55 protein-coding genes, 4 pseudogenes and 2 riboswitches (2 of these 61 cut by a window edge) are annotated in these 57671 nt (G+C 41.1%); of the genes and pseudogenes, 30 read left to right on the forward strand and 29 right to left on the reverse strand.

Going from position 1 to position 57671, the window contains the following annotated elements:
* From ACQKKK_RS05050 to ACQKKK_RS05065, 4 genes are all read right to left on the reverse strand, one after another.
* On the reverse strand, positions 1 to 560 hold the 5' portion of the coding sequence (locus tag ACQKKK_RS05050) for a TetR/AcrR family transcriptional regulator (RefSeq protein WP_427614524.1). It extends 28 nt beyond the left edge of the window; only the first 560 of its 588 coding nucleotides appear in the window; the start codon lies at positions 558 to 560; its stop codon lies off the left edge, out of view.
* A gap of 638 nt (positions 561 to 1198) precedes the next feature.
* Positions 1199 to 1459: a hypothetical protein gene (locus ACQKKK_RS05055; protein ID WP_427614526.1), complete on the reverse strand. Its 261-nt coding sequence runs from the start codon at positions 1457 to 1459 to the stop codon at positions 1199 to 1201.
* Between the two features lie 105 nt (positions 1460 to 1564).
* Entirely contained in the window at positions 1565 to 2362 is a 798-nt protein-coding gene (locus tag ACQKKK_RS05060; RefSeq protein ID WP_427614527.1) for an enoyl-CoA hydratase, read from the reverse strand.
* Positions 2363 to 2455: 93 nt separating this feature from the next.
* Positions 2456 to 4072, reverse strand: coding sequence for a long-chain fatty acid--CoA ligase (locus ACQKKK_RS05065; RefSeq protein ID WP_427614528.1), 1617 nt, complete (start codon positions 4070 to 4072; stop codon positions 2456 to 2458).
* A 326-nt stretch (positions 4073 to 4398) separates the two neighbouring features.
* Between ACQKKK_RS05065 and ACQKKK_RS05070 the strand changes: the two genes are divergently transcribed.
* The 4 genes and pseudogenes from ACQKKK_RS05070 to ACQKKK_RS05085 form a co-directional block, all read left to right on the forward strand.
* Positions 4399 to 5277, forward strand: coding sequence for a dimethylarginine dimethylaminohydrolase family protein (locus ACQKKK_RS05070; RefSeq protein ID WP_427614529.1), 879 nt, complete (start codon positions 4399 to 4401; stop codon positions 5275 to 5277).
* A gap of 366 nt (positions 5278 to 5643) precedes the next feature.
* A complete protein-coding gene (locus ACQKKK_RS05075) occupies positions 5644 to 6687 on the forward strand; it encodes an IS1595 family transposase (protein WP_427614530.1) in 1044 nt (347 codons plus the stop codon).
* Between the two features lie 17 nt (positions 6688 to 6704).
* Positions 6705 to 7430 (forward strand): HEAT repeat domain-containing protein, encoded by a 726-nt coding sequence (locus ACQKKK_RS05080; RefSeq protein ID WP_427614532.1) that lies wholly within the window; start codon positions 6705 to 6707, stop codon positions 7428 to 7430.
* A 106-nt stretch (positions 7431 to 7536) separates the two neighbouring features.
* Positions 7537 to 7725 (forward strand): annotated as a pseudogene (locus tag ACQKKK_RS05085) (IS5/IS1182 family transposase); the annotation flags it as partial.
* Positions 7726 to 7871: 146 nt separating this feature from the next.
* On the opposite strand, the gene ACQKKK_RS05090 reads toward ACQKKK_RS05085, so the two are convergent.
* Positions 7872 to 8267, reverse strand: a complete 396-nt coding sequence (locus ACQKKK_RS05090; protein ID WP_427614533.1) for a hypothetical protein — start codon at positions 8265 to 8267, stop codon at positions 7872 to 7874.
* Positions 8268 to 8993: 726 nt separating this feature from the next.
* Between ACQKKK_RS05090 and ACQKKK_RS05095 the strand changes: the two genes are divergently transcribed.
* Positions 8994 to 9443 (forward strand): DinB family protein, encoded by a 450-nt coding sequence (locus ACQKKK_RS05095; protein WP_427614535.1) that lies wholly within the window; start codon positions 8994 to 8996, stop codon positions 9441 to 9443.
* A gap of 261 nt (positions 9444 to 9704) precedes the next feature.
* On the opposite strand, the gene ACQKKK_RS05100 is transcribed toward ACQKKK_RS05095, so the two are convergent.
* The 4 genes from ACQKKK_RS05100 to ACQKKK_RS05115 form a co-directional block, all read right to left on the reverse strand.
* A complete protein-coding gene (locus ACQKKK_RS05100; protein WP_427614536.1) occupies positions 9705 to 9959 on the reverse strand; it encodes a transcriptional regulator SplA domain-containing protein in 255 nt (84 codons plus the stop codon).
* Between the two features lie 112 nt (positions 9960 to 10071).
* Positions 10072 to 10938, reverse strand: a complete 867-nt coding sequence (locus ACQKKK_RS05105) for a Cof-type HAD-IIB family hydrolase (RefSeq protein ID WP_427614538.1) — start codon at positions 10936 to 10938, stop codon at positions 10072 to 10074.
* A gap of 147 nt (positions 10939 to 11085) precedes the next feature.
* A complete protein-coding gene (locus ACQKKK_RS05110; RefSeq protein ID WP_061461998.1) occupies positions 11086 to 11442 on the reverse strand; it encodes a YlbF family regulator in 357 nt (118 codons plus the stop codon).
* Positions 11443 to 11515: 73 nt separating this feature from the next.
* Positions 11516 to 12655 (reverse strand): DUF445 domain-containing protein, encoded by a 1140-nt coding sequence (locus ACQKKK_RS05115; protein ID WP_427614540.1) that lies wholly within the window; start codon positions 12653 to 12655, stop codon positions 11516 to 11518.
* A gap of 137 nt (positions 12656 to 12792) precedes the next feature.
* Here ACQKKK_RS05115 and ACQKKK_RS05120 point away from each other — a divergent pair, with 137 nt between their 5' ends.
* The 6 genes from ACQKKK_RS05120 (at position 12793) to ACQKKK_RS05145 (ending at position 18350) form a co-directional block, all read left to right on the forward strand.
* The gene (locus ACQKKK_RS05120; protein ID WP_427614542.1) at positions 12793 to 14154 is read left to right on the forward strand and encodes a YheC/YheD family protein; all 1362 of its coding nucleotides are present in this window, start codon (positions 12793 to 12795) and stop codon (positions 14152 to 14154) included.
* A 16-nt stretch (positions 14155 to 14170) separates the two neighbouring features.
* On the forward strand, positions 14171 to 15241 hold the full coding sequence (locus tag ACQKKK_RS05125; RefSeq protein WP_427614544.1) for a YheC/YheD family protein: 1071 nt from the start codon (positions 14171 to 14173) through the stop codon (positions 15239 to 15241).
* A 3-nt stretch (positions 15242 to 15244) separates the two neighbouring features.
* On the forward strand, positions 15245 to 16612 hold the full coding sequence (locus tag ACQKKK_RS05130) for a YheC/YheD family protein (RefSeq protein WP_427614545.1): 1368 nt from the start codon (positions 15245 to 15247) through the stop codon (positions 16610 to 16612).
* Positions 16609 to 17805 carry a YheC/YheD family protein gene (locus tag ACQKKK_RS05135; protein ID WP_427614546.1) on the forward strand — a complete coding sequence of 399 codons (1197 nt, stop codon included), beginning with the start codon at positions 16609 to 16611 and terminating at the stop codon, positions 17803 to 17805. Before ACQKKK_RS05130 ends, ACQKKK_RS05135 begins: the two co-directional genes overlap by 4 nt.
* A gap of 63 nt (positions 17806 to 17868) precedes the next feature.
* Positions 17869 to 18072 (forward strand): YheE family protein, encoded by a 204-nt coding sequence (locus tag ACQKKK_RS05140; RefSeq protein WP_125161128.1) that lies wholly within the window; start codon positions 17869 to 17871, stop codon positions 18070 to 18072.
* An 89-nt stretch (positions 18073 to 18161) separates the two neighbouring features.
* Complete coding sequence (locus tag ACQKKK_RS05145) at positions 18162 to 18350, forward strand: hypothetical protein (protein ID WP_061461991.1); 189 nt, start codon at positions 18162 to 18164, stop codon at positions 18348 to 18350.
* 250 nt (positions 18351 to 18600) lie between these two features.
* Here ACQKKK_RS05145 and ACQKKK_RS05150 read toward each other — a convergent pair.
* Positions 18601 to 18692: pseudogene (locus ACQKKK_RS05150) on the reverse strand (IS3 family transposase); the annotation flags it as partial.
* A gap of 3 nt (positions 18693 to 18695) precedes the next feature.
* Positions 18696 to 18746 (reverse strand): annotated as a pseudogene (locus ACQKKK_RS05155) (hypothetical protein); the annotation flags it as partial.
* A 98-nt stretch (positions 18747 to 18844) separates the two neighbouring features.
* Between ACQKKK_RS05155 and ACQKKK_RS05160 the strand changes: the two are divergent.
* Positions 18845 to 19009 (forward strand): annotated as a pseudogene (locus tag ACQKKK_RS05160) (IS5/IS1182 family transposase); the annotation flags it as partial.
* A 39-nt stretch (positions 19010 to 19048) separates the two neighbouring features.
* On the opposite strand, the gene ACQKKK_RS05165 reads toward ACQKKK_RS05160, so the two are convergent.
* Positions 19049 to 19864 carry an MBL fold metallo-hydrolase gene (locus ACQKKK_RS05165; protein ID WP_427614547.1) on the reverse strand — a complete coding sequence of 272 codons (816 nt, stop codon included), beginning with the start codon at positions 19862 to 19864 and terminating at the stop codon, positions 19049 to 19051.
* Positions 19865 to 20147: 283 nt separating this feature from the next.
* A riboswitch (SAM riboswitch) is annotated at positions 20148 to 20254 on the forward strand.
* 67 nt (positions 20255 to 20321) lie between these two features.
* On the opposite strand from ACQKKK_RS05165, the gene ACQKKK_RS05170 reads away from it, so the two are divergent.
* The 5 genes from ACQKKK_RS05170 to ACQKKK_RS05190 all read left to right on the forward strand — a co-directional run bounded on the left by ACQKKK_RS05170 (position 20322) and on the right by ACQKKK_RS05190 (position 24037).
* Complete coding sequence (locus ACQKKK_RS05170) at positions 20322 to 21338, forward strand: methionine ABC transporter ATP-binding protein (protein WP_427614549.1); 1017 nt, start codon at positions 20322 to 20324, stop codon at positions 21336 to 21338.
* Positions 21325 to 21993: a methionine ABC transporter permease gene (locus tag ACQKKK_RS05175; protein WP_427614551.1), complete on the forward strand. Its 669-nt coding sequence runs from the start codon at positions 21325 to 21327 to the stop codon at positions 21991 to 21993. Before ACQKKK_RS05170 ends, ACQKKK_RS05175 begins: the two co-directional genes overlap by 14 nt.
* 53 nt (positions 21994 to 22046) lie before the next feature.
* The gene (locus tag ACQKKK_RS05180) at positions 22047 to 22868 is read left to right on the forward strand and encodes a MetQ/NlpA family ABC transporter substrate-binding protein (protein WP_427614553.1); all 822 of its coding nucleotides are present in this window, start codon (positions 22047 to 22049) and stop codon (positions 22866 to 22868) included.
* 62 nt (positions 22869 to 22930) lie between these two features.
* Entirely contained in the window at positions 22931 to 23182 is a 252-nt protein-coding gene (locus tag ACQKKK_RS05185) for a hypothetical protein (RefSeq protein ID WP_427614555.1), read from the forward strand.
* 3 nt (positions 23183 to 23185) lie between these two features.
* Positions 23186 to 24037, forward strand: a complete 852-nt coding sequence (locus ACQKKK_RS05190) for an iron-containing alcohol dehydrogenase family protein (protein WP_427614557.1) — start codon at positions 23186 to 23188, stop codon at positions 24035 to 24037.
* Positions 24038 to 24160: 123 nt separating this feature from the next.
* Here ACQKKK_RS05190 and ACQKKK_RS05195 read toward each other — a convergent pair whose 3' ends face one another.
* The gene (locus tag ACQKKK_RS05195; RefSeq protein ID WP_427614558.1) at positions 24161 to 25198 is read right to left on the reverse strand and encodes an NAD-dependent epimerase/dehydratase family protein; all 1038 of its coding nucleotides are present in this window, start codon (positions 25196 to 25198) and stop codon (positions 24161 to 24163) included.
* Between the two features lie 201 nt (positions 25199 to 25399).
* Here ACQKKK_RS05195 and ACQKKK_RS05200 point away from each other — a divergent pair, with 201 nt between their 5' ends.
* Both ACQKKK_RS05200 and ACQKKK_RS05205 read left to right on the forward strand, forming a co-directional pair.
* The gene (locus ACQKKK_RS05200) at positions 25400 to 26284 is read left to right on the forward strand and encodes a PucR family transcriptional regulator (protein WP_427614560.1); all 885 of its coding nucleotides are present in this window, start codon (positions 25400 to 25402) and stop codon (positions 26282 to 26284) included.
* A 119-nt stretch (positions 26285 to 26403) separates the two neighbouring features.
* A complete protein-coding gene (locus tag ACQKKK_RS05205) occupies positions 26404 to 27549 on the forward strand; it encodes an ABC transporter ATP-binding protein (protein WP_427614562.1) in 1146 nt (381 codons plus the stop codon).
* A 58-nt stretch (positions 27550 to 27607) separates the two neighbouring features.
* Here the strand turns inward: ACQKKK_RS05205 and ACQKKK_RS05210 are convergent, their stop codons facing one another.
* Both ACQKKK_RS05210 and fumC read right to left on the reverse strand, forming a co-directional pair.
* Complete coding sequence (locus ACQKKK_RS05210; protein WP_063232298.1) at positions 27608 to 27850, reverse strand: hypothetical protein; 243 nt, start codon at positions 27848 to 27850, stop codon at positions 27608 to 27610.
* A gap of 109 nt (positions 27851 to 27959) precedes the next feature.
* Entirely contained in the window at positions 27960 to 29342 is a 1383-nt protein-coding gene (fumC, locus tag ACQKKK_RS05215; protein WP_427614564.1) for a class II fumarate hydratase, read from the reverse strand.
* Positions 29343 to 29690: 348 nt separating this feature from the next.
* A riboswitch (SAM riboswitch) is annotated at positions 29691 to 29804 on the forward strand.
* A gap of 87 nt (positions 29805 to 29891) precedes the next feature.
* On the opposite strand from fumC, the gene ACQKKK_RS05220 reads away from it, so the two are divergent.
* Positions 29892 to 31004 carry a methionine biosynthesis PLP-dependent protein gene (locus tag ACQKKK_RS05220; protein WP_427614565.1) on the forward strand — a complete coding sequence of 371 codons (1113 nt, stop codon included), beginning with the start codon at positions 29892 to 29894 and terminating at the stop codon, positions 31002 to 31004.
* Positions 31001 to 32182, forward strand: a complete 1182-nt coding sequence (gene metC / locus ACQKKK_RS05225) for a cystathionine beta-lyase (protein ID WP_427614567.1) — start codon at positions 31001 to 31003, stop codon at positions 32180 to 32182. The genes ACQKKK_RS05220 and metC overlap by 4 nt, the downstream gene beginning before the upstream one ends.
* Before the next feature lie 99 nt (positions 32183 to 32281).
* On the opposite strand, the gene ACQKKK_RS05230 is transcribed toward metC, so the two are convergent.
* The 3 genes from ACQKKK_RS05230 to ACQKKK_RS05240 all read right to left on the reverse strand — a co-directional run bounded on the left by ACQKKK_RS05230 (position 32282) and on the right by ACQKKK_RS05240 (position 36434).
* Complete coding sequence (locus ACQKKK_RS05230; RefSeq protein ID WP_061461980.1) at positions 32282 to 32530, reverse strand: type B 50S ribosomal protein L31; 249 nt, start codon at positions 32528 to 32530, stop codon at positions 32282 to 32284.
* A 137-nt stretch (positions 32531 to 32667) separates the two neighbouring features.
* Positions 32668 to 34686, reverse strand: coding sequence for an ABC transporter ATP-binding protein (locus ACQKKK_RS05235; protein WP_427614568.1), 2019 nt, complete (start codon positions 34684 to 34686; stop codon positions 32668 to 32670).
* Positions 34683 to 36434 (reverse strand): ABC transporter ATP-binding protein, encoded by a 1752-nt coding sequence (locus ACQKKK_RS05240; RefSeq protein ID WP_427614570.1) that lies wholly within the window; start codon positions 36432 to 36434, stop codon positions 34683 to 34685. The genes ACQKKK_RS05235 and ACQKKK_RS05240 overlap by 4 nt, the downstream gene beginning before the upstream one ends.
* A gap of 875 nt (positions 36435 to 37309) precedes the next feature.
* Between ACQKKK_RS05240 and ACQKKK_RS05245 the strand changes: the two genes are divergently transcribed.
* From ACQKKK_RS05245 to ACQKKK_RS05255, 3 genes are all read left to right on the forward strand, one after another.
* Positions 37310 to 37579 carry a DUF2515 family protein gene (locus tag ACQKKK_RS05245; protein ID WP_427614803.1) on the forward strand — a complete coding sequence of 90 codons (270 nt, stop codon included), beginning with the start codon at positions 37310 to 37312 and terminating at the stop codon, positions 37577 to 37579.
* A gap of 178 nt (positions 37580 to 37757) precedes the next feature.
* Positions 37758 to 38111, forward strand: coding sequence for a hypothetical protein (locus ACQKKK_RS05250; RefSeq protein ID WP_427614571.1), 354 nt, complete (start codon positions 37758 to 37760; stop codon positions 38109 to 38111).
* Positions 38112 to 38506: 395 nt separating this feature from the next.
* The gene (locus ACQKKK_RS05255; RefSeq protein ID WP_427614805.1) at positions 38507 to 40621 is read left to right on the forward strand and encodes a peptidoglycan D,D-transpeptidase FtsI family protein; all 2115 of its coding nucleotides are present in this window, start codon (positions 38507 to 38509) and stop codon (positions 40619 to 40621) included.
* Positions 40622 to 40677: 56 nt separating this feature from the next.
* Here the strand turns inward: ACQKKK_RS05255 and ACQKKK_RS05260 are convergent, their stop codons facing one another.
* The gene (locus ACQKKK_RS05260; protein WP_427614573.1) at positions 40678 to 41145 is read right to left on the reverse strand and encodes a CBS domain-containing protein; all 468 of its coding nucleotides are present in this window, start codon (positions 41143 to 41145) and stop codon (positions 40678 to 40680) included.
* A 59-nt stretch (positions 41146 to 41204) separates the two neighbouring features.
* Complete coding sequence (gene glpK, locus ACQKKK_RS05265; protein WP_427614574.1) at positions 41205 to 42701, reverse strand: glycerol kinase GlpK; 1497 nt, start codon at positions 42699 to 42701, stop codon at positions 41205 to 41207.
* 178 nt (positions 42702 to 42879) lie between these two features.
* Here glpK and ACQKKK_RS05270 point away from each other — a divergent pair, with 178 nt between their 5' ends.
* Positions 42880 to 43671: a TIGR00266 family protein gene (locus ACQKKK_RS05270; protein ID WP_427614576.1), complete on the forward strand. Its 792-nt coding sequence runs from the start codon at positions 42880 to 42882 to the stop codon at positions 43669 to 43671.
* Positions 43672 to 43735: 64 nt separating this feature from the next.
* A complete protein-coding gene (locus tag ACQKKK_RS05275; RefSeq protein WP_427614577.1) occupies positions 43736 to 43966 on the forward strand; it encodes a hypothetical protein in 231 nt (76 codons plus the stop codon).
* 2 nt (positions 43967 to 43968) lie between these two features.
* Here ACQKKK_RS05275 and ACQKKK_RS05280 read toward each other — a convergent pair whose 3' ends face one another.
* Positions 43969 to 44718 (reverse strand): SDR family NAD(P)-dependent oxidoreductase, encoded by a 750-nt coding sequence (locus tag ACQKKK_RS05280; protein WP_427614579.1) that lies wholly within the window; start codon positions 44716 to 44718, stop codon positions 43969 to 43971.
* 247 nt (positions 44719 to 44965) lie between these two features.
* Here ACQKKK_RS05280 and ACQKKK_RS05285 point away from each other — a divergent pair, with 247 nt between their 5' ends.
* Positions 44966 to 45262 (forward strand): phasin family protein, encoded by a 297-nt coding sequence (locus ACQKKK_RS05285; protein ID WP_427614581.1) that lies wholly within the window; start codon positions 44966 to 44968, stop codon positions 45260 to 45262.
* Positions 45263 to 45277: 15 nt separating this feature from the next.
* Entirely contained in the window at positions 45278 to 46948 is a 1671-nt protein-coding gene (locus ACQKKK_RS05290) for an ABC1 kinase family protein (protein WP_427614583.1), read from the forward strand.
* A gap of 57 nt (positions 46949 to 47005) precedes the next feature.
* Here the strand turns inward: ACQKKK_RS05290 and ACQKKK_RS05295 are convergent, their stop codons facing one another.
* Together ACQKKK_RS05295 and ACQKKK_RS05300 are read right to left on the reverse strand one after the other, a co-directional pair.
* Positions 47006 to 47938, reverse strand: coding sequence for a catalase family peroxidase (locus ACQKKK_RS05295; RefSeq protein WP_427614585.1), 933 nt, complete (start codon positions 47936 to 47938; stop codon positions 47006 to 47008).
* A 245-nt stretch (positions 47939 to 48183) separates the two neighbouring features.
* Positions 48184 to 48615 carry an Lrp/AsnC family transcriptional regulator gene (locus tag ACQKKK_RS05300; RefSeq protein ID WP_427614587.1) on the reverse strand — a complete coding sequence of 144 codons (432 nt, stop codon included), beginning with the start codon at positions 48613 to 48615 and terminating at the stop codon, positions 48184 to 48186.
* Between the two features lie 118 nt (positions 48616 to 48733).
* Between ACQKKK_RS05300 and ACQKKK_RS05305 the strand changes: the two genes are divergently transcribed.
* Complete coding sequence (locus tag ACQKKK_RS05305; RefSeq protein ID WP_427614589.1) at positions 48734 to 49129, forward strand: carboxymuconolactone decarboxylase family protein; 396 nt, start codon at positions 48734 to 48736, stop codon at positions 49127 to 49129.
* 114 nt (positions 49130 to 49243) lie between these two features.
* Here the strand turns inward: ACQKKK_RS05305 and ACQKKK_RS05310 are convergent, their stop codons facing one another.
* On the reverse strand, positions 49244 to 49711 hold the full coding sequence (locus ACQKKK_RS05310) for an Lrp/AsnC family transcriptional regulator (protein WP_427614590.1): 468 nt from the start codon (positions 49709 to 49711) through the stop codon (positions 49244 to 49246).
* A 171-nt stretch (positions 49712 to 49882) separates the two neighbouring features.
* Here ACQKKK_RS05310 and hisC point away from each other — a divergent pair, with 171 nt between their 5' ends.
* Positions 49883 to 50995 carry a histidinol-phosphate transaminase gene (gene hisC / locus ACQKKK_RS05315; protein ID WP_427614592.1) on the forward strand — a complete coding sequence of 371 codons (1113 nt, stop codon included), beginning with the start codon at positions 49883 to 49885 and terminating at the stop codon, positions 50993 to 50995.
* A 96-nt stretch (positions 50996 to 51091) separates the two neighbouring features.
* Here hisC and ACQKKK_RS05320 read toward each other — a convergent pair whose 3' ends face one another.
* The 5 genes from ACQKKK_RS05320 to pdhA all read right to left on the reverse strand — a co-directional run.
* Complete coding sequence (locus ACQKKK_RS05320) at positions 51092 to 52468, reverse strand: amino acid permease (RefSeq protein WP_427614594.1); 1377 nt, start codon at positions 52466 to 52468, stop codon at positions 51092 to 51094.
* Positions 52469 to 52856: 388 nt separating this feature from the next.
* On the reverse strand, positions 52857 to 54281 hold the full coding sequence (lpdA, locus tag ACQKKK_RS05325) for a dihydrolipoyl dehydrogenase (protein ID WP_427614595.1): 1425 nt from the start codon (positions 54279 to 54281) through the stop codon (positions 52857 to 52859).
* Complete coding sequence (locus ACQKKK_RS05330; protein WP_427614597.1) at positions 54282 to 55562, reverse strand: dihydrolipoamide acetyltransferase family protein; 1281 nt, start codon at positions 55560 to 55562, stop codon at positions 54282 to 54284.
* Between the two features lie 30 nt (positions 55563 to 55592).
* Positions 55593 to 56576 (reverse strand): alpha-ketoacid dehydrogenase subunit beta, encoded by a 984-nt coding sequence (locus tag ACQKKK_RS05335; RefSeq protein WP_427614599.1) that lies wholly within the window; start codon positions 56574 to 56576, stop codon positions 55593 to 55595.
* A protein-coding gene (gene pdhA, locus ACQKKK_RS05340; RefSeq protein WP_427614601.1) for a pyruvate dehydrogenase (acetyl-transferring) E1 component subunit alpha crosses the window boundary here: on the reverse strand, positions 56576 to 57671 show its 3' portion. Its footprint extends 17 nt past the window's final position; 1096 of the gene's 1113 nt are visible here — the last part of the coding sequence; the start codon falls outside the window, past its right edge; the stop codon is at positions 56576 to 56578. Before pdhA ends, ACQKKK_RS05335 begins: the two co-directional genes overlap by 1 nt.

Raw genomic sequence — 57671 nt, forward strand, 5'->3', positions numbered from 1 at the left:
TAAGTAACAGCCTTCTTATAAATATTTTTCATCTCAGATTCGGAGTATTCGTAATACGTTGCACTTAACCCATCCATGAGACCAGAAAATATTATAGCTAGTTCCTTACTGTCAACTTTAGGTATAAAACCTGATTCTATAGCTTCATTTATTAAAGAAACATATAATTCACGAGGGCTACGCATAATCCCCAAAAGTTTATTCAATATCTCTTCATTTCGTTCAGGGTTACTTATATAAAATTCTTCTGTTATTTTCGTTAATGGGTTTTGTGAATCGATTGCATAATATTCTGCAATACCATAAAATTTATCGATAATATTATCATATTTTTTTTCTTTTTCTTTCCATATAGATTTCCATTCAATTGATTTTCTTTCAATAAGTTTAAAGAATAATGTTTCCTTGCTATCAAAGTGATAGTAGATGCTCCCTTTACTTACTCCGCTATGCTCAACTATATCTGCAATAGTAGTTGAAGAGTATCCTTTCGTTAGAAAAACCTCTTTTGCTTTATCTAATATATAATCTTTTTTTATTTTCCCTTTAGTTGTTTTCATGTGACCACCTTACAAACCGACTATTTGGTTTAATTTTACACTATTATAAAAAAAGGTCAAATAGAAATCTATCTTCAAGCAATTATTCCCCTTAGTGTGCGGATAGATGGCATATCTTTCCGAAGGTAAAGATATGCCATTTTCACCCTGTAACTAAAGAATAGAAATAAAGTCCTTCATTTTTCATTATTTTTGGTTCCTGAAAACACCTATTACGCACTTTCATCCACCTTCTATTAGGTGGCTATTAAGTTCATTTCGGCTACTAGCTATTGAAATAACCCATTAAATTCATTTTGGAAACTTGATTGTAGTTTTAGGCTATTGAATCATTTACCTTGAATAATTTGCCCTTGGATAAGGTACCCACCACGTTGAAGAAAATCATTCCATTGTGTTTTTCAATTTCAGCTATGATATTTTTCAAAAATTACGTTTTACTAGTCGCTTAAACAGACAACCCTCTTTAAGGCCCTTCTAAGGATTGGTTAGGGGAAACGAGCCTTCACCTACGATAATCAGATGTTCCTCATTCGTAACAACAATTTAAAGATTGATTTTCCTTTTTTGTTACATCTCCAATTCTAGCTTGCTAAGGACCTTTTTATCTCTGTGATACCATGGGCTCTTCATAGCAATTAATTTTTTCCTTCTGATGCTTGTTTATCTTCTTCAATGGGAAGACCTAAACTTATAGTAACCTCCACTGTATCCCCTTTTCCTGAATTCCAGGCTACTAGTGCCGAACCTGCCAATGTAGTTACCACGTGAATTCCGTTCCCTTGTTTATCTATTCCGCCGCTATTAGTTTCCCTTAAATTTTCTTTGTTATTAATCGCAAAAATGAGCATTTCCCCTGAACAATAGATATTACTTTTGATATGAAATCGAAGAATCATATCCTCCTGAAACCATTTATTCCGACTTTTTCTTCTGCATCTCTTCTGCAGTTGTTTCTCAATTTTTTTCTATGTTACTTGAAATATCGTGACGGCCATTCTCAGTCATTTTCCGATGAAGTTCGGTTTTCTTTTTTCCACGAAAGCTTTTATTCCTTCTTGGTGATCCGCTGTTTGGCGCATTTTCATTTGAGCAGCTTTTTCAATCTCAAGCATCTTAATTAATAGCGGGCGATTTTTTTCACTAAGAATCTTTTTCGTTTTAATCATAGCTTGAACCGGGCTTTGCAGCCACGCTTGCACTTTCTTCTCAACCGCATGTTCCAAGGTTCCGTCTGCCACTTCATGAATGAGGCCCTTTTCTTTAGCTTCGAGCGCAGTAAGGACTTTACCTTCCCAAATCAACTCTTTTGCACCTACTTCACCAAGACGGCGCTCAAGGAAGAAGTGTCCGCCGCCATCAGGAATTAATCCAATTCCGATAAAATTCATCGCAACCTTACTTTCCGAATCTGCAATAAGATGGTCAGTTGCAAGAGCTATGCTTAATCCAAGCCCTGCAGCTGCACCATGTATGGCACTGATGGTCAATTTAGGCATGAAATATAGAGTGGTGACCAATTCACTAATTCCATCCATCAAGTCATCGAAAGCGTTTTCTTTTCCAGGCGAGAGCATCATCTTAATATCTCCACCCGCGGAAAATACTTTCCCATTCCCTTTTAAAATGACGACGTCCACTTCATTATTCTCACTCACTTCCTTAAGGGCATAAATAAAATCATGCAGCATTAACGGATTTAAAGAATTCATGGCCTCTGGACGGTTCATTGCAACAGTAGCGGTCCGGTCGGAATATGTGACTAAAACAGTACCTGCAGGTGATGTCGATTCAATACTCAATTTATTTCCTCCTCTTTTGTTCTATGATTCAATTATATATTTTTGTCCAGTTATCAGAATAGAGTGAATAGTTACAATTAAACAAACATACTATCACTTCTTGATATATTTATCCTGAAGCTGATCTCGCAAAGCCCTTTTCAAGAACTTCCCAACACCCGTTTTCGGAATATCTTCCAAAAAGACCACTTCATCCGGCAGCCACCATTTTGCAAATTGCGGCTTTAAAAATTCGATGATGTCTTCTTGGGACACTTGCCCCTTGTATTCGTCCTTCAAAACAACACAAGCAATCGGTCGTTCCTGCCATTTTTCATGAGGCACTGCAATCACCGCCGCCTCAAAGATTCCTTCATTGGCCATTAATGCATTCTCTATATCAACGGAAGAAATCCACTCACCGCCGCTTTTAATCAAGTCTTTAGTCCTGTCGACGATTTTCACGAATCCTTCTTCATCAATCGTGACAACATCCCCGGTATGCAGCCAGCCATCTTTAAATGTATCCTCTGACCTCTCATCCTTAAAATATCCATTCGCAATCCATGGACCTCTAATTAGTAATTCGCCCATTTCTTTTCCATCAGGTTTTACTTCGCCGTCCTGGCCGATCACTTTAATTTCAATCATTGGCGAGACAAGGCCCTGCTTGGCCTTCAACTCATATAGTTCTTCTTCAGGGAGGTCTTCCTGATAGCTTTTTGGTTTGGAAACAAAAACGAGCGGGCTTGTTTCAGTCATTCCATAGGCATGCAGGAATGGTATCCCGTACTTTTGTTCAAAGGTTTTAATCATGCTTTTTGGAGCTGCCGACCCTCCGCATAAAACAGCGCGAATGCTGCTCATATCATGGCTACCTTCTTCCAGCTCCTTCAATAGGCCCAGCCATATCGTCGGAACCCCTGCTGCAATTGTGACCTTCTCCGTTTCTATAAGCTCAGCCAAAATTTTTGGGGTGAAGTAGGGTCCCGGCAAAACCATCTTAGTGCCAAACCAAACACTCGCAAATGGCATGCCCCAAGCATTCACATGAAACATGGGCACGACTGCAAGGGCCACATCCCTTTCGCTTATTGCTGTAGAATCGGCAAGTCCCAGTGCAATCGCATGCAACAAAATCCCGCGATGTGAATAAACCACACCTTTTGGATTCCCGGTCGTGGCGGAAGTATAACATATCCCGGCAGGAGCATTTTCATCCAAAGCTTGAATAAATGGCTGTTTTGGATTCCCTTCGGCTAATAATTTTTCATAATGATAAATAGGTGCAAGGGTCGTTTCAGGCAACTCATCTTTATCGGTCATTAAGATATATCCTTCCACTGTCGTTAACTCACCTTGAATCGCTTCCAACAGGGGGATGACATCCGGATCTATCAGTAATAATCGATCTTCCGCACTATTGATGATATATGAAACATGTTGAGGAGACAGACGCATATTAATTGTATGTAGAACAGCGCCATGACAAGGAATCGCAAAATAAGCTTCTAAATGCCGATGATGGTTCCAGGCAAGTGTTCCAACACGGTCACCTGTTTTAATACCGAATTTTTCAAGGTTACTAGCTAGCCTTCTTGTACGCTCAGCAATTTCAGCATATGTAAAAGTGTGAATTCCACCATCTGTACGCGAAACTACCTCTTTCTTCGGAAAATATTTTTCAGCTCTTTCAATGATTTGAGTCATGATCAATGGAGTATCCATCATTCCAATCTCCCCCTTATATTGAAAACGTCTTCATTATATATTCGACCAGAAAAAAAATAATCCTTTTTTCCTAGGTGCCTTTTACGATTATTTTGAATCCAGCTTTATATTCATGATATTTTCAAATAAAAAAAGGATATCAACCAGATCCCTTTTTAAAAATATCCAGCCTCCAGTTCTAAGAATGTCGGATCTATAGAAGCGCGTCAACTGCCGTTTTTTAGTTAAGGGCAAAGATTAATGAGGCAACGACTTATTTTTTATGTTTCTTTCCAGAAAAAAGAGGTAATAGTAAAGATACAATTATATTTAAAGGGAGCTCATTTATGGTAAACAAGATAAACGAAGAACTTGAGGCTTATTGTGCGAGTGAATACTCAAAGCTATCACGGGTTATCGTCTGTGAACCTCGTTATATGGAAATCCGTGAAATCATTAACGAAACGCAAAAAGAGTTTATAGAAAAAAACATCGATAAAGAACTTGCCAGGAAGCAGCACGCCCAATTTATTAAGGCACTTGAACATGAAGGGATTGAAGTCATAAAACTTCCCCCTAAATCTACATATCCAGAACAAGTTTTTACGAGGGATATTGGTTTCACTCTTGGCAATAAGGTTTACGTAGCCGAGATGGCTACAGGTATCAGGCAGGGTGAGGAACTAATATTGAAATCCTGGCTCGAAACGAATGGTATCCCATTTTTTAACATCCGCAAAAATCATATAGAGGGCGGGGATGTCATTATTGACGGAAACACCATCTATATTGGTATCAGTGAAAGAACGAATGAATCATCCGTCAAGCATCTCCAAACCTTATTACCGGAATACGAAATCATCGCGGTGCCTTTCATTGAAAAATTCCTTCATTTAGACTGCGTTTTCAATATCATATCACCTACAGAGGCGCTTATTTTTCCAGAGTCCTTTACAAAAAAAGAGTTGGATTTATTAGCTTCACGTTATGACATAATTGAAGTGACTATAAAAGAACAATTCACATTAGGAACAAATGTGCTTTCCATTGGGAATAAAAAATTATTCAGCCTCCCATGTAATAAAAAGGTAAATAGTCACCTTCGTGAACGCGGATACGAAGTCATTGAAGTTGATATAAGCGAAATCATCAAGTCCGGTGGCTCTTTCCGTTGTTGCACCATGCCATTATTGAGGACAACGAATAAAAAGATTGATCCAGCCTGAGCAGAATGAAAGAAACCGGACTTGTATTGAAGTCCGGTCAGACTGTAGACAAACTCGATGAAAATCGAGTTTGTCTACATTTTTTTTATGGCTTGTACAATTCGAACGTTGATTGGAACGTAGGGCACTCGCTTCGCGGCCGGTCCGCCCTCAGCGCCTTTGCGCCTGTGGGGTCTCCCTTGGACGCGCTTTTCTCGCAGGAGTCTCGCACACCCGTTCCAATCAACTTTGTTTTAACAATTAGATATAACTGCTTTTTCCCACAGTCTTTTTTGTTTGGCTATGTTAAATAACTCTGTTGATATTTGATTAAAACAAACAAACGTTCTATAATAAACAAAAGAACATTTGTTTGGAGGGCTTTAAATGACGTTAAGAGAATTAATAGCAGAGATAAAAAAATTAAATTCAGCAGAACAACATAGATTAAAAGAATTTTTTATCAGTTCTCTTGCGTCATTTTCAGCAAGTGAACCTGTATTTCAAGAAGTAACTGAACGTAAAAATAAAGATGGCTACACTTGTGTGCATTGTGGCTCTAAACAAGTTGTGCGTTTCGGTAAGTATATGGTAAAACTCGGTCTTAAAGAGATTGAACGCCAACGATACCGCTGTAAAGATTGCCGAAAAACTTTTACAGATGTATCCTCAACACCCCTTTACCATACTCATAAGCCCGATAAATGGTTGGATTTTATTAAATGTATGTTGGAAGGCTATTCCCTTCGTAAATCAGCAGACCTTATTGGTGAAGTTCATTATGTTACTTTGTTCTATTGGAGACACAAAGTATTGTCTGCTCTAAAACAAATGGACTTCGACACATTTTCAGGGATTGTAGAGATGGATGAAACATATTTTTTGTACTCTGAAAAGGGAAAAAGAAACATTGAAGGGCGTAAACCTCGCAAACGTGGGGGTTCTTCAAAATTTCGGGGCATTAGTCACGAACAAGTTTGTGTTTTAATCGCAAGAGACCGCCAAAAAGCAACATTTTCAGGTGTACTTGGTAGAGGTCGAATTGTGAAAACTCAATTAGATAAGGCTATCGGTTCTAAATTATCATCGGATAATACCCTATGTACCGATGCTTGGAGGGCTTTTTCTGCGTATGCAAAAAGCAAAGGATTGGAGCATTACCGTTTTAAGTCAGATGGAACAGAACGGGTAAAAGGACTTTATCATATCCAAAATGTAAATAACTATCACAGTCGTCTAAAAGGTTGGATGCAACGATTTAATGGTATGGCTACAAAATACCTCGACCATTATTTGAGTTGGTTTCAATTCTTAGATATTGTTAAACACCGAAGTGACAATGTATCTATTAGCAAAATGATTGTCGAAAGTTGCTTATTCTCAACTAATACAACATACGATAGTCTTAGAGTGCCACTTTATGCCGATTGATATATTTGGGGGAATAAATGAAAAGTTCTGATTCTCAGTTAAAAAGTCGTGGGAAAATTACAAGCGAAGATTTACAACAATATAGCAATCATACACAAATTGAACTATTGGAAATGCTTAAATCCAAAGAAGCATATAAAAGAACTATCGCTGTAAAAATATTATCAGAGAAGTATGATTTGAACGATGACTTGATTCGTTTGTTTCTTCATACTCTTAAACAAGAGAAAAAACTTTATACAAAGATTGAATTATGTGACACACTTTCAAAAGGTGATGTACAGTCTGCAAAGGTTATGGTCGAATATTTAGGACAGATAGGCAATAATCAACATACAGTATTACCTACTAATGGTTTCAATAAGAAAAGTTATCCTTTACCGAGGGATATTATCGCTCGAACTTTAGCTCATATGAAAGAAGATATTCTACCAGTTTTAATGGATGTACTAAAGACAAATAACATTCCTGCAATTAGAGAAGTTATTGATGCAATAGGATTCATTTGTTTTTACAACAAAATACATTCTAATACTCAAATTATTGATGCACTTTTTCTATGTTTAAGGAACAATTACAACGACAACATTATCCGATGGAAATTGGTCAGAGCATTCGAAAGTTTTAACGACATCAATGTAATTAAAACTCTTATGGAAATCGAACAAAAAGAAAGTCAATTGGTTATAAGGAATGAAGCCAAGAGGTCACTGAGAATTATTAATAACCGTACTAAAAGTTAAAAATGACTTATCAAGAAAATAAGTCATTTTTTATCGTAAATATCAACATTATAATTTAACAAAGTCTTGTTTTAAAATAGGAGTATTAAAACTTGAGGTACTGACGATGCTTTCGGAACATAATTCTATTCAGCGAGATCAACTTGAAATGATTACTTTGGATCAACTGGTGCCAGCGAACCATTTGGTTCGTAAAATGGAGGCAGCCATTGACTTCACTTTCATTTATGACTTGGTGAAAAATATGTATTCAGAGATAGGGCGCCCAAGTATTGATCCAGTATTTTTAGTTAAACAAAGTAATTTCCCTCATAAATCCCTCCAAAAGAGTACTTAACTAACTCTGTTGATTTTCGTTAATGTACATGATATTTCCATAATCAGGTAATAAAATGCTTGTTTTTTTGAAATGACAGGAGTTGGATATCCTCTTCCTTTTAATTAGTGTAGCAGTCTTAAAAGAATTTCAGAATCCTTTCTATTTAACTGTACAAACTGGCTATGTTTATTCCGCGTCAATTCTACACTATTTTCTTCGGAATTAACCCAAACATAATACACGGCTATTTTCCCTTCATTTTTATCATCATTAAAATAAAAGATATAGTCCGCCTTAGGATGACCTTTCTCCAACTCGTATTTGTCCCAGTCAGCATTCTTCATTATCTCTTTTATTTTTTCTGTTCTTTCAATCTCTATCTTTTCTTTATATGCTTCGAATTTGTAGTTTTTACCTTCAGATTTTTGAACGGAAATATGTTCTTGCTTTGTTGTACAACCTGAAGCTAACGTTATTGATAATAGGCTAAGTGCTACCAGGAGCGGTTTCCTTTTCATTACATGTCATCTCCTTATACCTGAATGGATTAATTATCCAATATATTTCATTATACTAGTCCACTCAAAAGAGTAATAGGAATGTTTATCGGTTTAAACAGTAAAAAAACTCAAGTTTTTTTACTTGAGAGTTCATGACCCCGGTATCCCTTGGGCTATAGCCTGCGTTCAACCGAACAAGACCGATAATAGTTTCTCGTTGATGCCCAAATTGTACATATAATAAATTCCGAAAACCATGCTTACCACACCTGTCTATCGGATGAGTGAACGATTAACTTTTTTGGAAAAAGAACTTTTGACAAAGGGGATGCTTAAAATCGTCTTGAACAGAAGCATGCCTAAACAAATACCCACACCAATATGATAATGTAAATGGTACCCTGCCACGCTGCTTAAACGAGGAAAGCATTTCATCGATCTCTGTAATGATTTCCCATCCACTTCATGTATCAACTATATCCTTCCAATAAGAGTACAGAGCCCATCACATATGAAGGACTCAGAGGCAAGTGATCCTATCAGCCTTTTTCCATCAAAATCAGCTCGGTTTCCTGCATTGCAGGCTCACCCATCGTTTTGTATGCCTGTGTCGTCAACATCATTGTGGCCCCTTCCTTCCAAACCCTTTTGAAAAGACATGTCTAAAGTTTGATAATATAGAAATATCCTTGCTATAATTTCATGAGATAGTCTTTTAAAAAAAGATTGAAAGGGGAATGCAAAATGAATTATGTGAAAAATCAGCTAACGGTTATGCGCGGCAATCTTTTAAAAGAAATCGAGGGATTCAATCCGGAGTTTATGGATGTGCAGCCTGAAGGTTTTAATAATACAATCCATTGGCACCTTGGACATGTTCTTACTGTAGCCGAAAATTTTTTATTGAAATCCAACAGTGAATTGCCAGCGAATTACAGCCAACTATTCGGATATGGTTCAAAACCTGCGGAATGGGCCGGGGACGTACCAACAGTTGACGTATTAAAACAACAGCTGCACGAACAACTTGATCGACTTCTTGAAATACCGGAAGAACGATTGACAGAAAAAACAGCACAGCCTTTCAACGGAATGGAAACAGTGGGGGAATTCATTAATTTCGTAGTCCTGCACGAAGCCAATCACATTGGACAAATTCATGCAATGAAACTTTTCATTCAATCTACTAACTGATTAAAGCATAAACTGTCACTCTGTTTTTCTTGAAAATTGAGTGGCAGTTTTTTAAAAGAACAAGCATCTGATTATTTGCTAAATGCACTAGCCCTGTCGTTTCATCGTATGGCTTATATGGCACTCTTGGACTTTTTCATGAAACCTATCATAAAGGTCATATCCATGCAATGCTTTCGTGATCTCTCTATAAGTTAAGAATAAAAAGGAGCCCCCGCTAAGGCGAGGACTCCTTTTTGATTTTCTCTTCGGACCGTCTTCTCAAGTCATCTGGCCCTGGTTATCCATATAATCACTGTATGCTTTTTCCGCTGCGGCTTCCGAAGTGAACAAAGCATCATCATCCTCAATCGTATGAAATGTATCGTTCAGGAACAAGGCAACTGCATTTGGATTTTTAGGATGCGGGACAATTTCCGCTGCCCTTATATTCGAAACGGTAGGAACATGGGGATTATTATATATCACAAACACCTCGTCACCGACTTGAACCTCTTTCGCGTTGATTACACCCATTGAATTCTTCCTTTCCATTACTGATTTCCTTTAGTTTATGGAAAGATGCTTAGAATTATTTATAAAGCGGCATTATGTGAATGGTGTCCCTTCTAAATGAAGGACCCGACATTCACTTAAGCATATTCATCTTCTGCAGAAAATCGATTGGATGCTGTTTCCGGAAAAATTCCCTTAGCATATAGGCGACACCATCTTGATCATTGGAGCGCGTCACCCATTTTGCCACTTTCCTAACTTCCTCATCCGCGTTTCCCATGGCAACACCTAGACCAGAACAGGCAATCATCTCCATATCATCCAATCCATCTCCAATCGAGACGATTTCCGTTCTTTTCACCCCTAAATGATCAGCTAAATACAATACACCACTCCATTTCGAAACACCCTTTGGAACAATTGTCAGCTTATTTCCTGGATGCAAGATTGCATCTACCTCAGGGAACATTTCCTTAATTAATTTCAGCATATCATTTTGATCGCTTTTTTCTGAAAATATTATATCCATTTTCGTCGGGGCCATCGGCTGGTCAATAAGCTCTTCACTGATATCATCCACATAATTTTGAGCATAAATATTTTGATCATTCAGATACATAACCGTTTTGCCAAGTAAATTCTCCGGGAGGTTCACCCGATTTCCCAGCGAGTATTTTTCATGGACGAGCAAAATTTGGCACGTGGCCTTTTCAAGCATTTGCACAAGTTCTGCAGTCAGTTCTTCTGAAATTCTTTTTACCATAATGGGCTTTTCAATGGAAGCCCCTACAAAAGCTCCTTGCTGAGCAACGATCATCGGATTTATTTTTAGGGCTTTGGCCACTTTTTTTGCTGAATGATAGTTTCTTGACGTTACAAGTGCAACATGGACACCTTTTTGGTGTACATAATCGATTGCTTCTTTAGTCGATTTATTTAAACGGCCATTCGACTGGAGCAATGTCCCGTCGATATTGACCGCAAGTAGACGATATACCATGCTGATCTCCCCCATCTGTAGTATCCTCTTTCAAATTTATGACTAAAATTTAGAGAGTAGAACAAATAGTAGTTCATGACCTTTGCATACGGTACATTCTGGGAACAAAAAAACTCCCAACCATTATAGAAGGGAGTCTCCAACTGCTTATTGCTGTTGCTCAGGCAAGCCATATAAATCTTCAAGCGGCTTCATGATAATTTTATTGAGGTCTGCGATCACCATGCTCATGCGTTGTTCAGCTTCCATTAATTGTGAAATAGTTGGGTTTTGTTGGACAAGCTGTACCGTCTTTTGTGCTTGCTCAACTTCTTCTGGAGCGATCTCCTGCCCCATCATTTGTTTTTGCTGCAATGACATCTGCAGATTGCGGAAGTTTTCAAACATTCCTTTTGTTGCTTCATCAGAATTGACAAGATCATATAAGCGTTGCAAGTCGGCATATTCATTACTTGCCCTAATCGCCTTTTCCATTTCGTACGCTGCATCATATACGTTATTCATTTATTTTCCCTCCCTGTAATCATTGTATTCCTACATCTTTTCCACTATAACAAATCCGCTTGAGAATTACACGTCATCCTATTAAAACAGTTACGAAACCTTGAAATAAACCGATGATTCCACCAAGTAAAGCCCCAAGGTATGTGATCATGGACAATTCTCTCTTAGTGATGGATACGACCATTTCCTCAAGCCGAGACACTGAAAATGACGAAACCTGTTCTTCCACGATATCGTCCAAGTGAAGTTTTTGGAAAAGCGGCTGAAAATGATTGATTAAATACTCGGCACCTTTTTCCACGAAAATCGGGACACCCTTTTCAACAATGGTGTTCGAGAAACTGGCTGTCAATTCTCGAACCGGCTTATTCATGATAGAAGAGACTGGCATCATTTCTGCCGTTTTTTCGGTAATAAATTGTCTAATCGTTTCTTTACCGATCAATCCCTCGATTTTCTCTACATCCCATTTCTCCAGATTTCCCAACTCTTTCATCATCATCCCTGACAATATATCAATCGTTCGGGATTGTTCAAAGAATTTAATGATTTCCGGCTGTATCTTATCAATTAACTTTTCGTTTCCAATGAACATCTGTATTAAATTGATCAGCTTGCCCCGTTCCTTGAAGAAATCATCCAACATGTCTTCAAGACGGCCTTTTCCTTCTTCACTGTTAAAATATTCTTTTCCCTTTTTTACGATGAATCGTGACATATCAGGAATAGAGTCAAGGGCTTTTTGCTGAATCTGGGGCGGGACGATATCCTTCAAGCTTTTGCTCCGGTTCTCTTCCGTCCATGTTTCATATTTACCAAGAATGAATGCTTGTATTCTCTGTTCTATCGTGAATGAAGAATTCTTCATCCCCAATTGATCAAGCAATTGAGCAGTACTTTTTTCCGTGGACAATGCTTTCTTTACTTCTGCCTGAACGAAAATTTTCATATTCTGTATAGAGGCATCATTGATGACTTTACTTTGAATGCTCTCTGGCGTGATTAAATGATCAACCACCAACTTACCCAACTGTTTCGCTAACTCATCCTGCCGCTTCGGGATCAACCCTGGTGTCAACGGCAGCTGTTTCCCGAAAATATAGATTGGTTTATAAGGTCTGAATAGCATTCGGATAGCCAATAAATTGGTGAAACCTCCTATTACAGCACCTATGACGACCATAAACAGTATCTTTATCCAAAACTCATCCATGAAAATTTCTCCTTTTATTGCTTGAAATATGGGCTTAATGACACCTTCTGATAAAAAAAACATAGAATGTGTTATCCACTTTTGCCCATCATTTAATTATAAAAGGATATCAAACTTAGTGCAAACGGGGAATTATTATGAACCTTAACCATCAGAATGTTTTCATTACGGTAAACCCTGCAGTGACTAGAAAAAAGGCGCTTCTGTTTATCGAAGAAAAACTATTTGAGGAATGGGGCCTTCAATTTGGAGAACCCGTTACGATCATGGCTGGATGCCGTTCCGTCCCTGTACTTGTCCAACCATTCCCTTCATCAGAGCCTACATTGAAACTTTCATTTGACATGAACCAGATTTTATCCTTACCTGCTTTTCCAGATCCAATTTCCGTCTCATTTCATAAGGAAGGAAGGTCAATTAAAATAGGCCCATTCTTTGCTGCACTCATGAACCAGACTCCTTTGCAAGACGGGACATTCGGCGAAATGGAAAAATTTTATCAGGAAATGAAATCATACTGTAATCAACAGGGCATCCCCTTCTATTTAGTAAAACTTCAGTCTCTTAAAGATGGAGTAGTGGAAGGATATCAGACAGGGCAAGATGGCTGGCACTCCTTGACCCTCCCCATTCCTGATGTCTTTTATAACCGGATTCATTCGCGCAAACTTGAGGCGTCGCATTCTTTCGAGCTGTTCAAAAATGAACTGGAGGCACGGTCGATACCGATGTTCAATGGAAGGTTCCTTTCCAAATATGATGTACATGAGCTATTGAACTCAGAAAATGATTTGCTGCCAAATTTGCCTGATACGATACTTTTTAACGAAAAGGAGTCCTTTTTGACTTTTATAGAAAAGCATTCGGTAATCTACTTCAAACCGGCATCTGGCAGTCAAGGCAGGAATATTTGCAGGTTAACGAAAGTAGCTGAAAAATGGAAGATCGAGCACTCCGGACATCACCGGGATGTGCATTTTGCAGATACGGATGAAAAGTTGTATAACGCCTTAAAAAGATTTTCCAGAAAACAAGCCTTCATCCTTCAAAAGGGGATTTCCCTTTTCGAAACTGATCAGAGAAAAGTTGATTTTCGCGTGCTCCTTCACAGGAATGATCAGCTTCAATGGAAAGTTTCATCAATGGTTGCCCGGATTGGAGACCCAGGCACTATCGTTTCCAATCTTGCTCAAGGCGGATTAATGAAAAACGGGCCAGATTTCCTAAGGGAAGCATTTGACCTTCAGGACGCCAGCCGCATATATCAAAAGCTCGTACGGCTGGCTAAAAACACAGCCCAGGCCTTGGTCGAAAACCATGATGATTCATTCGGCGAGCTCGGAATAGATTTAGCACTGGATACCGATACACACCCATGGATCATCGAAGTGAATTCGAAACCATCGAAAAAATTTCAAGGCAACTATGAAATCTTTCGTCCATCAGTAAAATCCATCATAGATTTCATGCTTGTCCTTAACCGCGAAAACCATCCATAAAAGGAGTTGCTAGCACGTGTTAATAGGATTAATGACCACGTCGGATTCACATGAAAACAATTACTTCACCGAAATAGCCAAAACCGCTAAATCATTTAATATGAAAGTTTGTAAATTCACACCGGAAAATATTGATAGTGATCTAAAAAAAGTGCGGGGCGAGCGTTTTGATGCCGAGAATGAAACATGGATTCCAACGTCCTTTGATTTACCTGATTTTGTATATGACCGCTGTTTTCATGGATTATCCCGTGAGTCAACGGAAACGCGAGATAAAATCAATTGGTTAAAAGATAACTCGAATTTCTTAGGGCTTGGACTTCCTGGTAAATGGGAAGTTTACCAAACCCTAAAAAATCATCCACTTCTACAGGCATTTTTCCCAGAGACCTTTCAAGTGACGACACCTAAAGATATTACCGATCATTTGGAACGCCTGGATAAGGTGATTATTAAACCTGAATTCGGTTCAGGCGGTACAGGAATCTATCTTCTTTCAAAAACCGAAGACGGAACTTTGGTATCCATGACAAAAAAAGGGACCAAATACGATCGCCAATTCACCTCCACATCTCAGCTGAACAAATGGCTGAATCATTTATTAAATCGATACCGTTACCTTTGCCAGCCATATTTGGATCTTTGCAACGAAAAAAACGAGCCATTCGATTTACGGATTTTACTTCAAAAAAACGAGAAGAATCAATGGATGGAACGGGGCCGCGGAATTCGCACTGGACAAATAGACGGAATTACATCAAATCTCGCTACGGGCGGGGAAGCCATTTCATTGGATACTTTCATCAAAAAAAACCCGGAAACGATTTCAATTGCTGTCGAACAAAAGATTCAGCATATCCTTCGCACCCTGCCTAGAGAAACCGAAGCCGTCTTTGAAAGGTTATTCGAGTTGGGAATTGATCTAGGCATCGATAAAAAAGGGCAAATATGGATAATGGACATCAACTCGAAACCCGGCAGGAAAATCATTCAGGCAATTCAGCCGGAGGCCATGAAGGATATTCATCGCGCACCATTTCAATATAGCCGGTATTTAGCCGATCATCTTCAGAAAGCAGGTGAATAGAAAGTGAGAAAGACTTATCCTGCCGAAATTGCCGCTATCCCTGGCAATGTTCTATTCTACCCTTCAGAGCTTGGAGATTTGGCAGAGATTGAATTAATTTATTTCGGGCGGCATTCATGTCCTGCCATCGTTAAACAAAACCCGGCCATCAACCAATCAATCGTCCTATCGGAAAGTCTTGCGGAATCGCTAATATTCGATCAGACCGATATTCCTCTTCATTTATTCATATACGGCAAGAGCATCCATATCGGTCCGCTTGTCGGAATTTTTTCTTCAGGCTTCACTGGCATTTCCAACAAACCATTAGGGGAGAGATCGGATTTTTTTGCAAAGCTCCTTTCACTGAGCCGGACAACAGGCTGTATCCCCTTTGTTTTTGGAGAGAATGTAATCAATTGGGATGAGGAGACAATCAAAGGTTATGTGTTTGAGAACGATAACTGGTACATTGGTGAATTTCCTTTTCCAAATGTCATCTATGACCGTCTCCCCAATCGTTTGACGGAAAACCGCGATGGACCAAAAGAAGTGAAGCATAAATTTCAAAAAGAATATACCATTCCATGGTATAATCCAGGTTTTTTCAATAAATGGGACGTAAATGAAAGGTTATGTGCGGATGAGCGGGCACTGCCTTATTTACCGGAAACTTATCCATTTCAATCCATATCCGTGGTGGAAACCCTTCTTTCCCATTACCGCCAAGTTTATATTAAACCCATTCACGGCAGTCTCGGACTAGGCATTCATCAAATTCTTTATGATAAGCATGAAGATGTTTACTATTGCCGCTATAAAAATGAGGCAAAAGAAAATAAATTGCAAAAATTTTCCACATTGGAATCCATCGTTAAACATATCTTTCACGACCGACCGCTTGAGAATCTTATCGTACAGCAGGGCGTCCCATTAATTCGATCTGAAAAACGCCCTGTGGATTTCCGGGTCCATACGAACAAGGACAGTAATGGAATATGGCAGGTAACCGCGATCGCTGCAAAAATAGCCGGTGCCGGCAGCGTCACGACCCATATTAAAAGCGGGGGTGTCATCAAAACGGTTGCCGAACTTTTTGGAGATGACGATGAGGCAAAAGAAGTCGAACGAAAGCTATCGGAGGCTGCACTGGTTTTAAGTGAAAGTATGGAAAAGCACTTGGACGGCATCATTGCAGAAATAGGTTTTGATTTTGGATTGGATAAAAAAGGGCAGGTGTGGATGTTTGAAGCCAATTCCAAACCAGGACGTTCTATCTTTTCCCATCCAAAGCTCAAGGATTTCGAATTGCTAACCAGAAAGCTAAGCCTTGATTATGCCATTTATCTTACGGAACAGACCATTTCAAATTCAATCAGTGTACAGCGATGAACATTTTTTACGATATCCCCTCTGAAAACTGGTACCACACCGAAGAGAATGCGGAACTTTTCGCCGGAACTGCCGAAGAGGAAATCAACTATAAAAAGGACCATTTGAATCAACCCCTAATACCAATCACAGTATTTCCAGGTAACCGGATGCTTGTCGTCGGAATTTTGACTACTTCCAATCCCAAAAAGGAATCAGGTTTGGGAGGAAACTTGACCCTTTTTCGGGACCTATCATCATTTTTATTGAAACACGGGATTCTGACTTTTGCATTCACAGGAAATGCCCTTCATTCCGAGACGTTGAGAGGGTATGTTTTTTCCTCCATTTCTAACAAGTGGATTGAGTGTAAGATGCCGCTCCCAGACATCGTCTATAACCGTATCCCCTCGAGGGGCTATGAGGCGTCAGAGGAATTCCAACGTCTCATCACTCACCTTAAAGAATATAGAATGAACTTATTCAACCCTTGTTTTTTGGATAAATATGTAATGTTCGAAGCATTAATGGAAGAGGAATCCCTCACCAATCACCTTCCACCCACCATGATTCTAAGGAACAGCGATTGCCTGGATGCTTTTCTGGAAACCCACAGGCATATATACCTTAAACCCTGCAAAGGAAGCCAAGGGAGGGGCATTTATACTATCATCAAAAATCATGATGATACGCTTTTGTTCAATAGCCTGAAGCATAGTGAATTCTTCCCTGATTTCGCTTCATTCTGGGAAACAAAAAAAAAGGATTTATTAAAAAGAAGCTACCTTGCCCAACAGGCGATCAACCCAAAAAAACTTCTTGGACATCGTTACGATTACCGGATTCTCGTCCATTATGAAAAAGGTTTTTATAAAGTGACCGGCAAAGCAGTAAGGATGTCACAAACTCAAGAAATCACTACCCACACTCCACAAGGGGGTAAGCTTTTCCCTTATCAAAACCTGCAATCAAGAAGCTTGAATCTAAAATTAGCGAATATCGCTCAAAAATGCGGAGAGATTCTTTCTAAAAAAATCGGTTTTCTCGGTGAGTTTTCCATTGATATTGGGGAAGATGAAACAGGTTCGCTCTTCATTTACGAAGTGAACTCAAAGCCCATGCAGTTCGACGAAGAGGAAATTGAAGTCAACAGGCTTTTGCATTTAAAAAACCTTTTCATTGAATTAACTTTTTCCAACCAGAAAATAAAATAACACCTCCAGCTGCCGTTTTCCATTATAATGAAATGAGAGACAGCATATATGGAGGTTATACATATGATCACTCATTTTCAATGGTCACCACTGCATAAGAATTTGCCAGGATGGAAAATTTCTTTTTATTTCAACAAGCAGGCAGTTCAAGCCTTATATCATAAAGATGGATCCATCGAGTGGACAGCCAACCCACCTTCTGAAACAGAAGAAACCAAACTAAAAAGCATGATACATGACTTAATGGTCTATCATGTATATGAATGAACCCTATCCCCCCTTTTAATTTGAAACCCCTGAACAGTATAAAAAACTCTCCTTTGCCTAAACTAAAGAAAAGGCTGGAGGGATTTATTTTGGATAAAGAAAAAATGACATTTTTGAAGGATACCGAATATGATGGCAAGGACTCGGTTTTCCTGGATATCGACCGTATCATCAATGAAGGAATGGCAGGCGGAAATGTGTATGAAGTCGCTAACCTTCAAAACATCGAGGAAGCACATGATTTTTATGATGAAACAGATCCCAATATCAATAAATAAACCCGGTAGGGGCTCTCTTTTAGAGGGCCCTGAACCAATCGGAGTTCAAAGAGTGAATAAACAATTCTATAGGTCAGGTAGAAAATCCGACTAAGTTTTTAATAGAGGAATACATAAGGACAAAAAGGAAAATACGAAATAAACTCTTTTCCTTTAGCTATTACTATTACACCCCTACATTTTAAACATCGTCATCACCTCAAGTTAAAAAAGACTATAGGCAAAAGTGATCTGACCCAAGACATATAGTTTAAGCAGCTTCTAAGACCTGAGTTCGGTATTCTATTGGACTAGGTCTTTTAATTTTACCTTCATTCGTTTGTGGTTATAGTAATAAATATAATCATCTAATTCCTTTTCAAAGTGCCTATAGTCACACAATTTCCGTTTGCGCATTAAGTCTTTTTTAGAAAATTATGAAGACCCAATCTTTAACTCCTGCACTTTCCCATGAGTTAAATGGAAGCGATTACCCTTTATCATTCGCACGTGTCAAAATAACACCGGCTTTACCGTATACACGTCCTCGAACAAAAAAAGGACTCTTCTGCAAACATGACTATGTTTACGATGAATATTTTGATTGTTATCTCTGCTCATCGGGCGAGATTTTAAAGTACTCAACAACAAATAAAGAGGGCTATCGTGAGTGCAAATCACCCAAACACATTTACTTTCAATAGAAAATTCTCCCTTTTTCATTCATTCTCCCTTGCACTCAAAACATTTCCTTTTAGTATCGATGTAATGATATGCTCCGAATCCCATTCATGCTCAGATATCTCGATAAGGGGATATCGATTCGGTAAAACGAGTTGCTGGATCTCATGAACGGTCAGTCCTTGATGATGTAAACGCAAAATTTCACCACGGAGGTTTTCCAAATAATCCAGTTTTTTTCTGAACATTTCCTTTCCATCTGGAACATGCCCGGCATGACAGCAAAAAACTTCCCCAAAATCATATTGGAGTAATCTTTTTATGGAATCGATGATGATCGGGACAGACTCTTCCCGTAAGACAAGCTTTGTTTTTGGTGTTACGAAAAGATCTCCGGAAAAGAGCATGCCATTACTATGATTCAAATACACCATATGGTCCTTCGCATGACCAGGAGTAAAAATCGGCTCCCACTTTTGGGTGCGGGAATGAACGGCCTTCCCTAGCGGCTCAGCCTTAAAGGCGTCTCTCTTTCCCCAAAATTTTTTGCGGTACTCAGGATATTCAGCATCCTTCGCACAAGCATCGACCGACATCGGATGAATGAATATCGGAACCTTTTTATGTTCCATTATCCAGGCTGCGCCCCCCGTATGGTCCTCATGATAGTGTGTCAGCGCCACTAAATCGAAGTCTGAGGACTCATAGAATGGAACAAGCCCTTCCAATAATATCTGTGCGCCAGTATCTATCAATAGACCATCCGTTAAAAAAACATAGACACTCATCCCCGACTTGCCGCTAGGAGTCCCGTGCACACAAACCACATCATTTACTGTCTTGATCTCTATCATGCATTTCCTCCTCATTATCGGAAAAAGTAGTTTAATCTGCCTTTTTTCACATGGTTATAATAAATGTATTATCTCTTTACCCTTTTTACAAGGAAATAATGGAATAATTAACCTGGATGGAAAGACTTGATAATTGCCTCATAGCCCCATTTTTTAGAGGAATGGTTTTTAACGAAAGCACGGAACAAAAATCATTTCAAAAACATAGTAACGATTGACAATGCAGGATTTTACAAATAATATAGAGTATATACAAAACTCGAAATATTCTAAAATAATAATTTACTTATCAAGAGTGACGGAGGGATCAGGCCCTGCGATGTCCGGCAACCGCCCCAATCGGGAACGGTGCCACTTCCTGCAGAATGATTGCATTCTGAAAGATAAGACGAGATATAATTTCGCTGCCTCTTTCTGAATGATAGAGGCAGTTTTTAATGTTTAAGGGGGAATGTTCATGATTGAAATCCGTTCAGTCAGAAAGGAATACATCTTGAAGAAAAACCGAGTTATCGGAGTGGATAACGTATCTTTGACCATTCAAACAGGCGAAGTGTATGGAATTGTCGGCCACAGTGGAGCTGGAAAAAGCTCATTACTCCGCTGCTTGAATTTGCTTGAACGACCGACAGGTGGAAATATCATCATTGACGGTATTGATTTAACCTATTTATCGAGTAAAGAGCTTCGTAAACATCGTCAAAAGATCGGAATGATATTTCAACACTTTTCACTGATCAGTTCAAAAACGGTATATGAAAATGTCGCTTTCGCCTTGAAGGCCGCGCATCAATCGAAGGACGCCATCAGGTTACGTGTATTGGAATTGTTGGAAATCGTAGGGCTCAATGATAAAAAAGATGTCTATCCGGCACAGCTTAGCGGTGGGCAGAAGCAACGGGTCGGCATTGCTCGTGCCTTAGCAAATAATCCCTCTGTACTATTATGTGATGAAGCGACTTCAGCCCTTGATCCAACAACTACAAAAGCGATCTTACAGTTATTAAAAAGGATAAGCAGGGAGCTTGGAATTACCATCGTGTTGATTACACATGAAATGGAAGTGGTCAAAGAACTATGCCACCGAGTCGCCGTCATGCAGGATGGACGGGTAATTGAAGAAGGTCCCGTTTATGAAATATTTTCACAGCCTAAGCAAGAGTTAACCAAGCAATTCATTAGCAGTGTACTGGATTTCGAACTTCCCTCGCATTTGATTGAAGGAAGTAAAGGAACGATTATTAAAATTCAATTCGAAGGGCAAACCGCCGGAGAATCGATTCTCTCTGATACTATCCAAACCCATTCTGTAAAGGGTAATATCTTGCACGGTAAAATCGAGTATATCCAGGATGTCCCTTTAGGCATCTTGATCATTGAGTTAATTGGTGATGCCGCTGAAATTCATTCGGCAGTGGAATATATAATGAATCGTTCCAGTTCTGTGGAGGTGTTAAAACATGTCACTGCTTGATTCCATCGTCAATATTTTACCTGATCTTAATAAAGCCTTTCTTGAAACGATTTATATGGTCGGAGTTTCACTTGCTGTAGCCCTTCTAATCGGTTTACCGCTAGGAGTATTGCTGTTTACGACAACCAGGAATTTATTCTTTGAAAATAGTCTTGTGAATCGATCCCTCGGTTTTGCTGTCAATATTGTACGTTCAATTCCGTTCATCATTCTCTTGGTCGCCCTCCTTCCTCTAACGGATTTGCTTACTGGATCGACGATAGGCCCAAGAGCAGCTTCTGTTTCCCTGTCCGTATCCGCCATACCTTTTTTTGCCAGGATCGTTGAATCGGCATTACGTGAAATAGACAAAGGAGTGATTGAAGCTGCAATTGCCGTGGGTGCCACCCCATGGATGATCATTAAGGATGTACTTCTTCCAGAGGCAAAACCAGGAATCATTCAAGGGCTGACATTAACGACCATTTCACTTATCGGTTACTCAGCAATGGCAGGGACAATCGGCGGAGGGGGAATTGGCGACCTGGCCATCCGGTACGGATATTACCGTTATGACAATACAGTCATGATCACGACGATTGTTGTATTGATCTGCCTTGTGCAAATCATTCAAATGCTTGGTGACAAAGCCTCATACATAGTTAACAAACGATAGAATCAGTCATTTTTTCAATGATTCAATATATTTCATTTCAGGAGGAATTTCATATGAAGAAAATAGCTTCTTTATTATCTATCTGCACACTTGCCCTTGGCTTGGCAGCTTGCGGAAGCGATGACACATCCCCAAAAACTGAAGACATAAAAGAGTTGAAGATCGGGGCGACTACCGGACCCTACGCCGATATGGTTAAAGAGGCAATCAAGCCAGGTCTGGAAGATCTCGGATACAAAATAGAGATCGTAGAATTCACCGACTATATTCAGCCGAATAAGTCGCTTGGTAACAACTCGATCGACGCCAACCTATTCCAGCATAAAGTGTATATGGATAACTTCGCTAAAGAAAATGATTTAAAGCTTTCCGACCTTATCATAGTTCCAACAGCACCAATGGGCATATATTCGAACAAATATAAATCGCTGAAGGAAATTAAAGAAGGTTCATCCCTTGCAGTGCCCAATGATCCGGTTAACCTCGCTCGTGCACTTAAAGTGCTGGTGGATGAAGAGTTGATTGAAGTCGATCCAGATGTCGACCCTTTAAAAATATCTGAAAAGGATGTAACGAAAAATCCAAAAAAGATCCAATTCAAGCCATTGGAATCCGCTCAATTGCCTCGGGCAACAGACAGTGTTGACCTATCAGCGGTCCCTGGGAACTTCGCTCTTGCTGCGAAAATGGAACTTCAGGATGCCCTTGTTTTAGAAAACATGCCAGACATGTATCGAAACGTTGTTGCAGTGAATACAAAAGATGTAGACGCTCAATTTGCCAAGGATATTAAATCAGTAGTGGAATCCGACAAGTTTGAAAAAGTGATCGATGGCAAATTTGTTGGATTCGGAAAACCAGATTGGATGAAGTGATCAAATAACGAGGCCTGCTTCCCCTTTTCGGCGAACAGGCCTTAACAATAAGGAGAACGAATATGAATACCCTACTGGAAGTCCGCAGCGGCCCCGCCTATTATGCCTGTAAAGCTAATGTCCTTGAAACACTGGAAGCAAAACTGAGTAAAGTGAACATTCGTAAAGTGCTCGTTATTCATGGAAGAAAATCATGGAAAGCTGCTGAACCATTTTTCCCCACTTTCAAAAATATCGAGACGACCTTTTTCACATACGACGGGGAATGCAGTGACCCGGAAATTGAACGCGTCAGGAAATCAGCTCGTGAATAAGGTGTGGATGCATTAATCGGCATTGGCGGCGGTAAGCTGCTCGATCTCACCAAATCGGCCGGAAACTCACTTCAAAAGGAAATCATTCTCATTCCAACCCTGGCTTCCACCTGCGCTGCCTGGACACCGTTAAGTGTCATTTATGATGATAATGGTTCATATATCCGCTATGATATTCATGAAAAAAGTGCTTGGATGTTATTTATCGAACCAGGAATTCTACTGGAATCCCCTATTGAATATTTACGGGCCGGAATTGGTGATACATTGGCGAAATGGTATGAAGGCAATGCACTGGTCGAAAAACTTGCCACCAAATCCGTTTGTATTGAATTGGCACATATAGCCGCAAAGCAGTGCCAGGAAGTTTTATTGACATATGGCGAGGAAGCCCTAGCGGATTTGAAAAAGGGTAAATGGACAGACTCCCTGCAGCGTGTCATTGAAACGAACATCATCACCAGTGGTCTAGTTGGCGGATTTGGTGACCAGTACCTGCGCATTGCCGGTGCCCACTCCATTCATAATGGCATGACTTCCATCACGCAAACACATCATTTACTTCATGGAGAAAAAGTGGCATATGGTATTTTAGTCCAGCTTATGTTAGAAGGGAAATTCTCGGAAATCAAACAATTACTGCCACTTTACCAGGTGCTTAAACTGCCGATGACATTGATTGATATTGGTCTGACGGTTGAGCATAGGGTGGAAATTCAACAGATTGCAGCCCTCTCTGCTAAAGAAGGCGAAGGCATCCATCTTCTTTTCCCTGGTATTAACGAGGAAAAAGTGACATCTGCCATGATAAACCTTGAAATCCTTACAGCCCATGGAAGCACATCCATGGACTAAAAAAGCGATGGGTTTTCATACCCCCATCGCTTTTTTCAATTCCTTCAAATTGTTTGTTTAAACCATCCTTTTCGCCAAGCAAACATAAAATGCCGTCAATACTTCAGTATAATAAAAGAAGGTTCATCCCACTGTCTTTTTCCATAATCTAAGGAGATCTCTTTCAAGTTGTCTCTGGATACCAGCTTTTCTATCAGCAGATTCTGGTCGATTCTTTTCCCAATCCCAAATATCTTCGAGAGTTTCTGAAAGGGGACGGAATGTTAGTCCATTATTGATTGCTTTATTGTTATCGACAGCCAAAAACCCATTCAAAGGTTCCTTAGCTCCCGGTAAAGGGAACTCTTCTGGTATCCATAAAGGCATCTCTCCCCACGGCTCTACTTTATTGTCATTTAAAAACTTTTCAGATACCCAGGTAAAATCAGCATCACTTCTTGTTACCTTTTTGCAGCCTTCAAGTAATTTACCCATAGTTAGTGTGTAATCTGGTCCAACGGCATTATATATACCTGTCATATTTTTTTCTATCAATTGTATGACCCATTGAGCCAGGTCCCTTGCATCGATAACCTGGATTGGACGTCCAGGGCGTCCAGGGGATAAAACTTCTCCCCCTTCCGCTATTCTTTTAAGCCAGTACGGCAATCGGTCAGTGTAATCATATGGACCTACTATTTGCCCGGCACGAATTGACAAGACTTTCCCCGGCAGTTCTTTTTCAGCTGCTTTTTCGCTTAATGATTTTAACGGGCCATAATATTCACCGTATATCGGTCCAGCAGTTCCAAGGGTGATTTCTTCTGCTTTATCTTCATTTAGTGTATGGACCTCTCCATTTTCATCAATACCTGGTTCGGTTGGATCACTATAAACTGAGATGCTTGAAATATATGTATAATGTTTAACTTGATTAAGCAATCTGCAAGATTTCGATACAGTTCGAGGGATAAAGCCCGATGTGTCTATGACTGCATCCCACTGTCTTCCTTTCAACATTTCCAGATCCCCGTCGCGGTCCCCTCTTAACTGTTCTATTTCGGGAAAAACATAAGGATCGCTTCCACGATTAAAAAGTGTGACATCATGCCCCTTCACTATCGCAGCTTTTGCTAAATATCGGCCTAAAAACCGTGTACCGCCCAATATTAAAATGTTCATAAGATCTCCTCCTCTTTCACGATATTCCATTAAGCATACGCAATACCCTTTCCTAAAATTAATAATACTTGCAACTTTTCTTTAAACTCTCTTTTTGAACCATGAATTTTCCTTCTCGGAAAAACTGGCAACATCCTATTCTTTTGAACTTTATTCTTTTTCGCTATAATGATATGGAAAGGGAGAAAGAAGGTGGAAACGATGCTTGAAAGTCTCAAACAAAAATTCCCGAACGCTCTTACCAATAAAAAGGATACTGATGATTTTACTGACTATGTTTGGTTCGAAGACTCAATAAGTATGCTTGGCATTCCCCGTTCAGAAATCACAGCTGATGAAATCCGTTTATTGGAACTGCTTTTTGTTCCTTCCATAAACCAAAATAACCTCAATACGTTTCCAGACTCATCATGGAAAACTTTTTTATCCGAACCGAATGCACCATTGCCTTTAACAAGCTGGGAGAATGTTCGATTCATTCATTTCAAGCTGACTCATGCTGATTATTCCCACTCCGATTTTGAAGACGCCTTCCTCGCTTTCGTTCCATCTGACGCAGCCATTGTCTGGGAAAATGAAACGGCAGGAATCTTAATTGAAACGGACAAGGATGAATCTTTATCAAATAAAGAACTAATCGCCATTTCTTCCACGCTTGAAAGTGACTTTTTTGTAAAGACCCGAATGTTCACCGGGCGCTTTCACCCAGTAAATCAAGACCTACATCATCATAGGAATCAGGAGAAAAAATGTTTTGATTTGGCACAAGTGCATCTGCCGGATCTAAAGGTAGCTGATTTGGCAGACATCATTCCTCACTCATTAATTAATGACCCATCCGTTACGAATGCTAAGTGGTATATCAATGAGATTCTCGGCAATACCAAGCAGGATACTGAACTTATCAAAACGATTAAAACGTATATCGAATGTAACTCCAATGCTACATATGCCGCCAAACAGCTTTATATACATCGGAACAGCTTACAATACCGAATCGATAAATTCTCAGAAAGAACTGGTCTCGATATTAGAAACTTCCGTCATGCCCTTACTGCGTACTTGATTTTTTTACTTATTGATTAATTTCCAAACAGGGAATATCATCCTTTTTTGTGCAATGTGCCCATACTTTTTTCTAAACTGATAGCTTAGACTATAGTTAATTAGTACAAGTAATCAGGAGTTTAAAAGGGGGATTTTTCATGGCAGAGTTAGTATTAGATCATATATTCAAGATTTATGATAAAAAGGTGACGGCTGTTAAAGATTTCAACCTTCGTGTTGCCGATAAGGAATTCATAGTTTTTGTGGGACCTTCAGGTTGCGGCAAATCGACGACTTTAAGGATGATCGCCGGACTTGAAGACATTTCCCAAGGGGATTTATATATAGACGGCAAGCGAGTCAATGATGTCCCTCCTAAAGATCGTGATATTGCGATGGTTTTCCAGAACTATGCCTTATATCCCCATATGTCCGTCTATGACAATATGGCATTTGGATTGAAGCTCAGGAAAACACCTAAAGCGGAAATCAAGCAAAGGGTCAATGAAGCGGCAAGGATTCTCGGACTTGAAGAACTGCTAAACAGGAAACCTAAAGCCCTTTCAGGCGGTCAGCGCCAGCGTGTCGCACTTGGCCGGGCAATTGTAAGGGATGCAAAAGTTTTCTTGATGGATGAGCCATTATCCAATCTCGATGCAAAGCTACGGGTTCAAATGCGTGCAGAAATCGCTAAACTACATAAACGGCTCGACACCACGACGATATATGTCACGCATGACCAAACAGAGGCAATGACCATGGCGACACGTCTTGTAGTAATGAAAGATGGAATCATCCAACAGGTCGGTGCCCCAAAAGACGTATACGAGAAACCCATAAACGTCTTTGTCGGCGGTTTTATCGGATCGCCTGCCATGAACTTCTTTACCGGAACATTAAAAGAAGGCACAATTAAAATAGGCGAACAAACGCTTGAAATACCTGAATTGAAGATGAAAATGCTGCGTGATCAAGGATATATCGGAAAGGATATAATCCTTGGCATCCGTCCGGAGGATTTCCATAATGAAGGAACTAGCTTCACGGAGTCCTCTAACACTAAACTCACGACCCAAATTGATGTAGCCGAACTCATGGGCGCGGAGATCATGCTCTACTCCACGTTAGACGGGCAGGACTTCGTCGCACGGGTCGATGCCAAGAATATTATCCAGGCAGGCGAAAAGATCGAACTTGCCCTCGACATGAATAAAGCACACTTTTTTGATAAAGGGACTGAACATCGCATTTTAGTTGAAGAAGATGAACAGATGCAGGAAAGCATGAAGTTACCTGCCAATTAAACGCCAAAAGACCCGTTCATGAATGGGTCTTTTTCGTTTATTCAAATAAGGGATAGATTTATTCCTGGACCAATACCACTTCATCATGACCGCATTCAGAGCATTTCATGAGATGCGGGCATTGGCCTTTTTGAAGAGATTGAGGATATCCGTCGTTTTCTTTAAGTATGTCGATATCCATGTAAGCACTGTAATCATCAGCGTAATCCATAAATTTCCCTTTATCATCAAGATCACTGCCGCATTCCGGGCAATTCACATGAATTTTTCTTAGACCGTTGCAAAGCGGGCATAAAGACATTGTTTTTCCTCCTGTTCCCGATACTTATGAACTCAGTATTTGTTGATTCCATTATTTTAACATATGGAAACACCCTCCCTAAAACCAGCGGGAGGGCACTCCTATGCAATTATTTATTAACCATGTCAGCAGGATCGACCCATGCTTTGAATTCAGCTTCCGTCAGAAACTCCAATTTCAACGCCGCTTCTTTTAACGTAGAGTTGTCCTTGAATGCAGTTTTGGCGATCTTGGCTGCTTTTTCATAACCAATATGCGGGTTCAATGCTGTTACCAACATAAGTGAACGGTCTACATTTTCTTTGATTTTATCTTCATTTGCAGTGATGCCAACTGCACAATTACTGTTGAAAGAGTGAATGCCTTCCGTCAATAATTTCACCGTTTGCAGGAAGTTATAGATGATGACTGGTTTGAATACATTCAGTTCAAAGTTACCTTGGCTTGCTGCAAAGCCAATCGTAGCATCGTTACCCACGATTTGTGTCGCAATCATGGTAAGCGCTTCACTTTGTGTAGGATTGACTTTACCTGGCATGATGGAGCTGCCTGGCTCGTTTTCAGGAATGGCAATTTCGCCGATTCCGCTTCTAGGGCCACTTGCCAGCCATCTGACATCGTTCGCAATTTTCATTAAATCCGCTGCCAATGCTTTCAACGCACCGTGTGCGTAAACGATTTCGTTATGGCTTGTCAATGCATGGAACTTATTATCCGAAGTGACGAAGGGATGTCCTGTATCCGCTGCAATTTGTTTGGCCGAAAGTCCTGGGAATTCTTTTTTTGTATTGATTCCCGTTCCTACAGCCGTTCCGCCTAGAGCCAGGTTCAATAATTTTTGGCTGCTTTCCTGAATCATCGCGAGATCTTTATCGAGCATCGCTTTCCAACCGGAAATTTCTTGTCCTAAAGTCAGTGGTGTTGCATCTTGAAGATGTGTCCGGCCAATTTTCACGACATCCCAAAATTCTTTTTCTTTTGAATCGAAAGTATCGCGAAGTGCTTTGATGGCAGGAACCAATTTTTCAGCGACTTCCATAAAGGCTGCAATATGCATGGCGGTCGGGAAAGTATCATTGGAGCTTTGTGCCTTGTTAACATCATCATTCGGGTGAAGGGTTTCGGATTCACCATTTTCTTTTAACCATTCATTCCCTTTGTTAGCGACCACTTCATTCACGTTCATATTACTTTGCGTGCCGCTTCCCGTTTGCCAAACTACAAGTGGGAAATGTTCATCAAGCGTACCTTCAAGGATTTCGTCGCAAATCTTAACGATGGCATTCTTTTTAACTTCCGAAAGATCGCCAAGATTATAGTTCACCTTTGCCGCAGCTTGTTTAACGTATGCAAATGCACGAACTAATTCAATCGGCATTTTTTCATTACCGATTTTGAAATTGTTACGGCTTCTTTCGGTTTGTGCTCCCCAATATTTATCGGCAGGAACTTTCACTTCACCCATCGTATCTCGTTCGATTCTGTATTCCATGTGTTCTCCTCCTATGGTTGCACTATTCATCGAAGACCATATGTATATGAAATGAATAATGTCATATTATTCTTTCTCTCTATACATTGTACAAACTTTATTTTTTTAATGCAAAAATAACCGGCCAAGCCTCCCCCTTTTTACTGTAAAATCCATTTAATTCAACAGGATCATCGTGTTTACCCCTGGACACAGGCGAATTTCGGATATTCTTTTCAGGCACATAAAGTGTTGACACCGCTAGTCTCCAATTGCCCTATCCATGAACATCAAAGCATTATCCATCCAAAATGTTCTTGACAGTATTTTGTATATATAGTAAATTCAAAAGAAATTGAATAATCTAAACTCTTATCGAGAGAGGTAGAGGGAATGGCCCGATGACACCTCAGCAACCTTCATTTGTTTCAAACCAATGAAAAGGTGCTAATTCCACAAGTTTGTGAACTTGGAAGATAAGAAGAATGACTCGTCCCTATTTAATCAAAGTCTTCTTCTTAAAGAAGACTTTTTTTTATGTTATTTAACTAAAAAGGAGCAGTGAAAACTATGTACAAAACTGAAACATATCTTGCTCAATTAGGAAATCGCAGTGAAACGGCGACAGGAACAGTCAATCCGCCGGTATACTTTTCAACAGCTTTTCGCCATGAAGGAATCGGCCAATCGACTGGATTCGATTACACAAGGACAGGTAACCCTACACGCCAACTATTGGAACGATCCATCGCCGATCTGGAAAAAGGCGACCAAGGGTATGCCTGCAGTTCAGGAATGGCAGCCATTTCTACTATACTGGCCTTATTTAAATCAGGTGATGCATGGATTGTCAGCGAAGATCTTTATGGCGGTACATATCGTCTGTTGGAACAAGGGTTTAAGAAATGGGGATTGAAGTGTGACTATGTGAACACTTGTTGTTTGGAGGATATTGAAAGAACCATCACTCCTCACACGAAAGCCATCTTCATCGAAACTCCCACTAACCCTCTTATGCAGCAAACGGATATTAGCGCCGTTGCAGCATTGGCCAAACGATTTAATTTATTGTTAATCGTTGATAACACTTTTTACACGCCTCTTATTCAACAACCCATCCTGCTTGGAGCGGATATTGTGATCCACAGCGCAACCAAGTATCTCGGTGGTCATAATGATGTGCTCGCAGGACTGATCGTGGCTAGCGGCGCGGAATTATGTGATGCACTTGCCTTCCATCATAATGGCATGGGGGCTGTCTTGAGCCCCTTTGATTCCTGGCTATTGATGCGCGGAATGAAAACCCTGGCATTGCGGATGGAACGTCATGAAAAGAATGCCAAGACACTTGTAGATTACTTGTCGGAACATGATTGTGTGACAGATGTATTGTATCCCGGTAGAGGCGGCATGATTTCATTCCGTATCATTGATGAAGCGGCGGTCAACCCATTTTTACAATCACTCTCATTAATTTCGTTTGCAGAAAGCCTTGGAGGGGTTGAAAGCTTCATCACTTATCCTGCTACACAAACACATGCTGATATACCGCTTGAAGTCAGAATGGCGAACGGGGTTTGCAATCGCCTGCTGCGCTTCTCCGTCGGCATTGAAGACAGCGACGATTTGATCCAGGACTTACAGCAAGCATTCGCACACGTAAAAAGGGAGGCACTACGATGACCACTCATGATTTCAGCTTTGAAACCAAATTACTTCATAATCAACATAAATTCGATCCTGCAACAGGCGGTGTGAGCGTCCCCATTCAGCACGCATCCACTTTCCATCAATCCGATATCGATCAATTCGGCAAATATGATTACAGCAGAAGCGGGAATCCAACTCGCGAAGCACTGGAAGATATCATTGCCGAACTTGAGGAAGGTACTCACGGCTTTGCCTTTTCATCAGGTATGGCAGCCATTTCAACAGCTTTCCTGCTGTTGTCTGCCGGAGACCATATCGTCATTTCTGAAGATGTGTATGGCGGAACGTTCAGGATGGTCACAAGCGTTTTGACGCGTTTCAATATTGAGCATACTTTCGTTGACATGACGGACCTTGAAAGCGTCAAAGCGGCCATTCAGCCAAATACGAGAGCCATATACATCGAAACGCCTTCAAATCCATTACTTAAAGTGACCGATATTAAAGACGTATGTGATATCGCGAAAAAAGCCGGTGCCTTAAGTTTTGTTGATAATACATTCTTGACCCCAGCATTACAAAAACCACTGAATCTGGGCGCTGATGTTGTCCTTCATAGCGCGACGAAATTTTTATCCGGCCATAGTGATGTGATAGCTGGACTTGCCGTAGTGAAAGATCCGGATTTGGCAGTAAGACTCGGTTCCCTCCAAAACTCCTTTGGAGCGGTTCTTGGTGTACAGGACGCCTGGCTTGTAATGAGAGGTCTGAAAACCTTGTCCGTTAGAATGGAACACTCCCAAAAAGGGGCAGAAAAGATTGCCGCCTACTTAATTGAGCAGCCCTTGGTGAAAAAAGTTTATTATCCTGGCCTGGCCGATCATCCACAGCACGCAATCCAGCAAGGCCAGTCACTTGGTGCAGGGGCGGTCCTATCATTTGAATTGGAAAGCGAAGAAGTCTTCCGCTCTTTCGTGAAAACTGTCGAGCTTCCTGTCTTTGCCGTAAGCCTTGGAGCGGTCGAATCGATTTTATCCTACCCGGCCAAAATGTCCCATGCTGCCATGCCTGCTGATGAAAGGGAAAAGCGGGGCATCACGAACAGCTTGCTTCGCCTCTCTGTCGGACTTGAAAATCCGGACGATTTAATCAAGGATTTCGATGCTGCCCTCGTAAATATTGCTAAAGGGGAAGCCATTGCTGCAAAATGATTAAAGCATGGGTGCCTCATTTATAATGGGCACCCACTTGCTTGCATCACTTCCATCCATTAATCAATAAAGGCCAACGATTTCTCGATGGCCTCACTTTCATTTCTTCATATTGTATTTATCCAAAAAGCGGTCCACCCGTCCGCCTTTTTCAGCAAACTTCTGCTTTCCCGTATAAAAAGGGTGGGTATCTGAACTGATCTCCACTTTTAACAATGGATACGTTTGGCCGTCTTCCCACTCGATCGTTTCATTGGACGTTTTTGTGGAACCTGTCAAAAATTTATAACCACTATTGGTATCCATAAATACTACTTGTCGATAATCCGGATGAATTTCTTGTTTCACTATTATCACCTCATTGTTAGTATGGGTATAGGTTAAACGAAATGATTACTATTATCAATAATTTTGCTTGAAGGTGCCAATAACCGGCACCCTCATTATAGTTTAATCTTGATTATCCATACTTATTCAATTGTGCTTCAACCGACCATCCCGTTATGCGGACCAGCCTGCAGTTCATACATTTGATAATAAATCCCTTTTAACTCCATTAATTCTTCATGTGTACCTTGCTCGGAAATCCGCCCTTTATCCAGTACAAGAATTTGGTCGGCATTTTTAATCGTGGAAAGTCTATGGGCAATGATGAAGGTCGTTCTCCCTTTTTTCAGCACATCCATTCCCTCCTGGATAATTGCCTCGGTTTCGGTGTCGATGCTTGCTGTCGCTTCATCCAATATCAGAATCGCCGGATTGAATGCAAGAGCACGTGCAAAAGAGATTAGCTGCCTCTGTCCGGAAGATAACGTTCCTCCTTTTTCAATCACGGGTTCATCCAGCCCTAAGGGAAGATGCTTCAGCACTTTGTCCCCTCCTACATCTTTTAATGATTTTTCAACCATTTCCCTTGTGATGCCTTTATGATTCAGACTGATATTGGAAGCGATGGTGCCAGTAAATAAATAGGGATCCTGAAGGACGATTCCCATATGCTCCCTAAGCGTTTGATGGGGGATATCCAAAATATTCATGCCATCAATTTTGATTTGCCCTTCGCTGCTGTCATAAAAACGGAACAGTAAATTCATTATGGAACTTTTTCCTGATCCAGTATGGCCTACTAAAGCGACCGTTTCCCCTTGTTTGGCTGAGAAGGAAATATCCCTTAACACATATTCATCATCCTTATAGCCAAAAGAAACATTTTCAAATTGCACGTTTCCTTTGTATCTGGACATGTTTTCATCACTGACTGCCAATCCCTGTTTATCCAATAAACTGAATGCCCGCTCCCCTGCAACAAGTGCCTGTTCTAGTTTAGCAAATTGATTGACGATTCCGTGAAGCGGATGAAGCAGTCGGCTGATCAAATCAACAATTGCATACATCATTCCTAAAGAAATGGCTGAACTCGCTGTAAGGGAAATCCCTCCGAAATACCAGACGAATGCCATTAGCGCCAAAACCTTGATGACACCAATCAAGTTTCCACCCGTCAACGAATTCAAATGGAGCATTTTATTTTGATAGAAGTAATGCTCGCGGTTCAAATTTTCAAATGTTTGCTTCGTTTCCTTTTCACGTCCAAATGCCTGAATGATGCTCATTCCAGAAATGGATTCATTGATCATCCCATTAATATCGCTGACCCGTTCCCTAATGATGTGATTATATTTCGAGGCGAATTTACGGTATACCGTCGTCCAGATAACGATGATTGGAATAAGTAAAAGGCCAATAGCACCGACACGTGCATCCAGAATAAACAAAGCAATGAGAACGCCGAAGATATTAATCGTGCTCGAGAAAAAGTTAGCGAGCACGGTTACATATAATTCCCGGATCGCTTCCGTATCATTAGTGACCCTGGCTACAACTTTTCCCGCTGGCATATTATCGAAATAACGTATCGGTAAACGGGAAATATGCTTAAAAATATCATTTCGCATCTTCTGAATGATTCGGTTGGCCGCTTTCTGCAAATAAAAACTCTGCCCATATTGAAAAATGGAAGAAATGATGACAAGGCCAAAGTAAAAAGCAACAAGCTTAAGGATCTGCGGAATTTCCGGTTGGTAAAACCGCAGCACTTCCTGACTGGTCAGCTTCACTGCATGCGCCCGTTGCTCTTTCCCGTCTTTCTTGATGATCAACGATTGGTTCTCCAAGGTTCTGCGGCCATCCATAGGTACAGCTTCATTTACGAAGACAAATTGGTTGCCGACCTGCAGAACGTGGACTTCCCTACCTTTCTTCTCACCTTCAGTAAAGTAATCAGCCCGTTTATACCAATTTTCTTCATACTCCACAGCATCTTTTCCTTTAACCGATTTATACCAGGAGGATTCGATGCCAAGTATATGTGAATCGATGATTTTCTTGGCAACAAACGGACCCGTTAAATCGGCCGCTACCGAAATTGCCAGCATAATCAGGGCGAAAATGATCAATTTTTTATAAAGGGCAGCATAATTAAAAAGTTTCTTTACGACCTTCATCCCTTCACCTCCGTTCCTTCGTTAACCTGCTGCCGCTCGTATTGCTCCCTATACCAGCCATTATTCTTCAGTAAATCTTCGTGAGTCCCCTCTTCGATGATCTCTCCGCCATCCAACACGATAATCCTATCCGCGTGCTGAACGGCTGATAAGCGATGGGTTGTGATGATGGTCGTTTTCCCTGCCCGTTCATTTTGGATATTTTCAATGATGGTCGTTTCCGTTTTCGCATCCACAGCGGATAAGGAATCATCCAATATTAATATTTCCGGATTTTTGATAAGTGCCCTGGCAATCGAGATCCTCTGCTTTTGCCCTCCAGATAGAGCGACACCCTTCTCACCGACTAGTGTCTCAAGGCGGTTGGGCAGCATCATTAAGTCCTTCTCAAAATCCGCAAGCCGGATAGCTTCAGCCAGTTCATCTTCCGTTGCATCCATTTTACCGAATAAGATATTTTCCCTCACAGACTTTGAGAATAAAAAATGGTCCTGTGGGACATAGCCAATCCAATTTCGAATATCTTCAAGGTCCAGCTGCTCTAGCGGCATGCCTGCAAAAGCAATTTCGCCTCTTCCTAAAGGATATTCCCGCAGCAATTGCTTCACGAATGTCGTTTTTCCACTTCCCGTCTTCCCAACTATCCCTAATGTTTGACCACGCTCAAGCTGAACGGAAATATTGGATAGATTCACAACTGTTGAGGATGGGTATGTAAAAAACACGGAATTGAATTGGATATTTTCCGGATTCGGAATACTCTCCAGACCCAATGAGTTCTTCACATCCACCTCATATGAAAGGGTGTCTTGAACACGGTCAAGCGAAGCATTTCCCCTTTGCATGACATTGATCAGTTCACCCACCGCGATCATCGGCCAAATTAACATACCTAGGTAAACATTGAACGAAACAAGTCCGCCAAGCGTTATGGCTTGTTGAAAAACAAGATAAGCCCCGTAGCCCAAACCGATTAAATAACTGATGCCGATGATAATGCTTATCGTCGGATCGAAGAGAGCGTCGATTCTTGCCACCGCGAGATTTTTGCGATAAACATCCTCTGTCATTTCATCAAATCGCTTTTCATCCTCCCGTTCCTGGACATAGGCCCGGATGACACGGACACCTGAAATAGATTCAAGGACCTTGTCATTTAAAGAACCAAAGGCTGCTTGTGCATCCGTAAAACGTTTGTAAATTTTCTTCACGTAGATTTGCATCATCACTGCCATGATCGGAAGTGGCAGCACCGCCGCAATCGTCAACTCCCAGCTGATGGTGGCGCCCATCATGACCACAACCGTAATAGTGAACAGAACCGAGTCAACGAGCGTCAATATCCCGAAACCAGCTGTGAGGGATATTGCCTTTAAATCATTGGTTGCCCTGGCCATTAAATCCCCTGTACGGTTTTTTTCATAAAAAGTCGGCGTCATTTTCAGCAAATGGCCCATAAATCCGGACCTTATTTTTCGTTCGACCAAGTTTCCGCCGCCAAATAACAGATAACTCCATAAGTAACCAAATAGGTAGCCTCCGCCCAGTACCATGAGCAAATAAACAACGTATTTCATGACACCTTCCTGCGTCATGCTGCCATTGTTCATATCATCGATGGCATTTCCGACGAGCTTTGGCGGGATAACCTCCAGGATATTCACTAGACATAGAAATAAAATGGCATAGGTATAGCGCTGCCACTGTTCTTTAAAGAACCAGGACAGCTTTTTAAAAATCGCAAACATGAATTCCCCTCCCTTTTTTTAAAACCTTTCCCTTCACTAACCGCTTTCTGGATCTCCGGGCTGCAGTAATACTCCCAATATCATTTGTCTCATTTAAAACTCCTCCTATCTTTTATTTGGAAAGGCTGCTATTTCACCTGTATCCCCAAAGCCAAAAAGCCTCCGCCAAATAGCGGAAGCTTTTTTAGATGTGTAAGAACACATATAAAGGCGCAGGCCGCGAAAACTCCACAACCTGCGCTTTAAAATGATCAATGTGCACGTTCTCAATCCTTTGTCTAGAAAGACAAAGTTTCAGGGCAGGCGGACGTATGATATTCAATTGTGATATCTATGTGCTTAACTGATTTAGTCATGACGTTCGCCTCCTTTTCTTTGATTAATGGTAATTTTTAACTTATATTAAAAGATTACTACGTGTGTATATTTTTGTCAATTGTGACTTTTCTAGATTATTGATGGATAATCCTTTATTCTTATAAGAATGACGTAACCTAAGGAGGTTCAGCATATGCCATGGAGAAAATATATACTCCTAGCGGTTCCCTTTTTATTATCATCCATTTTCATCTTATTTGCCGTACCAGTCCAATATAGACCTTTATCCTTCATTCCTGTGTTACTTTTCTGGATAGTTTATTATATTTTATTGTACCGGGAAAAGAAGAAGAAAAATAACCGATGACGAAAGAAAACCATCAACACTCAACTTGAGGGCGTTGCAAATGGAACGCCCCTTTCTTGACGGCTCTGCATATAATGATCGAAAAACATTGTGGTGATTGTATGTTCTCGCAATATATGCAGAAGCTGTTAGGCAAACTCCCTGTCAAAACAAAACCCATCATCGATGCTGAAAGATATGACACGCTAAAATCCCATATACAAAAAGAGCTTTTTTACCTAAGGAATCGGCTCTTGTAAAAAGCGTTCGAACCGAAGCCGATGCCTTCCCCCAGCTGCTTTTAAATGAACATTCTAAACAACAAGAACTTCCAATAGGAAAATATTTCCCGGCATTCCACATTTCGAGATTTATGGCCCCGATTTGGGAATCTTCCATCGAGGAACCCCATTTACCCCTTTTGACAACATCCCTTATCATTAATGAACAAAGGATTGGTTCACGAATGAAAGCTTCATAAAAGATTTAAGAAGTTCACCGATTATTAAAAAACGGACCTGACCAACAAAGTGCTCGAAAATTGTAAAGCATCTCAAAACCCTTTACGGAATGAAAGCCATTTTCTATCAAGCCTCTTACTTTGAATATCCCATCCTCCATTTGGCAAGAATGGTTAGCAAAAAGATTGGGTGAATCGAATGAGAGGCATTGTACTATTGAATCCAAACTACAATATCGGGGATTTACAAACGAATGAAAGCTTTGCAATCCAAAAGATCATGACGGACAAGTATATAGACGAAAATAATATTTCCCCGGTCATATTGAATCCGTATCAAATCCATCCTTATTACACCATCCCACATGAGCTTCTTTTCAATTTACAGAATCGAAAAAAGTGTCAAATCGATTGCCTGGTGCTTCACTCTCTAGCTGCGATGGAACGTTTCATCTATATTTACCCTGAAAAGTGGCTTGAGCTATGCGGATATTTCAAAGAGACAATCAGTGTGGAGACTCAAGCTCCCATTCGGAAGTATGAAGCAAATTAATGCTTGAATAAAAAACCATGGTACTTAAGGCATCGTGGATGAATTCTCTAAGGTTAAAAGTCCTTGATCGTTCATTTACCATGACCTCCTTCCAAAGCACTTTGATTTGAGCTTCCCTTTTTCACATGAGCTACTCGATAATGCAACTCTTCTATATAATTGCCGCGTATTCTTCGCCCTCTCTTTATCTATTAAAAACCTTCCTAAATCATCGATCATTAATTCATCTCAATTTTCCCAATTGTGCAATTACTAGGAATGTTATAACTTCTAAACTATATTTTGGAAATATAGATAAATTTACGGATAAAGCATAGAAATATAAGTTAATTTTATATATCATTAGAGATAGGAATTTTCTTATTTTTTACTTTTACTAGAAAGGAATGTTAATGATGGCCAAAGAAAAAAAGAAAAAAACCCCAATTCCTTTCCGACTGAACATTTTGTTCTTTTTAATATTCATTTTATTTTCAAGCTTAATAATCCGGCTTGGCATCGTCCAAATTGTGTATGGGGATGATTACCTCCGCGAAGTCGATCGAACGGAAAATGATGTGGCCAATACCCCCGTTCCCCGTGGGAAAATGTATGACCGGAACTTGAATCCGGTCGTTGATAATGAGCCACGCAATGCCATTACTTATACGAAATACCCGAATACGAAAACGGCCGATATGGTTAAAACGGCCGAGGTCCTTGCTACCTTGATAGAAAAAGATACGAAAAAGGTAACATTGCCGGATAAAAAGGACTTTTGGATTTTAAAACATCCGAAAAAAGCTGAAGCTTTGATCACCAAGGCCGAGAGGCAGAAAGTAGTCGAAAAGAAACTGGAGCAAAAAGATTTATACAAACTTCAAATGGATCGGGTTACCGAAGAGAATATCAAGGAATTCACCAAGGATGAATTGGAAGTGATAGCCATCTTCCGGGAATTCAATAGTGGCTATGCCCTCACTCCGTCCATCGTGAAGAATAAAGATGTCACTACAAAAGAATACGCCAGGGTTAGTGAACATTTGGATGAAATGCCAGGCGTGGACGTAACGACGGATTGGGAAAGGACCTATAAGTATGACGAGACCCTCCGCTCGGTTCTGGGCAAAGTCTCTTCTTCCGAAGAAGGGATTCCCAGTGAAAATATTAACTATTATCTGGCACGCGACTATACCAGGAATGATCGGGTCGGAAAAAGTTATCTCGAAAAACAATATGAAGATGTCCTGCGCGGCCAAAAGACGCGGGTTGAAAATGTGCTGAGCAAAGGGGAAGTCATCGAAACGAATACCCTTACTGAAGGGCAAAGCGGAAAAGACTTGGTCCTGACAATCGATATGGAGCTGCAACAAAAGGTTGAAAAGATCATCGAGAGCGAATTGCGCAAAACTAAGGCTAGGGGAAATACCTACTTTTTGGATCGGGCCTTCGTCGTTTTAATGGACCCGAATACAGGAGAGGTGCTTACGATGGCCGGCAGGCAATACGACCGCAACAGTAAAACCGGCTTGACCGAAATGAACGATTTCGCCCTTGGAAACATTACGACCTCCTATACGATAGGCTCATCTGTTAAAGGAGCTACGGTCTACACGGGCTTTCAAACTGGAGCCATCGCGCCAGGGACGACGTTTCATGACCATCCACTTTTATTAGCTGGTGCTCCACCCAAAAAATCTTATAGCCCATTAGGGTATGTATCGGATGTTTCTGCATTAAAAAAATCGTCGAATGTCTATATGTTCTATACGGCGATCAGAATTGCCGGCGGTCATTATATTCCTAAAGTGCCGTTAGGGATTAACCGGGAAGCTTATTCCATCATGCGGAATCATTTTGCCCAATTCGGCTTGGGTGTCCGTACTGGCATCGATCTGCCTAATGAATCCGTCGGGTTTAAAGGAACCGATATGTCAAAAGACGGGTTGCTGCTGGATTTTTCGATTGGACAGTATGATACATATACTCCTATGCAATTGGCACAGTACGCATCGACGATTGCAAACGGAGGAAAAAGGCTGGAGCCCCATATGGTTAAAGAAATCAGGAATCCATCCAATGAACACAATGAATTGGGGAGCGTTTATAAAACGATGAGTCCCCATGTATTAAACGATTTAGGCGGGAAAGATATTTGGATCCAACGTGTCCAGGAAGGATTCAGACAGGTTGCCCAGGAGCCAGGCGGGACAGCATATAGTCATTTCGGCGGTAAATCATACCGTGCTGCAGCCAAAACAGGGACAGCCGAAGCCTTTTACGACGGACCGCGGAGAAATCAATATAGTAAACCAATGGATACCACTAATCTAACACTTGCAGGTTATGCACCAAACAATAACCCGGAAGTGGCATTCTCTGTCGTCGTGCCATGGGCCTATCAAGGCAAGCCTGCTGACGATATTAACAAACGAATCGGGGCGAAAGTAATGGACGCCTACTTTAAATTAAAGGAAGATAGATTAAAAGGTAAGTCAGATTCAGACAAGGATGTAGAAAGCACTCAATGATCGTTTACAAACTGGGCCTGCTCGATTGCGAGCAGGCCTTTTTATTCATATTTTCGCTATTCCAGCTTTTGAACGAATTCCTTATATAGAGCCCTGAGTGCATCTCCCCTGCTGATGATGCCGACGACTTTATCATTTTTGTCGACGACAGGGATTTTCTTGAAATGATGCTTGGAAAGGACCTTTATCAATTCATCTAACGGATCTTCGGGGGATAGCTTTGTAATTCTTTTATTTTTTATGATTTGTGAGACTTTATCATTCATTTTGGATGTAACCTTTTCATCCAATTCTTCACCAGGAAGAATCGTAATGTATGTGAAATACCCCAGGATGGCTTCCTCAGCAGGTTTCAAATAACGAAGGATATCCCCGTCTGTCACCATTCCCAATAGCTTGTCGCGTTCATCCACAACCGGGACCCCGCCCACTTTATTTTCGATCAAAATTCGCAGAATTTCCTTTAATGTAAAATCAGGACGGGCTACATAGACTTCCCTTATCATGAAATCCTTAACTAACATAATACCACCCCTTTTTTTAAGTTCGTCGTTCTATATTCATCTCCTTACTATTAATACCCTTACTTACATTTAAAAACCCTTGCCGCCTGAACGGCCTTTTTCCAGCCATTATATAAATCCTTCCGTTCCTGCTCTTCCATCTCGGGTTCGAATTTCTTATCGACTGCCCCTAGCTTTGAAATCTCTTCCTGGCTTTCCCAATAACCGACTGCTAGCCCAGCTAAATACGCTGCCCCTAACGCTGTCGTCTCACTAATAACCGGCCTTTCGACTGGTACATTCAAGAGGCCGCTTTGGAATTCCATCAAGAAGTTGTTCTTGACAACCCCGCCATCAACCCTCAATGCCTTTAGGTTAATCCCTGAATCGACTTCCATGGCGCAAAGGACATCTTTTGTCTGGTAGGCCAAAGCTTCCAATGTTGCCCGGACGAAATGCTCCTTCGATGTCCCCCTGGTTAATCCGAATACCGCTCCCCTGACATCACTATCCCAATAAGGGGTACCTAACCCAACAAATGCTGGGACGACATAGACGCCATCAGCTGAAGTGACCCGTTTTGCATACATTTCACTGTCTTTCGAATCATTCAAGAGTTTCAACCCGTCCCTTAACCATTGTATGGCCGAACCTGCAACAAAAACACTGCCTTCCAATGCATATTCGACTTTTCCGTTCAGCCCCCATGCAATCGTGGTCAATAGGCCATGCTCTGATTTCACTGCCTTTTCTCCTGTATTCATCAGCATAAAACATCCGGTGCCATACGTATTCTTGGCCATTCCTTTTTCAAAACATTCTTGGCCGAACAAAGCGGCCTGTTGATCTCCCGCTGCCCCGGCAATCGGGATTTCGTGGCCAAAGAAATGATGTGGCGCTGTATTCCCATATACCTCCGATGAAGAACGAACATCCGGCAGCATCGATTGCGGTACTTGCAGAATTTCCAGAAGCTCTTCGTCCCACTTCAAATCATGAATGTTATACATCAGCGTCCTTGAAGCATTCGAATAATCGGTTACATGGGCTTTACCACCCGAAAGTTTCCATATCAGCCACGTATCGATCGTACCAAACAATAAGTCTCCGTTTTCAGCTTTTTCCCGTGCCCCATCTACATGGTCGAGAATCCACTTCACCTTTGTACCGGAAAAATAAGCATCAATCAACAAACCGGTTTTCCGTAAAAATAAGTCATCAAGACCCTCATTCTTCAATCGCTCGCAAATTTCGCTTGTCTGCCTGGATTGCCAGACGATTGCATGATGAATCGGCTGACCTGTTTCTTTATCCCATACCACGGTCGTCTCCCGTTGATTCGTTATGCCAATCCCAGCAATCTGTTCCGGTTTTACATTCATTTCCGATAAACAGGAAGCGATTACCGATAAAACGGAACCCCAAATTTCATTTGCATTATGCTCCACCCATCCAGGATTCGGGAAATATTGGGTGAATTCCTTTTGGGCAATATGCAAAACTTCCCCTCTTTTATTAAATAAAACGGCCCGGGAACTTGTCGTTCCCTGATCCAATGATAATATGTAAGTATCCATGGTTGTCTCCTCCTACACTTAAGTTTCTTAAGTGTCCTGCTGTTTTTTCTTTCTTCATATTACTAGATATACCCGTGAAAACCAAAAATATATATGGTACGACGAAAATTTGAAAAATATTGGCAGGTTAAGAGATTATCTTTTACAATGAAAATGAGATGGATAGGAGGAATGGAAAATGAATAATCATGAAATAGATTTTAAATTATATGGAGATGACATGCAGTTTGTTGAAGTGGAATTGGATCCTCAGGAAACGGTGATTGCAGAGGCTGGAAGTTTAATGATGATGGAAGATCAAATCAAGATGGAAACCATCTTTGGTGATGGGTCTTCGAATAGTGACAGCGGAATGATGGGCAAGCTATTTGGTGCTGGTAAAAGGCTTCTTACTGGAGAAAGTCTTTTCATGACCGCCTTTACAAACGAAGGGCATGATAAAAAACGCGTTTCCTTTGCTTCACCTTATCCAGGTAAAATCATTCCGATGGATTTAAGTGAGCTCGGCGGGAAAATCATTTGTCAAAAAGACGCATTCCTTGCTGCAGCTAAAGGTGTTTCTGTCGGAATTGAGTTTCAGAGAAAAATAGGAACTGGCTTTTTTGGCGGTGAAGGTTTCATCATGCAAAAGCTTGAAGGAGATGGAATGACCTTCGTGCATGCCGGTGGCACGATCCATAAAAAAGAATTGGTTGCAGGAGAGATCTTACGCGTGGATACAGGATGTTTAGTAGCGATGACTAGCGGGGTAGATTATAATATTGAATTCGTAAAAGGCGTGAAAACCGCTTTATTCGGAGGCGAAGGTTTATTCTTTGCAACATTAAAAGGACCTGGAACCGTCTGGGTGCAATCTTTGCCATTCAGCCGTCTTGCCAGCCGTGTATTTGCTGCAATGCCGCAAAATGGCGGATCTTCTGACGAAGGCAGTGTTACTAGAGGTTTATTCAATTTATTCAACGATAAATAAGAACCGGACCAATGGCTGCCATCATGGCAGCCATTGATCTCTTTTGTAAAGGATGGATATCTACATGCAGCTTGTCAAGTGGTCCTACATGAGGCGCTATAATATCAGGGCAATTTTTGATCAATTTCCGAATTCGCCGGTTATTTTCCGAAAAATTAGAGATTACTATTTTGTTTATACCGTTCACTGGACAGCTCTCGATGCCCCTATCGGCATAAAAGAGCTTGTAGAAATGGAAAAGCTGCTCAACCGTGAGCTCGGAACTGAACTTCAATATCTTTATCGAAAAAAATGAGGTTACTCCTCGTACATCATTTTTCTTGTCATGCCTCCATCGATGATAAGATCCGCACCCGTAACGAAGTCATTTTCCGTTGCAGTAAAATAAAGACAGGCCCTTGCAATATCTTCCGGTTTGCCAACCCGATTGGAAAAATGCTGCTGATGATCTTCAGCCCTCAGCGAGTCATAATCTCCCGTTTCAATCCAGCCCGGAGAAATCGAATTGACCGTAATTTTCTCTTTGCCTAAAGAAGCGGCAAGTGCATGGGTCAGTGCTTTGATCCCTCCTTTTGTCGCAGCATAGGATTCCGAATCCGGCTCAGACATTATTGCTCTAGTTGATGCTAAATTGATGATTGCACCCCCCATTTCGTTTTTCCGCATTGATGCTGCCGCTGCCTGGGAACAAAGGAAAACACTGCGTAAATTCGTATGCATCATATCGTCCCATTCCTCAATCGTCAGATCATAAAGCGGTTTGAATAATGCCTTTCCTGCATTATTGATTAATATATCAATGGACTTATATGTTTTTAGGGTTACATCCATCAAATGCTTGATGTCAGCTTCCTTGCGCACATCCGTTTTAACGAACATGGCTTCATGCTCATTATTTTTGAGCTCTTCCGCATACAGTCGACCTTCCTGCTCGTCCATATCTGCGAGAACCACCGATGCGCCGCTTTCTGCAAATCCCTTTGCCACGCCTCTCCCTATACCATTCGATGCGCCTGTTACAATCACCGTTTTATCTGTGAAACCCATCAATTCATCCTCACTTTCGCCAGCTTATTTTTCCTTATCATAATATCCAATTCGCTTCACTACAAACACTTCCTTAAGTGATCAACAAATCCGTTTCCTACCCATCAACAATCGGCAGGACCCATTATATTTTTGTAGCGGCCTCCAATGATGTATGATAATAAAAACAGCAAGAAAGAACCAGGGTGAAGGGCACCCGCTATTATTTTTCTTATAGTATAAAAAATTTATATTGGAGGAATTAAAAATGGACTTATTAAAAAATGTGTTTTCTTTAGGATTAGGTGCTGCCGCTGCTACAAAGGATCAAATTGAAAAAGCAGTGGACTCTCTTGTAAAAAAAGGCGAAATCAGCAAAGAAGACTCCAAGGATCTTATTAAGAATTGGGTCGAAAAAGGGGAACAAGCCCAAAAACAACTGGATGATTCCGTCAAGGCCAAAGTCAATCAAGCGCTCAACAGCCTAAACTTAGCAACCAAAGAAGAAGTTCAGGACTTAGAGCGCCGAATCCAAATTTTAGAGAAACAGAACCAACAATCGTGATTTGGAGGTACTTGAATGTTTGGCAAGCGACTGAAACACGCACATCGTTACCAAGAAATCATTAATGCCTTCTTGAAAAATGGTTTTGGTTACTTCATCTATCGCCTTGGATTATCCGAGAGTAAAGCGGCATCGAAACTCCAACCCGACGAAAACCTGAACCTCCGCTCAATCGGGGAGCGGCTGCATACGATTTTACAAAGTCTAGGACCTACATTCATTAAACTTGGTCAGATTGCAAGTACGAGGCGTGACTTCGTTCCGGAAGAAATCATCCGCGAACTTGAAAAGCTACAGGACCAGGTCACCCCCTTTCCATTTGATAAGGTTCGCAAAATTATTGAAGCCGAATTGGGTGATTCCTTGGAAAACATTTTTCTTGAATTCCATGAAAACCCACTGGCTACCGCTTCGATTGGGCAGGTCCATACTGCACGGCTTCCATCACAGGAAGTCGTAGCAATCAAAGTGCAGCGGCCCGATATTCTGCCGACTGTGGAAACGGATTTGGAAATTCTCGATGATTTGGCAAGACTGATGGAAGCACGCATATCTTGGGCCAGACGCTACCAAATCAGAAAAATGATTGATGAATTCGCTAAATCACTTCGCGCAGAACTCGATTATAACTCCGAGGGCCGAAACGGGGAAAGAATAGCCAAGCAATTCATCGATAATCAAGGGTTTAAGATACCAAGGATCCATTGGGAGTATTCCACAAAAAGGGTCCTGACGATGGAATTCATTCAAGGAATTAAGATCAATCATTATAAACAGCTTGATGATGAAGGTTATGATCGTCGGAAAATCGCAGAAAGATTAGCGAATTCCATGCTTCAGCAAATATTGATCGATGGCTTTTATCACGGCGATCCCCACCCTGGCAACATCATCATTTTGCCAGGAAATGTCGTCGCACTCATGGATTTCGGGATGGTGGGACGTCTGGAGGATGAAAGGAAGTATCAGTTCGCCTCGCTTGTCATCAACCTGAAACGCGGAAGCACCAATGGACTGATCAAGACGCTTGCAGATATGGGTCTTCTGACGGACGAAACCGATATGGTGCCATTAAGGGTGGATATTGATGAACTGCGAAATAAATATTATGATATCCCATTGAGCCAAATCAGCTTAGGCGGAGCGGTCAATGACCTGTTCACAGTTGCCAATCGGCACCAAGTCCAAATCCCTCCAGAATTCACGATGCTCGGCAAGGCTCTGCTTACCATGGAGGCCATTGTTGAAGGATTAGATCCGCATTTCAGCATCATGAAGGCAGCTGAACCTTTCGGGGAAAGGCTTTTTAAGGAGCGCTACAATCCAAAAAACATTGCGAAGAACGCTTGGAATCAATTCATTGAGTCTGCTGAAGCCATTGCCGAACTACCCAAGGATATCAAGGAAGTAACAGGTATCATAAAAAAAGGGAAATTGCGACTGGATATCAATATTCCCGAACTTCAAGTTTTTTTGCATAAGCTTGATCAAATCTCGAACAGGCTTTCTTTCAGTATTATCCTGCTTGCATTCAGCATAATCATGGTCGGTCTCATTATTGGCTCGGCAATAGGTGGGGAAACCCTGATCCTATGGAAAATACCTGTTATCGAGATTGGATTTGTCGTTGCAACCCTGATGTTCTTACTTATGCTTTACACCATTTTCAGATCCGGAAAAATGTAAACTTACGAAAAAGGGAAAACCCTCTAATAAGGATTTTCCCTTTTTCATGATTTCATTTCATTGGTTATTTATCCGGCGTTCATATGAAATGGCATACGCCCTATGGCGAAAATGTAAGATTGGATCTTCCGAGCACTCGATTCCTTCAGTAATATTGGTTGGATCAAACAATAAATGATCTCTAATCGCTTCCAATTTATTAGAAATTACTAAATGGCCTACCGTTATTACCTGTTTTTCTTCCGACCAAGCAGTGGTTGGGTCGTCAGACGGGTCATTTTCCCCTCCTATTTGAATGTTCAATTTAAAGCCCACAGGGCCTTGCTTGAGCCTCTCTTCCATTTCTTCTTTCAGATAATCTGCCGAATGCTTGGCTACCTCCTCTTTTGCTAGCATACTAAGGCCGGCATCAGGTACCCACTCATACTTAATGGTCTGACGCCGGCCCTCCGCGTTAATGAAATAGAATGCATGAATGGAGTAATATTGACATGTTGAAAAACTGGCTGGAGAACGCATTTCTTTAAGCATTTGCAGGCTTGCCTTGCTTTCAGGGTATTTCAACAGGATTTTTGCAAGCTCTTTCAAATTTGGGAAACCTTCTTTTGCAGACTTGAAAAAGTTAGCAATATCAACAAACGCTTCCGGTGTTTTCGCAAAGAATAGCGGAATGGTCACAGTAATGAGATCTGATGCCTCTCCATTCGGCAATTTAAACTTGACGGCCATGCCCTTTACAGGGGATATGGCATCTGGATGGCTTGGAATCGGCGAGCTATTTGAAAACCGAATGATCACTGGCACGGCTTCATCCTGAAGATGCGAAGCCACCGTTAATGGGGACGCTTTTCCGTTTGGGGTAAAAACCCCCTCATAAACATATCCCCTTGCATGCACCCGCCGATAACCAGGATATGTTCCAGCTACATTTTCAATCACATTAACTGCTTCTCTGACTAGTTCAGGTTTAAAGTTGCCATTTCCCTCCATATACCTCACCCCATCTTTTCAAATTCCAATCCATGTTCTTAGTTATTACCTATATTATTCAAGGTAAACTTCCTTTTATACAAGTACCTGGAGCATTGATCATAAAAAAACGCCTGAAAAAATCCAGGCGCAGCACAAATCATAATAAAATTTTCAGGCGATCCCGTATGCCTTTTTTACCGGTTAAACCGTTCTTTTTCTTCCATTTATAATCATCCATTTTCATATCAGTTGAACATTAATAATTACTCATTCCTGTTCAGCTCCACTTGAGAAAGGATTACATGTGTAACGGTTGCAGCAAAAGGAATTGTCCGATTGATGAATTCCTCCACTTCTTCAAGGCTCTCACTGTGGATTTTCAGCATAAAGCAAGCCTGCCCGGCAATTCGATAGCAAAAGTCAACATTCGACAGCTTGGAGATATACTTTTTGAATTTCTCATATTCCCCATTGTTTATCGTTGCTTCCACGATACATTCAATAGGAAAACCAATCTTTTTATGATCAATCTCGGCAACATACCCTTTAATGATCCCGAACGACTCCATTTGCCGTACCCGCTCGGTAACGGTGGGGGCAGATAGATTTACTTTCTTTGCCAATTCCCTCATGGAAATCCGGCTATTCAGCGTTAATTCAGCAAGGATGCTCCGGTCTTTTTCATCTATTTTCATTTAGAAGTTATTCCTCCCCTTTTCTTTATATTTATACAATATTCAACCGAAATATTTTACAAGCGTAATTAATATTCCTGTTTTTTTATATTAGGATTATCTCAAGGGGGAGATGTTCATGACAAGAATAAAAAATTCGTCGATTGGCTCCAGTCCGTTTCAAAGATTATTTCATTCAGAAGATATTTCGCATAAATGGTCGGACCTCTCAAATTGCATATCTGCGGATGGTAAACTATCGAAGGAGTTAAAGGAAAACGTCAGAAGGGTACTGGCATACGGTAATGGCTGTTCATACTGTCAGGCAAAAGGGACTCCATTAAAGCCAGAAGATGCGAAAGAAAGCTATGCAATCGCCTTTGCAGAAGTATTCCTCATTCAACGTGAAAAAACGGAGGAAAAGTTTTTCCAAGTATTGAAGGAGGCATTCAGTGATGAAGAGATTTCTGAACTATTGGCATTCATTTGTTTTACAACAGCCCAGCAATATTTCGGGGCATTGATGGATTTATAATAACGCAAATAAAGGAACAGGCATCTCGCCTCGTTCCTTTTTGCAAAAAGCCTATAAACACTTCATAGTTTGAACGTCCATTCGAGTCATATACCAGCATAAATTGAATTCCAGCTAGGATTTCGCACCATGATCCTCCATTTCATTGATCCTTGGAAGAATGGAGCGGGAAGGCACCGGGGATGTCAAAACTACGGAAGTATTCAGATGTCCATAGGGTATTAATCGATCTATAAGTAATCTCATGCTGTCCATATCAGCTAAAGCCGCTTTCAAAAAATATCCAACTGTTCCTGTTACACGATGGCATTCGATAATGTCTAAATCATTTTTAACTAACTGCTCGAAATCGGAAACGGAAACCTTAAGTTCACTTACCTGAATGAACACGAGCACGCCTCTTCCTATTGCCAGTGGTGAAACCCTTGCACTGAACCCCTCAATGATTCCCTTTTCTTGCAGGCGATACATACGTTCAGAAATACTGGGCCGACTGAGAGCCAATTTCTTCGATAGTTCACTAATCGTAATGCGTCCATTTATCTGTAAAAGTTCCAGTAAACAAACATCTATTTCATCCATGAAGCAACCGCCTTTCATAATGAAGGAATATTAGCTTATATATCTTTAAAATGTTGTATGGAAAGTGAAAAAACATTCTTTTTTGTATGTAATTTTAACAGTTAATATTCTATCATTAAAATTAGTAAATGAAAAAGAAAATTCAGAATTCAACTAAAGGAGGAACCTGCATTGACCTTTACGAAAATCCCGGTTCGAAAAAACATTGAAGACATAAGCCCATATGTTTCCGGTAAGCCAATTGAAGAAGTCCAACGCGAACTGGGACTTGAAACGATCGTTAAATTGGCATCCAATGAAAATCCATTCGGTTACTCAACTCTAGCAAAAGAAGCCATGCTTATCGAAATGGAGCAAACCTCCTTTTATCCTGAAGGAATGGCACCGTCATTAGCTGAAAAGCTGGCAAGGAAATTGAATATCAATCAAGAGCAAATCATCCTAGGAAATGGGTCTGATGAAGTGATACGTTTGTTAACAAGAACCTACATCCAACAAAATGATGAAGTCATCATGGCTGATGTTACATTTCCACGGTATGAAACGAATGTATTGATTGACGGCGGTACACCTGTAAAAATATCTCTTATTAATGGTGTACATGACCTGCAGGGTATGTATGATGCCATAACTGAAAAAACAAGAATGATTTTTGTCTGTAACCCCAATAATCCGACAGGAACGATTGTTCAAAAAGAAAAATTAAGATCTTTTATCGAGAAGGTGCCGAAACATATTTTACTGGTCGTTGACGAAGCATACTATGAGTATGTCAATGATGAAGAATATTTAGAAACTTTGCCACTTCTAAATGCCCATTCAAATCTGGTCATCTTACGCACTTTTTCAAAGATTTATGGATTGGCTGCATTAAGGATTGGATACGGTTTAATGGATGCTTCCATCATACAAGAGCTAGTTAAAGTGAAAGAACCCTTCAATACCAACCGTTTAGCACAGGCTGCGGCCTTCGCTTCCCTAGATGACCATACATTTGTTGAGCAATGTGCCCGTAAGAATGAGGAAGGAAGAAGATATTTAGAAAACGAACTAAGCAAGATGGGATTAACATTCTTCCCTTCACATGCCAACTTCTTGATGGTCGAACTTAACCATCCTGGCAGGGACATTTTCGAGAAGCTATTGATTCAAGGTGTCATCATCCGTTCTGGTCATTTGCTAGGTTATGAAAATACGATCCGCGTGACCATTGGCACTCAGCCTGAAAATGAGAGATTCATAACCGCCTTACAATATGCAATCAATAAAACGTCCAGTACATGAACTTTCGAAATGAAGTTGCAGTATGATTGATGATTAATAGATAAAAGATACGACATAGACGCCTTTGCCCATGTCGTATCTTTTACGTGGATTTATTTAACAAGATTCCTTTTCTACTATAGTTGCTTCCTGTTCATCCACACTTTTAAATTTAAAGATCGAAATGGAGATCAATGTAGCCAACACAATAAGGCAGGCAACGATGCTGATCCGATTCTGTTCACTGAACACGAAAGTGACACAAATGATGCTTAAGGCGATTACTGCAAACAAAGTTACATATGGAAAGCCCCACAATTTAAAACTCGGAGCTTTAGGATATGAATTGCGAAGTTTTAGCTGCGCTAAACAAATGCTGATCCATACAAGTGATACCACAAAACCCGGAAATGCCATTAATAAAGTAAATGCCTTGTCCTGGGCAACGTAGGTAATCATGGAGCCGACGACCAATGCAACGGCACTTAGGATTAAACTATACAAGGGAACGCCATTTTTTGATACATAAGAGAATGACCTGGGAGCCTCCCCTTCTGCAGCTAAAGAATGCAGCATTCGAGTACACCCATATATTCCGGAGTTAGCGGCAGATAAGACGGCCGTAATTAAAATGAAGTTCATGATGTGGGCAGATCCCTGAAAACCGGACATTGACAAAACTTGTACAAACGGACTTGCCTGGTCGCTAATTTCGTTCCAAGGAATCAGACCGCAGATTACAAGTATCGGTAAGGTGAAAAATAATACGACTCTCCAAATATAACTTTTAATGACCTTCGGTAAAATTCGTTCAGCATCTTTTGCTTCCGTTACCGTCAGCCCTATTAATTCAGAACCGCCATATGAGAACATAACGATCAGTAATGCCGAAAAGATGGACATCCACCCATTCGGGAAAAACCCTCCGTGCCCTGTGAAGTTTTGCAGGTAATTAGCTCCGCCGCTTGGGATGGCCCCAAATAAAATACAGGCTCCCAAAATAATGAATAGGATGATCATTGTAATCTTAATGCCAGCAAACCAAAATTCGAATTCACCATAATTTTTAACATTCATCATGTTAACCCCAATGATTAAAGCAGCACACCCTAAACTCAATGTCCATAACGGGATTGCTGGGAGCCAATACTGCAAGAAGCTTCCTGCAACCACTACCTCAATGACACATACGGACAGCCACATGAAACAATACATCCAGCCTATAATGAAGGAACTACGCTTACCGAATGCTTTCTGAACGAAACCTTTCATATTCGTATTTGGATAGGCGATTGCCATTTCTGCTATAGCTCCCATGACTACAAGAAGTAATAATCCTGCAAACATATAAGTGAAAATGACTCCTGGCCCTGCTAACGATATGGTTTCGGCACTTCCTTTAAAAATCCCAGTACCTATTGCCCCTCCCATTGCCATCATGCTAATATGCCGCGGCAACAATTTCTTTTGCAGTGACCCACCATTTGATTCCATTAAATCTGCCTCCTTTTTCCCATAATTTTTCGTATAAAAAATCAAAACCCATTTCAATCGTTGAATGGCGAATAGATAAGTTATTTCATCAAACCTTATGGTTTAGGAGTGAAGGATGCAAAGCCTTCTTAAAAAATCACCTCATACATCACCAAAGTAAAAATGATATCAATATGCCTTTAGTTTTACAAGAGTATCACTGTAAGCTAATAGATGTTCCTGTTGGTCAAACGCCGTTATCCGGGTTCTTATCTTCGATATGGAGTGAATTTGCTGATAGCCTTGCCTTACTGGGGACCAATGACCAGGTTTCTAAATCTATTAAAATGAAACACTCCAATCGGGGACTACATTGGTAATCCCCATGAATTTACATCTTCCTGTTATCTTATTTATTTACAATGTGAATCGCATGTCCCAAAACTGCCTCCGCGGCTTCCATCCACCCCTCAGTCAAAGTTGGATGAGGATGCATGCTGAGGGCTATATCTTCGACCCGAGCCGCCAACTCAAGTGCAAGGACCCCTTCACCTATAAGGTTGGAGGCATCTGCACCAACCATATGCATTCCAAGCAATATGTGGCTTTTTGCATCCACGATCACTTCAGCAAATCCATCCGTTTCATTCGTTGCAAGCGCCCTTCCATTGGCACTGAACGGGAACTTCCCAGTCTTGACTCTGTATCCCTGTTGTTCAGCTTCTTCACTGCTTAAACCAACCCCTGCTATTTGTGGTTCCGAGAAGATTACATAGGGGACATACGGGGAGTCAATGGCACTTGGCAGCCCCCCTATTACTTCCGCTGCCACGATACCCTGTTTGGACGCTCGATGTGCAAGAGCTGGACCAGGTGTAATGTCACCGATGGCAAAGATGTGCGGCACATTTGTACGACATTCCATATCTACAGCTATATGGCCCCTTTCACCAACCGTAACACCAGCCCGAGTCAGGCCAATCTCTTCTGTGTTAGGAATTCTGCCGATTGTAACCAGGGTCTTTTCGCTCACTACCACTTCCGCCCCCTGGTTTTCCGAGGAAACATGAAGGTGTACTTGGCCATCCACTACACTCGCCTTTTCTACCCGCGCCGATGTTTTAATGTCCATGCCAAGCTTCTTGGCATTACGGGTAACTTCCTTGACAAGGTTCTCGGCAACCTGGGGGAGAATGCGGTTGGCCATCTCAATGATGGTCACTTTAGTACCTAACTTAGCAAATGCCATACCCAATTCGATTCCGATATAGCCTCCGCCGATGATCGACAAACTAGATGGGACTTCATGCAGCTGCAAACTTGCTGTTGAATCCAAAATATATTCTCCATCGACTTTAATGAATGATGGTATGAAAGGTCTGGATCCCGTCGCAATAATTGCCTGTTCAAACTTGTAGGTTTCAAAATCGCCATCGGTTTCTACTCCGATACGGTCATCAGATAAAAAGGTGGCTTGACCTTTAACCACCGTCACTCCATTTTCTTTACAAAGATGGGCAATACCTTGGTTCAACTGGGAAGTGATGCCCTCTTTCCAATCCTGCCAAATTCCCAAATCCATTGTGGTTCTTTCTTGAGACAGCCTGATTCCCATTTTCCCTAAATCGTTAAGCTTTTGGTATTGATCGGCTGCGTGAATTAAAGCCTTCGAAGGTATGCAGCCCCGATTAAGACAAGCCCCGCCCAGCTTATCCTTTTCAACAAGCACGACCGATTTCCCTAACTGTCCGAGACGGATAGCCGCAGCATATCCTCCCGGACCTCCTCCCATGATGATAACATCCGTCTCTACAGCAACTTCCCCTACTACCATTTATCTCATCTCCACAACTAAACGAATTGGATTTTCCAGCAGTTCCTTGATTCTATTTGTAAAATGCACCGCTGTAACACCATCTATTAAACGATGATCGAAAGATAAAGACATATTCATCATTAAACGGATTACACCTTCCAAATCTCGAACGACCATTCGTTGTTCCATTTTATGCAAAGCTAATATGGCCGCTTCCGGATAGTTAATGATCGGGGTCGCATGCATCCCACCGATCGGTCCTACATTGCTTATGGTAAATGTACTGCCTGTGATTTGATCTATGCCCAACTTCCCTTCCCGGGCTTGGTTTGCCAATTGCCTGATTTCATCAGCCAGTTGGAAAATGGTTTTTTGATCTGCATGCTTTATGACAGGAACAATGAGACCCTCTTTTGTATTCGTTGCAATCCCAATATGATAATAATTTTTCAAGATGATTTCATTGGTTTTTTCATCAATTGAAGCGTTTAAAGTTTTAAACTCCTTTAAAGCGATGACAATGGCTTTTACGAAAAACGGCAAAAAGGTCAATTTAATATCCTTATCATCGGAATACGCCTTTAATTGATCTTTCAATTCCTTCAATCGATCCATTTCCAATTCATCAACATGGGTTACATGAGGAATGGTTGAAACCGACTTTACCATATGTTCAGCGATTTTTTTACGAATGCCCTTAAGCAGAATCCGCTCTTCCCACTCTTTTTCCAATCCTTTTGCCTGGACGGCATCCTTCATTGGGGACATATCTTGAAGAATCTTGTCATCATTGTTATTGGCATTTTCCCTTATTATCGAATTATTTTCTTTAAACTGCTTCAAGTCACTCTCGATTATTCGCCCAGCGGGACCGGAGCCTTTAACCTGCTCGATATCAACCTTCATTTCCCTTGCCATTTGACGTACGAATGGGGTAGCCAACACATGCATTGCATCAAGATGCGGTTTGCTTGTCATATGCTCTCCATTTACTTTTACATCATCAGATTGAACGACTTGGATATCTCCTTCACTAATGCCTGTTTCCGGAGCAGGCATATCGTTCCCTTCTTGAATTGTGAAAATAGTGGTTCCCACTTCCACGATATCCCCTTCGGAAAAAAATATTTTCTTGACCACTCCCGTTGCTGGGGCAGTCAATTCCGCATTAACTTTATCCGTTTGCACCTCAACAATGGGTTGGTCCTGCGTCACCGCATCCCCTTCCTTGATCAGCCATTGGATAATTTCTCCTTCATGCATCCCTTCCCCTACATCAGGAAGTTTAAATTCCATCATGCGTCTTCCTCCTTTTCCCTTAATTATCAATTAAAATGAAATCGTCTCCACTATTCCTTGTTTTACACGGTCAACTGTCGGTAGATAATGATCTTCTATTGAAAACGGCGGAACCGGAACATCAAATCCTGTTACACGCTTAATCGGCGCTTTCAGGTAAATAAGAGCTTCATCATTAATGATGGAAATAATCTCCGCACCTAATCCGGCAGTCTTATGGGCTTCATGGACGATTAATGCACGACCTGTCTTTTTAATGGATTGCACGATCGTATCTCTATCTAAAGGGTATAAAGTTCGTAGATCGACCACTTCACACTTCCAGCCTTTTTCGCTTTCAATCTTTTTCGCGGCATTCAATGCCTCCCTTAACATAGCCCCCCATGCAAAAATGGTCAGGTCGCTTCCCTCCTGGACCACTTTTGCTTGACCAATTGGTATTCGATACATTTCTTCGGGAACTTCTTCCTTAAAAGCCCGATACAATTTAGTCGGTTCCAAAAAGATTACCGGATCAGGATCTTCAATTGCAGCAATGAGAAGACCTTTTGCGTCGTATGGATTGCTTGGTGCAACTACCTTTAAACCCGGTGTATGGGCAAAGAAGGTTTCGACACTTTCGGAATGAAGTTCAGGTCCTCTGATTCCAGCACCATATGGCGTACGGATTACGAGAGGCACGCCAAATTGCCCACGAGTCCGGTGTCTCATACGGGCAGCATGGGAAACGAGTTGCTCGAATCCCGGATAAATAAAGGCGAGGAATTGAATCTCCACTATTGGCAGCAGTCCGTTAAGGGCTAAACCAATGGCAGAGCCGATGATTCCAGATTCAGCTAATGGCGTATCCACCACTCGATCTTTTCCATATTTTTCATAAAGCCCTTCCGTCGATCGGAAAACTCCGCCGTTCACTCCAATATCCTCACCCAAGATCATCACACGATCATCATGACCCAGCATTTGGTCCTGCGCTTCCGTAATAGCCTGGAGCATCGTTAAACTTTTGCCCATTATTTCTTCACACCTTTCTTTAAGATTTGGTTCAATTCCTGCTTCTGTTCCTTTAGGTGCCATGGCTCCTCAGCATATACATGGTTAAACATTTCGAGCGGATTGGATTTCGGATAACCTTCCGCCTTTTGGAGGTGAGCATCTATCAGTTCGTTGAATTGTTTTAACACGATTCCTTCCTGCTCTTCATTCCAATAACCCTCTTTATTCAAATACTTTCTAAGACGCGTAATCGGATCCCGATTTTCCCTCCAGAACGTCGAAATTTCGTCCTGATCGCGATATATGTTCGGATTGTCTGCAGTAGTATGGGCGCCATAGCGAAAGGTTATGGCTTCGATTAAAGTGGGTCCTTCACCTTTAAGGGCCCTTTCGACAGCCTCTTTTACTGTCAGCCATACTGCAAAGATATCATTTCCATCCACTCGAACCCCATGTATGTCATAAGCGGCAGCACGCTGGGATATCGTTTTAGATGCCGATTGCTTTTCAAAAGGCACACTGATCGCATAGCCATTATTTTGGCAGAAAAAGATTGTCGGGGTTTTATAAACGCCTGCAAAATTCAGCGCCTCATGAAAGTCCCCTTCAGAAGTGGCACCATCACCAAAATAAGCAATGCTTACATTCTTTTCCCCTTTAATCTTACTTGCCCAAGCCGTTCCTACCGCATGAACCATTTGAGTGGCAATGGGAACACTAGGAGGTAATATCCTTTTACCTTCCGGACAAATTGAACCCTCTAAATGCGCCATCCAGTATAGGAAAACACGATACAATTCCTGTCCATGAATGATTGCCGCTCCATGATCACGGTATGTGGGAAACATCCAGTCACCTGCTGACAATGCTAAAGCGCTTCCTGCCTGGGATGCCTCCTGTCCTTCGAAAGGTGCATAAGTTCCCATTCTGCCTTGGCGCTGGAGATTAATTGATTTACGGTCAAATGTTCTGAGCAGTAGCATGCTCTCATACATCTTTAACATCAATGATTTATCGACTTTCCCATCAATCGCTCCAACGATTTCTCCGTCAGGTGTCAATACACGAAACACTTCCGGCTCAATATCGTTTGAATACGCTTTCATTATTGGG

Origin of the sequence: Peribacillus sp. NPDC006672 (assembly GCF_050274955.1) — a bacterium.
GTDB lineage: Bacteria > Bacillota > Bacilli > Bacillales > DSM-1321 > Peribacillus.

Excerpts from the sequence above, each read along its gene's own strand:
- ACQKKK_RS05185 (WP_427614555.1), top strand. The coding sequence starts at position 22,931 with ATGAATACCCTACTGGAAGTCCGCAGCGGCCCCGCCTATTATGCCTGT.
- ACQKKK_RS05300 (WP_427614587.1), bottom strand. The coding sequence starts at position 48,615 with ATGAAAATAGATGAAAAAGACCGGAGCATCCTTGCTGAATTAACGCTG.
- ACQKKK_RS05295 (WP_427614585.1), bottom strand. The coding sequence starts at position 47,938 with ATGGAGGGAAATGGCAACTTTAAACCTGAACTAGTCAGAGAAGCAGTT.
- fumC (WP_427614564.1), bottom strand. The coding sequence starts at position 29,342 with ATGGAATACAGAATCGAACGAGATACGATGGGTGAAGTGAAAGTTCCT.
- ACQKKK_RS05330 (WP_427614597.1), bottom strand. The coding sequence starts at position 55,562 with ATGATGGAATTTAAACTTCCTGATGTAGGGGAAGGGATGCATGAAGGA.
- glpK (WP_427614574.1), bottom strand. The coding sequence starts at position 42,701 with ATGGATACTTACATATTATCATTGGATCAGGGAACGACAAGTTCCCGG.
- ACQKKK_RS05270 (WP_427614576.1), top strand. The coding sequence starts at position 42,880 with ATGAATAATCATGAAATAGATTTTAAATTATATGGAGATGACATGCAG.
- ACQKKK_RS05065 (WP_427614528.1), bottom strand. The coding sequence starts at position 4,072 with ATGATGGATACTCCATTGATCATGACTCAAATCATTGAAAGAGCTGAA.
- ACQKKK_RS05180 (WP_427614553.1), top strand. The coding sequence starts at position 22,047 with ATGAAGAAAATAGCTTCTTTATTATCTATCTGCACACTTGCCCTTGGC.
- ACQKKK_RS05080 (WP_427614532.1), top strand. The coding sequence starts at position 6,705 with ATGAAAAGTTCTGATTCTCAGTTAAAAAGTCGTGGGAAAATTACAAGC.
- ACQKKK_RS05105 (WP_427614538.1), bottom strand. The coding sequence starts at position 10,938 with ATGGTATATCGTCTACTTGCGGTCAATATCGACGGGACATTGCTCCAG.
- ACQKKK_RS05250 (WP_427614571.1), top strand. The coding sequence starts at position 37,758 with ATGAGAGGCATTGTACTATTGAATCCAAACTACAATATCGGGGATTTA.
- ACQKKK_RS05170 (WP_427614549.1), top strand. The coding sequence starts at position 20,322 with ATGATTGAAATCCGTTCAGTCAGAAAGGAATACATCTTGAAGAAAAAC.
- ACQKKK_RS05240 (WP_427614570.1), bottom strand. The coding sequence starts at position 36,434 with ATGTTTGCGATTTTTAAAAAGCTGTCCTGGTTCTTTAAAGAACAGTGG.
- metC (WP_427614567.1), top strand. The coding sequence starts at position 31,001 with ATGACCACTCATGATTTCAGCTTTGAAACCAAATTACTTCATAATCAA.
- ACQKKK_RS05095 (WP_427614535.1), top strand. The coding sequence starts at position 8,994 with ATGAATTATGTGAAAAATCAGCTAACGGTTATGCGCGGCAATCTTTTA.
- ACQKKK_RS05255 (WP_427614805.1), top strand. The coding sequence starts at position 38,507 with ATGGCCAAAGAAAAAAAGAAAAAAACCCCAATTCCTTTCCGACTGAAC.
- ACQKKK_RS05290 (WP_427614583.1), top strand. The coding sequence starts at position 45,278 with ATGTTTGGCAAGCGACTGAAACACGCACATCGTTACCAAGAAATCATT.
- ACQKKK_RS05235 (WP_427614568.1), bottom strand. The coding sequence starts at position 34,686 with ATGAAGGTCGTAAAGAAACTTTTTAATTATGCTGCCCTTTATAAAAAA.
- ACQKKK_RS05220 (WP_427614565.1), top strand. The coding sequence starts at position 29,892 with ATGTACAAAACTGAAACATATCTTGCTCAATTAGGAAATCGCAGTGAA.
- ACQKKK_RS05260 (WP_427614573.1), bottom strand. The coding sequence starts at position 41,145 with ATGTTAGTTAAGGATTTCATGATAAGGGAAGTCTATGTAGCCCGTCCT.
- ACQKKK_RS05115 (WP_427614540.1), bottom strand. The coding sequence starts at position 12,655 with ATGGATGAGTTTTGGATAAAGATACTGTTTATGGTCGTCATAGGTGCT.
- ACQKKK_RS05175 (WP_427614551.1), top strand. The coding sequence starts at position 21,325 with ATGTCACTGCTTGATTCCATCGTCAATATTTTACCTGATCTTAATAAA.
- ACQKKK_RS05335 (WP_427614599.1), bottom strand. The coding sequence starts at position 56,576 with ATGGGCAAAAGTTTAACGATGCTCCAGGCTATTACGGAAGCGCAGGAC.
- ACQKKK_RS05055 (WP_427614526.1), bottom strand. The coding sequence starts at position 1,459 with ATGATTCTTCGATTTCATATCAAAAGTAATATCTATTGTTCAGGGGAA.
- ACQKKK_RS05070 (WP_427614529.1), top strand. The coding sequence starts at position 4,399 with ATGGTAAACAAGATAAACGAAGAACTTGAGGCTTATTGTGCGAGTGAA.
- ACQKKK_RS05275 (WP_427614577.1), top strand. The coding sequence starts at position 43,736 with ATGCAGCTTGTCAAGTGGTCCTACATGAGGCGCTATAATATCAGGGCA.
- ACQKKK_RS05195 (WP_427614558.1), bottom strand. The coding sequence starts at position 25,198 with ATGAACATTTTAATATTGGGCGGTACACGGTTTTTAGGCCGATATTTA.
- ACQKKK_RS05090 (WP_427614533.1), bottom strand. The coding sequence starts at position 8,267 with ATGAAAAGGAAACCGCTCCTGGTAGCACTTAGCCTATTATCAATAACG.
- ACQKKK_RS05100 (WP_427614536.1), bottom strand. The coding sequence starts at position 9,959 with ATGGGTGTAATCAACGCGAAAGAGGTTCAAGTCGGTGACGAGGTGTTT.
- ACQKKK_RS05135 (WP_427614546.1), top strand. The coding sequence starts at position 16,609 with ATGAACATTTTTTACGATATCCCCTCTGAAAACTGGTACCACACCGAA.
- ACQKKK_RS05285 (WP_427614581.1), top strand. The coding sequence starts at position 44,966 with ATGGACTTATTAAAAAATGTGTTTTCTTTAGGATTAGGTGCTGCCGCT.
- ACQKKK_RS05205 (WP_427614562.1), top strand. The coding sequence starts at position 26,404 with ATGGCAGAGTTAGTATTAGATCATATATTCAAGATTTATGATAAAAAG.
- ACQKKK_RS05320 (WP_427614594.1), bottom strand. The coding sequence starts at position 52,468 with ATGGAATCAAATGGTGGGTCACTGCAAAAGAAATTGTTGCCGCGGCAT.
- ACQKKK_RS05110 (WP_061461998.1), bottom strand. The coding sequence starts at position 11,442 with ATGAATAACGTATATGATGCAGCGTACGAAATGGAAAAGGCGATTAGG.
- ACQKKK_RS05310 (WP_427614590.1), bottom strand. The coding sequence starts at position 49,711 with ATGGATGAAATAGATGTTTGTTTACTGGAACTTTTACAGATAAATGGA.
- ACQKKK_RS05210 (WP_063232298.1), bottom strand. The coding sequence starts at position 27,850 with ATGTCTTTATGCCCGCTTTGCAACGGTCTAAGAAAAATTCATGTGAAT.
- lpdA (WP_427614595.1), bottom strand. The coding sequence starts at position 54,281 with ATGGTAGTAGGGGAAGTTGCTGTAGAGACGGATGTTATCATCATGGGA.
- ACQKKK_RS05200 (WP_427614560.1), top strand. The coding sequence starts at position 25,400 with ATGCTTGAAAGTCTCAAACAAAAATTCCCGAACGCTCTTACCAATAAA.
- ACQKKK_RS05075 (WP_427614530.1), top strand. The coding sequence starts at position 5,644 with ATGACGTTAAGAGAATTAATAGCAGAGATAAAAAAATTAAATTCAGCA.
- ACQKKK_RS05280 (WP_427614579.1), bottom strand. The coding sequence starts at position 44,718 with ATGGGTTTCACAGATAAAACGGTGATTGTAACAGGCGCATCGAATGGT.
- ACQKKK_RS05120 (WP_427614542.1), top strand. The coding sequence starts at position 12,793 with ATGAACCTTAACCATCAGAATGTTTTCATTACGGTAAACCCTGCAGTG.
- ACQKKK_RS05305 (WP_427614589.1), top strand. The coding sequence starts at position 48,734 with ATGACAAGAATAAAAAATTCGTCGATTGGCTCCAGTCCGTTTCAAAGA.
- ACQKKK_RS05140 (WP_125161128.1), top strand. The coding sequence starts at position 17,869 with ATGATCACTCATTTTCAATGGTCACCACTGCATAAGAATTTGCCAGGA.
- ACQKKK_RS05165 (WP_427614547.1), bottom strand. The coding sequence starts at position 19,864 with ATGATAGAGATCAAGACAGTAAATGATGTGGTTTGTGTGCACGGGACT.